Below are 57671 nucleotides of genomic sequence, written 5' to 3'. Positions count from 1 at the left end.
TCTTCCTCTCTGACGTCATGGGCGGCAAGGAAGCTGCGAAACTCCTGTGCCTCGGCATCGCTCGACACTGTCGCCGCCAAGCGCACTCGGAATCCTTCGGCGCGGGCCCTCTGGATTCCATTCCAGGCGCGCGCCCATGTCCCCTTACCACGATGACTATCGTGGCGCTCCGGCGTCGGACTGTCGAGGCTGATCTGGAAGGTGATGCGGTCGCGCGGCAACGCGCGCAAGGTTTCAAGCCTGCTGCCGGCAAACAGCATGCCGTTGGTGAGGACCGTGGTCGGCGCCGCTGCCGCACACGCGACAAGGATCTCGCCAATGTCCGGCAGCATGAATGGCTCGCCACCGGTCACAAAGATCTCGCTCACGCCGAGCTCTGTTGCCTCCATGGCGATCCGCCGCACCCGCTCGATGCCGAGTTCCCGCCGCTGCGCTTTGGGTGACGAGCGCACGCAGCAATAGTCGCAGGCCAGGTTGCAGTCAAAGTTGGTGTAGAGCCACAGGCGAGAGCCGACAGGCCGATCTTCTCCGACGTTCTCAGGAGGCTCGCCGTACCGGAAAACGCAGCGCGTACGCCCCTCTTCGACTGCCGTATCGATCAAGCTGTTGCGGGTGAAGCGGCACCAGGATTCGAGCTCGCGGCCAATGCTCGGATCATCGCTGATCACGGCCACGAGATCGCCCTTATCACTGCGGCGCAATGCTGCGATCAACTCCGGCAGCAGGCCCGAGGCAAAGGTCTTGGTGCCGGCGTCGAGTTCAACGTTCGCGTTGATCCGCATGCATGAATCCTCGGTCCCCAGGGCCATTGCGCCAGTTTCGCAGCGGAGAGATCGCGCCAGCAGGCAAAGGTAACCCCATAATTTTCCGTCAAACATGCAGCAAAATCAATAAATCATGTTCTTTTGCACGTTCCTGATAGCCATGCACACGGTCAAACGCCATCCGGAGCTGTCCCCTTTGCGTCATGAAGAAACTGCCCTCACCCTCGGGTTCACGCGTACCAGACCTCCCATTATTCGGCGACGCAGCCAGCTCGGTTACAGGCGGAGGGTCACATTCCGGCGATCAATTTCCAGCCGCCCAATGGGCGTCGCAGGCTAGATAATTGAGTGCATCAGCACGAACGGTCCAGACACGCGCATCGTTTTTCTGGACACCCGTCACTTTGCGCTTGAGACGGAAGGCGGCACGGTTGCCAACGAGATCAGACGCTTCTTGTTGGGCTGATAGAGGACGCCGCGTCCAGCAAATCTGATGTCCGCGGATCACGAGCGCGCTTTCAGTAGATCTTCAGTCCGAGCCGCACTTATTGCACGAAGACGAGTTTAGAGATCGGAGGCCGCGCCCTGAGCAGCCTTCGGGGGTCGCTACTGTCCGCGCGAAATCCCGCAAGATCATAGCTCAGGGCAGCATATCGAGGCGCCGCGTAGCCGGGAGCGACTCGAACCCCGACCCTATTGTCCTCATGCTTTAGCGATCAGCGCCGAATGATCACGCAAAAAGGTGACGCCTTACCCGCACGTGTTAAGAAGCATAAGAGGTCAGCGCCGCCATCGCGCTCAAGAGCAAGGTCGTGAAGGAGGCCATCGGTTAGATTTGTCCGCCGTTGCCAAAACCGGCGGGTACCTCCTTCGCAGCGCATTTTGGTGATCACCACACACCAACTCGCTTACGACGGCTTGGATCAGTGAGCCTTGTCATTTTCCAAACGCTGCGACATCAGTGCCTCCCACTCGGAAACGAGCATGAAGCCGGGGTCCTTTCGGCAGGCTTCCTCGGTCTCACGCAACAGCTGCTCATCGGTCTTTTCAAGTTCAAGCGGATCGCCGTGCGGTTGCGGCACATAGAACGGCGTATCCACATAGACTTCGACCAGATTGCCCTCGGGGTCGTTGAAGTAGATCGACCAGGCATTGCCGTGGTTCAGACCGAACATCTCGGTTGCGCCGTTTGCCAAGGCTTTGGTGCGTGCGGAACGAAGCTGATCCAAATTTGTGACTTTGAAGGACAGCTGCATCACAGTGCTAGGAGCGTTTTGCGCTCTGCCCGAGGCAAGCGCCAGCTGATGATGCATGTTCGGTTGCGAGCTCATGAAAACGAGTTGGTTTTGGAAGCGGCTGCCGACACCGCGATCCGTAACCACCAGGTCGAGGGTCCTGCAGTAGAAGTCCTCAATCTTCTTGATGTCCCAGACATAGATACCTACGTGGCTGAGGTTCGGACGTGATTGCAGCGAGGATTCAGCCTTCGATGTGGCTTCAGTCATGTTGATCTCCCAGATAAACAGTTCTTGCTCGACAAGAACGTCGAGCGAGGTGGTTGCCAGTGCCGGCCGCGGCTGGTCCTTCATCAGCCGCGGGCAAATCCGACCCTCTGGAACAAATAGTCCCGCGATTCCGAAGCCAGCCGGCGGGCCTTGGCGACGAGGGCGTCGTCAATGAGCTTTCCACCAAACTTGACGGGCTTGCCCGCGACAAAGACCGCCTCAATACATCCAGCGTCTGCCGCCCCAACCATGGCATCGACCGGATTCTGCAGGGGATAGTAAGCTAGATTGTCCGCCTGGAGCAGCAGAAGGTCAGCGCTCTTTCCGACCGCGAGAGAGCCGGCGACCTTCTCGAGCCCCGCTGTCTTCGCGCCCTCGAGTGTCGCCATCTGAAAGACCTGCCGCGTCGATATGACGCTTGCCGCGTTCCAATTGGCCGGCTCCGATCGATCGTCTGCCGGGTTGCTTGCTTGGAATCGTCCGACCGCAAGCGTGTTCTTCATGATCGAGAACATATCACCGGAAGATGTCGACTCGCCGTCGCAGCTCAAACTGGTGACAAGGCCGCGTTCCAATGTCCGCACGACCGGAGGCAAACCTCGGCGCCACCGAACCCGGAGCATTTCGTCGAGCGGAGAAATCGAGACGGTCCCGCCTGAGTCACGGATAAACTGGAGCTCCTCATCTGTACTGTCTTTGACATGCACGTGAGTGATGTCGGGGCCAAGCAATCCCGCCTCTTTCATGGCCTTTATCCCGCCGGGACTCGCAAAGCCTATGTGGATCGTCGTGGGTATACCGAGTTCACGTGCGATCGACAGATCGCGCGCGACTTGGGGAATCACGGCAAAATCGGGCCCCCTGCCCGCCATCGCCATCGTGACAAGCCCGCCGTCGGCGCTGAAGTGCTGTTTGCGCACTCGCCTGATATCGTCAGGGATGCCCTGAGTGCTTTTGACGATCCACTTTGACGGATCGGGCGCCTGGGGCCATCCCATCGCAAAGACCGACCGCGCGGGAACGTCGCGCAAGCCTTGCACCGCGGCGTCCGCATGGGCCGGACTGTTCATGATGTGCGACCAGTCGACCAGCGTGGTGATGCCGTCATCCAATGCAGCGAGTCGGCCGATCAGATTGGCGGCATAGACGTCTTCCGGACGCATCACCACGCCGAACTTGAAGAAATTGTTCGCGAAGTACTGGGCCGCACTCCAGTTGGCGCCGAGGTGCCTGAGGCAGGATTGCCAGGTGTGCCGATGGGTTTCGACGAAACCGGGGGCTACAATTAGACGGCTCGCGTCGACCACCTCTGCATTTCCGGCTTCGATCGTGCGATCGATGGCCGCGATCTTTCCGCCTTCGATCAGCAGGTCGCCCACAAAATCGGGCAACGCGGAGTTCATCGTGACCAGAGACCCACCCTTGATGAGCACTCTGTCCGTTTGCGGAACCTTTCGGGCATCAAGAATGAATTCGGCACCTGAACTGCGCTGGATGCCACCGATAGTCGAGGCGGCAGAGCAAGCGAGAAGAGCTTTCACAAACGAGCGGCGATCCATAGTGTTGCCCCTGATATTGCTTCGTTGACGTTGTGAGAGAGCCTTGAGGTCAGATTCGTGGCAACTTCGTCCGTTCAACGACCCCCTTCCATTTCACAATCTCCGTTTCGATGAGCTTCTTCATCTCCTCCGGCGAACTTCCGCGAACCTCTCCGCCGGTGGCCGTTTCCAGTCGCTGCTTGACTTCCGGATCCTTGAGGGCGTCCAGCGTTGCAGCGTTGAGCGCGTTGATGATGGCGGGGGGCGTGCCCTTTGGAGCCAGCAATCCCGCCCACGTACGAACGTCATAACCCTTCACGCCCGCCTCATCGATGGTCGGTACGTTCGGCAACAACGCGATCCGCGATGGCGCAGTCACCGCAAGCCCGCGCATAGCACCGCTCTGGATTTGCGAGGCAATCAGGACAGGCGTGGCAATGATGACCGGCACCTCGCCACCGAGCAGAGCAGTTACGGTTTGAGCGTCGCCGCGGTAGGGCACATGAACGATATCGATTCCGGCCATCGAATTCAGCAATTCGCCCGCGAGGTGATGCGTGCTTCCGAAGCCAACCGAGCCGAAGCTGAGAGCGCCCGGCTTTTCCTTGGCGATCGCGATCAGCTCACCCAGTGTCTTGGCGGGGGAGTCGCTTCGCACCGCGACCACGAGCGCGTAGTAGACAACCGTTGAGATCATGTCGAAGCTCTCGACCGGCTGATAGTTCAACTGCTTATAGGTCGCGGCGGAGATCGCATGGGCACCTGTGACAAGCCCTATCGTGTATCCGTCGGGCTCGGACTTGGCGACGGCGTCAGCTGCAATGTTGCCGCCAGCGCCTGGTTTAGCCTCGACCACGACGGGTTGCCCAAGCCTCTTCGATAGCCCGTCCGCGATGATGCGCGACAAAGTGTCAGCTGCGCCGCCGGCGGCAAATCCATGCAGCAAGCGTATCGGGCGCGAAGGATAATTGTCCGCATACGCCTCGGAGACGCTAAATAAACCGCTGAGAACGAAAAGAATTGCTGCAGTAAGACGTGTTGTGATGCGCATCGGCACGCCCTCCCTCAGTTTGCTTCTTGGCCGCATCGGAGCGACAGTTTCTTCATTGCAATACGCGCTATGTCGTCATGACGATCTTGCCCAGTGCGGAGCCCTTTTCGAGCAGCGCATGAGCCTTCCTGACGTCTTCGAGCTTCAATCGCGCCGAAATCGCCGGCCTGATCGCGCCCCGGCTTAGTGCGTCGATCACGTTGCGCATGAGCGCGCGATGCCCATCGCGATCTTGGTCGTAGATGTGGAAGGAGAAGCAGCGAACGGCCGGGCATATGTCGAGATGATTGCGCATCGCCGCCATCAGGTTCTCTTCCGGCAATCCGGCGAAGGCATTGTATGAGAGGAGCGTGCCCCATCTGCCGAGCGCGCCGAGATAGCCGGTGAATTCAGGCCCACAGACGTGGTCCAGCACCACGCCGACGCCCTCGCCGCTGGTCAATTCGCGAGTCCGAGCCACGACATCTTCGCTGCGGTAGAAGATCAGGTGATCGGCGCCGTTGCGGCGCGCGAAGGAGGCCTTCTCTTCGGTCGAGACGGTGCCGATCACCGTCATCTGCGCAAGTTTGGCGAGTTGTACCAGCGCGGTGCCGACTCCGCCTGCGGCGCCAATCACCAGCACGCTGGCCGGCGCGCGGTGATGACGGCACTCGTGCAGGAGCGCGTAGGCCACCTGGTAGTTCGAAAGGCACACTGCAGCTTCCAGATCGGCGTCGTCAGGAAGCGTATGGACGGCGTCGGCCGGAGCGACGACATACTCGGCGTAGCAACCGCCGCGGTGGGGCAGGTCTCGCGCACTCAGCAGGACTTTCTGGCCAATGGCGAAACCCTCGACGCCGGCCCCGAAGGCAGAAATGCGACCCGCAACGTCATTCCCAGGATTAGCCGGCAGCGGCGGCATCCATTTGTACACGCCCCGACGGATCAGCACGTCCGGCTGCCCAACTCCGAACGCCTCGGCCCGGATCTGCACTTGGCCATGACCGGGTGTAGGCAGGGGGAGCTCAACTACTTCCAGGGCCTCCGGCCCCCCCGGCTGATGCACTAAGACTGCCTTCATCGACGTCGCTTCCCCTTCATCACCGAATTTTCGAAAATACTATCTGTTGCGAAAATTATTGCAAGATGCTCATTGGCGCGGCATCTTGAGGCATCGATTCATGGGCAGGACCATGCCTGAGAGCGCCATTCGCCCACGCAAGGAATTCGGCAAGACCATCGCCGCCGACATCACCCATCGGCTGCGCGAGGAGATCGTGACCTGCGGCCTGCCCCCCGGCGAGCCGTTGAGGTTCGACGTCTTGCGCGAGCGTTTCGGCGCGAGCTTCACCACTTTGCGCGAGGCGCTGACCGCCCTCGCCGCCGAGGGCCTGGTCGACGCCCAGGAGCAGCGCGGATTTCGCGTTGCGCCGGTCAGCCGGCAGGATCTTGTGGAGGTCACCGACGCCCGGGTCCTCATCGAAGTGGAATTGATCCGCCGCGCGATCCAGAAGGGCGATGACGACTGGGAGATTGCCGTCATCTCCACTCTGCACAGGCTAAAGCGCATCGAACAACGGGATCCGGAGCATCCGCTGCGCGATCCCGAATGGAAGATCGCCCACAGGCAGTTCCACCAGGCGCTAGTCTCCGCCTGCGGCTCTGCGACCCTGCTCGGGATCCGCGCCGAGCTGTTCGACCGCGCCGAGCGCTACCGGCATCTGTCGGCCAATTTCCGACCGCGCCCCCGCGACAAGGCCGGCGAGCACCAGGCGATCATGCAAGCCGCCATATCACGCAATGCCGATCTCGCCGTGCAGCTGATCGAGACCCATATCCGCACCACTGCGGACAATGTCGCGAAATACGCCGGGCACCTGCTCGAGACCGAATAGAGCGGCGTCGGCATTTTTCACCGGCGCCAGGCTTGCATCTTCGGCGATTTTCGAAAATAATGCCAAATATCGAAAAATGCGAAATTTTGGGTTAAATCCATGAAGCTGCTGTCGTTCTTGGATGGAAGTCGGGAAAGCTGGGGAGCCGTTGTCGAAAATGGCGTGGTCGATCTCTGCCGCGCCCTTCCCCAATATCCGACGCTCGCCGACTTCCTCGGCAGCGACGACTACGCGCGCCGCGAGGCCATTGTCGCCGAACACAAGCCGACGATGGCGCTGGCTGACGTCAAATACCTTCCCGTGATCCCGCGTCCCGAAAAGATCGTCTGCGCCGTGCGCAATTATCTCGACCACCACAACGAGGCGGTGGCGTTCGGCATGAAGCGCGAGATCACTGAGTTTCCGCCGATCTTCCTGCGGGTTTGGCGCTCCCAGGTCGGCCACAACGCGCCGGTGATCCGGCCGAAGGTCTCGGACAATTTCGACTGGGAGGGCGAGCTCGCCGTCGTCATCGGCAAGGGCGGTCGCCACATCAGCCAGGCCGACGCCTGGAATCACGTGGCGGGCTATTCGATCTACAACGACGTCAGCGTGCGCGACTGGCAGCGCCATGCCGGGCAAATTGCCTCCGGCAAGAACTTCGTCGGCACCGGTCCGTTCGGACCGTGGCTCGTTACGCCGGACGGAATCGGCGATCCCGCCAAGCTAAAGCTGGAAACGCGCGTCAACGGCGAAACGGTGCAGTCCTCGAACACTTCGATGCTGATCTTCTCGATCCCGAGGCTAATCGAATACTGCTCGACCATTTTCGACCTCGTTCCCGGCGACGTCATCGCCACCGGCACGCCGGCCGGCGTCGGCTTCACCCGCAAGCCGCCGATCTTCCTCAAGCCCGGCGACGTGGTCGAAGTCGAGATCGAGAACATCGGCGTGCTGCGCAATCCTGTCGTCGACGAAGCATAGAGGCGCGCATGTCCTACGATGTTCGCAAGACCGCGCTCAGTGTCGAGGAGATCTGGCATGAGCGCGGGCCTCGCCTGGAGAAGCCGCTGTTGGTCGGAACGGCCGTTGCGGTCATCCGCAATCCCTTCGCCGGTCGCTACGAACCCAATCTGATGCCGTTCCAAGCGGCCTTGCGTGAGCTTGGACACGAGCTCGCAACGCGCCTGATCGCGCAACTTGGCGGCGCCTCACACATCGAAGCCTACGGCAAGGGCATCATCGTCGGTGAAGACGGGGAACTCGAACACGGCGCCGTCTGGCACGAAGCCGGCGGCCAGGGCATGCGTGAGGTGCTCGGTCAACCCAAGGCGATTGTGCCGGCGGCCAAGACCATCGGAGGCCCGGGCACGCGCCTCATGGTCCCACTGGGCCACATCCACGCGTGTTATGTGCGCAGTCATTTCGGCACGGCGGAGATGACGCTCTGGGATGCGCCGCGGCGCGATGAGATTGCGTTTGGTCTCGTTATGGCGACCGGCGGGCGACCACACGCGCGCATCGGCGGGTTGGCGGTGTCGGACATTTCTGTACATGATGGCCAGCGCTGACAGGCTGCGACTAGAGAAGTCACGACAGGGCCGCAATCAATTGGGGCCTCGCTTGGAACTCTTCGTGGACGAATCGACAACATCGCGCGGCAGGCTCAATAGCCGATCGAGCACTGAAAACAGCGAACACATCAGCTCCATTCCCAGAGCCCTTTCAAGCTCCTGGTAGCGTGCGTTGACATCCGGCATGATCTCTTTGACCAGTGTTTGCCCACGTTTGGCGAGCGTCACAAAGACCTTTCTTTGATCGTCTCTGCTCCGCTCGCGCGCAACATATCTGGCTTCCTCCAGGTAAGAGAGGATATTTGACAAACTCGGTGCGGAGATCTGGCAAAGCGATGCAATCTCGTGCTGCTCCAGCCGATCGTAATCGCTGACTACTCGCAAAATGCGCCATTGCTGTTCAGTCAGACCATGGGCCTGGAAGATCGGGCGAAAATGCTGGAGCAGCACTTCCCTCGCCTGCAACAGCATGAGCGGAAGATTCTCTCGTCCTACGATCCCGCCTGCGGACCTCATTACACCCCCTCCTCGACTATTCGAGACGTACATGGCGCGTGCGCTCAACTGGCTGTTTGATCTGAATCAATGATCGTGACGATCATAATCATTAAGATCATAACATTCAGCAATGGGAGAGATGTCCATGGGTAAAATCGTGCTGGCCGCCAAGATCGCGCACGTTCCCTCGATACTGATTTCAGAACGAGAAGGCCCCTTGAAAGGCAAGCGCGCCGAGGCGATTTCGGCCTTGCGCGAAATCGGCAAGCGCGCCCGTGACCGTGGCGCCGACACCTTCCTGGTGTTCGACACGCACTGGATCTCCAATTTCGGTTGCCACATGAACGCTAATGCCCGGCACCGCGGCACCTATACCAGCCACGAGGCGCCGCACATGATCCAGAACATGCACTACGATTATCCAGGCGATCCCGCCCTCGGCGACGCGATCGCGGCGGAGGCCGCCAAGGACGGCCTCTCGGTGCTGGCGCACAAGGTCGAGACGCTGCCGCTGGAATACGGGACGATCGTGCCGATGCACTACATGAACGAGGACGGCTGGGCACGCGTGCTGTCGGTAGCCGCTCCCATCTTCGCCAGCGTCGAAGAGAACCGCAAGTTCGGCGCAGCCTGCGCCCGCGCGATCGCCGACTCAGACCGCAAGGTCGCGGTGCTCGCGTCCGGCTCGCTGTCGCACAGGCTCGTCGCCAACGAGCAGGTCGGCGACAATCAATGGGAACAGGTCGGCAGCGAGTTCAACCGCCAGATGGATTTGCGCGTGCTCGACCTCTGGAAGGAGCGCCGCTATGCCGAATTCGTCCGTATGCTTCCTGAGTATTCGACCAAGTGCAACGGCGAGGCCCTGATGGCCGACACGCATATGATCTTTGGCCTGTTGGGATGGGACGCCTATAAGGGCGAGACCGAGCTGCTCTGCCCATACTTCCCGTCATCGGGCAGCGGCCAGATCATCGCCGAGCATCATCTTTGAAGAGGACGAACGAGCACACTGAGGCTGGCCAGACCGGCCTCGGTGTCACTCTGGTTCCGCTTGAAGCCTACCGCTCCTCGGCGACGACGGTATTGCGCAGAACGCCGGCGAGTGGATTCCACCTCGACGACATCGCCCGGCTTCAGCCAACGCGGCGGATTGAACCGCGCTCCAGCACCGGTCGGCGTGCCCGTAGCGATCATATCGCAAGGCTTGAGGGTCGCGAAGGTGGAGAGATAGCTAATGAGATAATCGAATGGAAACATCATTCGCTCCGTCGAGTCGTGCTGTCTCTCCTCTCCATTAACGCGAGTAATGATATCGTGCGGCCCACGTGGATCGCATTCGTCAGCCGTCACGACCCATGGTCCGATGCTTCCCGATCGATCGAAATTCTTTCCCTGCGTTACGTTGAACTTTCCATGCCGAAGCCAGTCCCGCACACTGCCCTCATTGCACAGCGTCATTCCAAAGATATGCGACCAAGCCTGCTCACGCGGAATGTGACGACCGGCCTTGCCTATCACGATCACGAGCTCGCCCTCGTAGTCGAACTCATCGGACACGCGCGGCTTTTCAAGCGGCTGGCAAGAGCCAACCACTGAAGACGGAGCGCGGACGAACAAGCTGGGGTACTTCGGCAGGTCAGAGCTGTCCTTGTACTCCTCGTCACGATCGTTGTAGTTCACGCCAATACACCAGAGCTTCTCAGGATTCGTGATTGGCGGCAGAAGCGTCAACTGGTCGAACCGGTAATCCGGGACCCGGCCAGCCACCGCTTGTTGCGCGACCGAGAGCGCGTCCGCCGCTATCAGCGTCTTCAAATTTGGAAATTCGCCGCCCATCCGCGAAGTCAGATCGATCACTCCGTCGCTCGATGCGGAGCCATACCGTTCTTCGCCGTGTTGCAAGTAGCTCAGCAACCGCACGATGACGCCTCCTCGGCAATGATTGATCGGCGCACCAGACGACACATGACTAGCGTCCCGCCTTGCGTTCGATCTCCAGCCGCTCTTCCGCTCCCTTGCGCAGATGCGCCAGCTGATCGAGCAAACCCTGTGGGTCGACAAGAGGGTTCAGCTCGTTTGGTGCCCGCGAAATGACTTTCTCGCGGAGCTCGGTCAATCCGTTCGAGAACGGATGCGTCGTGAGATGCACCATTACGGGATTGACGGGTTGCTCGACCAGCTTCTTAATCTTGTCGAGGCTTGCAATGTACCCTTCGACCTGTTTCGAATTTTCGATCGCATTGAGCCCGAGTCCGCCGACCGTGATGGCGCGATAAGCTTTTGTGCCATCCTTCACGTCGTAGGTGTACGACGCCGTGCCCTGGGTATGACCAGGGGTCTCCAATACGCCAAACGTGTTGTCGCCTAAACGGATGACGTCGCCGTCCCTGACGACGACATCCTGATCGATCATTGACCACGGATGCGGCGTTCCTTCGGACTGCTTCGCTCCCGCGATCGCCTCGCTCCAGCCGATCTTGGTCATCACGAACTTCGCATTCGGCAGCAGAGGCTTGAGTTTGGCGGCCCCGCCGACATGATCGAAGTGCCCATGCGTCATCAGCACGTATTTTATGTCGGCAAGGTCGACGCCGACCTTGCGCAAATTGGCGATGAGCTGGTCTACATGAGGCTCATGCAACGTGTCGATCAACACCACGCCATCACTGGTGCGTATCGCCCAGGACGAAACCCAGCAAACGCCGACATAGTAGACGTTATCAAAAGCCTTCCACGGCTCGATGTACTGAGCCTTGGGATTGTTCAGCCAGGCACCTAGCTCGGGCGGCATCTTCTTGGTGCGGCCAAACTCCTCGAACTGCGCCAGGATTTCCTTCGACGGACACCCCTCGAACGGCTGCGCAAGGGCTGCCGTGCCAAGAGACGATGTCAGGGTTATAATCGCGCCTGCGAGAAGACCAAGATACCGACTTGATCCGGCTTTCCTCCACAAGGACTGGAAAGTCGCCAACGTTCGTGGGGCAAGGCAAGACTGGCAATTCATGGCATGTTCCTTTCGATGCTAACAGGTGAGCGAATCACGCGGATGCTAACGGCGGCCCTGGGAAAAGCTTGCCTGGATTGAGAATTCCTTTCGGATCAAGCGCCATCTTGAGCGATCGCATCACCTCCAAAGCCTGAGCTCCGTGCTCCTGCTCCAGAAAACCGCGCTTTCCCAGACCGACCCCGTGCTCGCCGGAGCACGTCCCGCCCAGGGCAAGACCGCGCGCCACGATCTTGTGATCCAGCGTGAGCGCGCGCTCGACTTCAACGGGATCGTCCGGATCGACCAGGATGCAGCAGTGAAAATTGCCGTCTCCAACGTGGCCGGCGATTGGTGCTATCAATCCGGACGCTGCAATATCCTCTCTCGCTCCGAGAACAGCTTCGGCAAGCCGCGAGATCGGGACGCAGACGTCGGTGGCAATGCCTTTCGCCCCCGGACGCAGCGCGACGGCGGCCGGATACGCCCGGTGGCGGGCTGTCCACAGCCGATTGCGTGCCTCCGTCCCGCTGGACCACACGAAGCGAACTGCTCCAGCGTCATTCGCCAGGGTCTCCACGAGTTCGGCCTGCTCTTTCACGCTGGAACTACTGCCGTTGAATTCAAAGAACAGGGTCGGGACCGCCTCGTAGCCCTCGAGCCTGGAATAAGCGATGCTCGCTCCCATTTGCACGTCATCCAGAAGCTCGACGCGCGCAATCGGAATACCGAGTTGCATCGTCATGAAGACTGTCTCCACCGCCGCGGCCAGAGTTGGGAATTGGGCCACGGCAGCGCTGGTTGCCTCGGGTATGCCGTGAAGGCGCAAACGGATCTTTGTGATGATTCCCAGCGTTCCCTCCGAACCGACGAAGAGGTGGGTCAGATCGTATCCGTTGGCGGCCTTACGCACGCGACCGCCGGTCGAAATGAGCCGGCCATCGGCCAGAACGACTTCCAGCCCAAGCACATTTTCCCGAATGGTCCCATACCGCACCGCGTTCGTACCGCTTGCGCGAGTCGCACACATTCCGCCAATCGTGCACTCTGCACCGGGATCGACCGGAAAGAATAGGCCTGCGTCGCGGATGAAGCTGTTGAGCTGCTCGCGCGTGACGCCCGGCTCGACCAAACAATCCATGTCCTCCCGATTGACTTCGATGATCGAGTTCAGCCGCGTGAGATCAACGCTCACTCCTCCGCAGACGGCATTCACCTGCCCCTCGAGACTCGAGCCTGCGCCGAATGGAACGATTGGCACCCCCTCTCGGTGACAGAGCGCAAGAATTTGCCTAATCTCGTTCACCGTCTCGACGAAGGCGACTGCATCCGGCAAATGAGGCAAGGCGGGGCCTTCGCCGTGCGCGTGCTGCTCGCGCAACGTCATGCTTGTCGACAGCCGGTCGCCGAGGAAGCTCCGCGCTTCCATGATCAGAGACTCCACTCGTTCCACCGACACACGGGGCGCGGCAACGGACCAGGTCGCGTCCAGCAGGGACAGTGGGCTCTTCAACGCTTCAAGCATTTCTCCCACTGCCCTTCCTGCTCGATGTCGACCGACGTTGTTTGGCTCTCATGGTTCATGGAACTCTGCACTCGGACAAATCCGCCGCCTCGGCTGTGTTCTCAAATCCGAGATAGCTCGCCATCACTTGCGGATTCCCTGCAATCTTCGACGCGGCCCCACTCAGCACAAAGCTACCAAGCTCCATAACGTAGGCGCGGTCAGCTATCCGGAGCGCCGCTTGAGCGTTCTGCTCGACGAGCAACACAGCAATTCCGGCGGCTCTCAGATCTCCGATGATAGCGAAAATGTCAGCAACGATGCGAGGCGCGAGGCCAAGACTGGGCTCGTCAAGCATCAGGAATTTCGGCTCTCCCATGAGCGCGCGGCCCATCGCCAACATCTGCTGCTCACCTCCGGACAGTGTCCCGGCGAGCTGAAGGCGCCGCTCCTTAAGGCGAGGAAACATCGCATAGACCCGCTCCAGCGCTGCAGTGGCGCTGGACCGATTCGTCCGAAACCCGCCGAGCACTAGATTGTCTGCGACGGTCATGCTGGTAAACAATTCACGATGTTCCGGCACCAAAAATAGACCGGCAGCAACCCGGTCCTCGATGTCCAGCCGCTCGAACCCGCACCCATCGATCCGCACTTGGCCCCGAAAGGGCAAAATTCCCATGATCGAGTTCAGAAGAGTGGTCTTGCCGGCACCATTCGCTCCAACGATTGTGACGATCTCGCCCGGGGCGACGTCGAGCGAAACCTCCCGAACGGCCTCTACCTTGCCGTACGATACCGAGGCATTCTTCACCGACAGCAGCATCTCGGTCATGCCGCAACTCCTAGATAAGCGCGAACTACGTCAGGGTTGGATTTGATCTCGGACGGCGCGCCTTCAGCGATCTTCGTTCCGAAATCGAGAACCACGACCTGTTCTGCGAGGTTCATGACGAAACCCATGTCATGCTCGACCAGCAATATCGACATTCCCTCGTCTTTGAGCTGACGAAGCAACGCCGCAAGCTGCTGCTTCTCGTTGTGACGCAGGCCGGCGGCCGGCTCGTCGAGCAGGAGCAGGATCGGGTCTGCACATAGAGCCCGCGCAATCTCGACGATGCGCTGTTGCCCCAGGGCCAGGTTGCCCGCGAGCTGGTGCATCTGCGGCTCGAGCCCGACCCGCCTGATCTGCCGCGCCGCTTCCGCCAGCAGTCTCGTTTCGTCTCGGCGGTCAAGCCGCAACATGCTTGCGATCGCGCCTGCGTGACCGCGCAAATGCGTGCCGATCGCGACATTCTCCAGCACGGTCATGTCGGGCACCAGCTTTACATGCTGGAAGGTGCGGGCGATACCGCGCCGGACGATCTCCTGCGGAGCTAAGCCGGTAATAGGTCGCCCCAGCATAGAAATTTTCCCAGAGGTCGCCGCCAGCACTCCCGTGATCAAGTTGAACGTGGTGCTCTTGCCTGCGCCGTTGGGGCCGATCAGTGCAACAATCTGGCGCGGCGAGATTTTGAAGCTGACATTGTTGACGGCGACGACGCCTCCGAACTGCTTTCGTGCACCTTGCACCTCAAGCAGCGTCTTTCCGGCGATATCGACCTTAGGACGCGCGGCCAGGGGCTCTCCCGCAGGCAATTTGTCTAAGCGACGTTCGAACGGCCAGAATGCGGCGACGCGCGGCCAGACGCCCCCGGGAGCTACCTGCAGCAGGATCACGAGCAGCACACCAAAGACGACGATTTCGAGTTGCCCTTCGCCTAATGTGGCAAACATCTCGCTCTTCAGGATTTCCTGGAGAATCACGACTATCCCGGAGCCGAGCACGGCTCCCCAAACGTGGCCTGCGCCACCGACCACGGCGATGAACAGATATTCGATACCCGCTTGTGCTCCGAACGGGGTCGGGTTCACCGCTCGCAGAAAATGCGCGTAGAGCCAGCCCGAAAGCCCGGCGAGGATTGCGGCATAGATGAAAACCAGGAGCTTCGCTCGTGCAGTCTCCACGCCGAAAGCTTCCGCGGCGAGATGCCCGCGACGCAACGCACGAATCGCTCGCCCGAGCCGAGAGTCCAGGAGATTCAGCGTCAAGATAGAGCTGATGAAGACCGCGCTCCAGATCACATAATAGATCGAGCCGGCACTCATCATCTTCAGCGAACCGATCGATATCGGCGGAATGCCGGAGATGCCGTCGTTTCGTCCGAGGAATTCGAGCTTGCTGAAGAGATAGTAAAGGCTGAGTCCCCAGGCGATGGTCCCAAGCGGAAGGTAGTGGCCAGAGAGGCGAACGGTTACGAGCCCGAGCACCACCGCGAGCAAGCCGGTGACCAGCAACGAAGCCGGAAGAGTCAGCCAGGGAGACAAGCCGAAGGACGTGGTCAGCACCGCCGTTGTGTAGGCGCCGAAGCCGCAGAAGGCCGCTTGACCGAACGACGTAAGGCCGCCCACTCCGGTCAGCAGGACCAGACCAAGAGCGACCAACGCCGCGAGTCCAATATTATCCAGCAGTACCATCCAGAACGGCGGAACACCCGGAAGCACAGGGAACAGTGCCATCACCAATGCAAAAAGCGCAATCGACCAGCGCTGCGACATCGCCGTCAGTCCTTCTCTTCTTCAATAGTTGGCGCTGACAAGGAGCGCGCCAGAAGCACCGGCAAGATCAGGGCAAAGACGATCACTTCCTTGAAGTTGCTTGCATAGAACGACGAGAAGGCCTCGACAACGCCGACGGCGACCGCGGCAGCGGCCGTTAGCGGATAGCTGGCGAGGCCGCCGACGATCGCGGCGATGAATCCCTTCAGCCCTATGAGAAACCCGCTATCGTAGTAGATGGTCGTCATCGGTACGATGAGGATGCCCGAGATCGCACCAATGCCCGCGGCAAGCATAAACGCGATCTGACCGGACAGGACGGTGCGGATCCCGACCAGCCGAGCGCCGATGCGATTGACAGCCGTCGCGCGTAACGCCTTCCCGTAGACCGTGTGGCCGAAGAACAGCCAGAGTGCGACGATCAGAGATACGGTGATGATGTAGACTGCCAAAGTCTGGCCGGTTACGCGCAACGGGCCGATCGATGCGGCGACATCTGTAATCGTAGGCGCCCGCATGCCTTCGGCCCCAAAGAAAAGCAAAGCCAAACCCTGCAACGCGAGATGTACACCGACCGAGGCAATCAGCAGGACCAACACGGAGGCATGAGCGATCGGTTGATATGCAATGCGATAGAGATAAAGGCCGATCGGGCTGACGATCATCAAGGACAGCGCTATATTGATTGTCGCGCTGCTCGTATCCCCGCCTGCAAACTGCGCGAGTACAAGAGCGAGAGCCGACGCTAGGATATAGAGAGCAGCCGCACGAACGATTCGTCCCGTCGTGAACTGATGGCGGATGCTGAACATCTCCATGCAGAATGCGACGAAGCCAAGGGCGCAGGCAAGCTCGGCGGTACCCGGAAGCTTCCCTGAGGACAGAGCGGCATAGGTCAACGCGCCGAAGGTGATGAATTCGCCCTGCGGAATGAGGATCACACGCGTAACCGCGAAGACCAGCACCAGTCCAAACCCGAGCAGAGCATAGATGGCGCCGTTCGTGATGCCGTCCTGGGCCAGAAGCAGCAGGATTGTCGTGTTCACGATCTTGCTCTCCGAGCGTTGCGAGCTTTGCGGTCACCGAATGACATCCGCAGTATCAATTTACGACCTGGTACTTGCCGTGCTTCACCGTCAGCAGAATGCGGGAGCGCTCGTCGACGCCGTTGCGATCCTGTTCGGTAAAATTGTAGACGCCCTGACTTGCTGCAATCTCCCTTTCACTCAGCAGCGCCTTGCGGATCGCTTCACGAAATTCCGGCGTTCCGGGGCTCGCTTGCTTCAAGGCAACGGGAAGAACGCGCTTGAGGATCTCGAACGCGTCGTAGGAATGCGCGGCAAACTGACTCCGGCTGTTTGGGCCGTATTTCGTCTCATAAGCGGTGTCGAGGGCGAGGCCAGGCTTTTTGGTTAGAGCCTCGTCATCCTGGCCCTCCGGTACCATGACGGGACCCGCGGCCATGAAGACCCCTTCGGCCGCCTTTCCCGCAATTCGGATAAAGTCCATGCTGGCAGCCCCATGAGACTGGTAGATTGGCCCCTTGTAGCCGCGCTCGCGGAGCTCGACCTGCGGTAGCGCAGCTGCAGTGCCGGATGCACCGACCAGGATCGCGTCGGGATTGGCGGCCACCAGTTTCAGAACCTGTCCCGTGACGGAGGTATCGGCCCGGGCGTAACGTTCGTCCGCAACGATCTGAATTCCCATCGCTGGCGCTTGGGCCTTCAGATCGTTCATCCAGAGATCGCCGTAGGAATCGGAATAGCCGATGAACCCTACGGTTTTGACACCGTTCTTCTTCATGTGATCATAGAGCACCCTCCCGACAACGGGGATCGGCTGAGGCAAGTCGACGGACCATTTCAGTCTTGCCGCAGTAAATGGCATCGGCGCAAAGCCAAAATGCGGAACGCCGGCTTCGTTCGCTACCGTCGATACTGCAATCGTCGGCGGCGTCACCGAGGAGCCCATAATGATGTCGGCGTTGGCCTCCGTTACGAAACGCCGGGCGTTGTTTGTCGCGTTGGTAGGATCACCGCCGTCGTCCAGGGCCATGACCTTCAACTTGACGCCGCCGATCTCCTTGGGAACGAAGTCCAATGCGTTGCGCTCAGGAATGCCAAGTGCCGCCGCCGGTCCCGTGGTCGACAGCGTGATGCCGATCACGACCTCCTTGCCTTCATCTCCCGCCCTGGCGCTGAGCGGCAGGAGCGCGAAGACTGCCGCGGCCGCAAAAACAATCCGTTTCATTAGTTTCTCCTCAAATGCCGAGTTGCTCAGAGGCCGCCCAGGCAGACGTATTTGATCTCGGTGAAGTCCTCGATGCCGTAGCGCGAACCCTCACGTCCGACGCCCGATTGATCCCTGAGTTTCATGTGCAGAGCCTTGAGGTTTCAGGGGGCTACAATCGGGGTCGCTTTGAGCTTCGACGCCGCGGGATTGACGTCGCGAAAGATGCTGCCCTCTTCGAACCAGGAGCGCGGCGCGGGAGCACCCCACAAGGTCTGCCGCTGCGGATCCTTCAAGTCCCACCGGATCGGCTCGAGATCCGGATCAACGGTCTGATAGTCCGAGCAATAGATCTCGGTCCGATGGCCGTCGCGATCGCGGATGTAAAGAAAGAAGGCGTTCGAGATACCGTGCCGGCCCGGACCCCGCTCGATATTTCCGACGTAGCCGGTCGTCGACATCACATCGAGCAAGTCGATGATATTCAGCGGCGTCGGCACCCAAAACGCGACGTGATGGAGTCTTGGTCCGAGGCCATTTGTGAAAGCAATGTCGTGAACCCCGCCTTTGCGGTGCATCCAGGCCGCCCAGAGCTCGGACCCATCCTCGGTATCGGTATATTCGGTCACCCGAAAACCGATCGAGTTGTAGAACCCAACTGAAGCCCGTACATCCGGCGAGAAGCAATTGAAGTGATCGATTCGCAGTGGCCTCACGCCCTTGTAGAGTGAGTACTTCTGATGAATCGGCGGTAGCCGATCCATCTGCGCATAGAATTCGAGCGGAATGCCGAGCGGATCCCGCGTTCGGAAAGTTCGACCCTGATAGGGCACATCGACCCATTCTGTCGGTAACCCCATCCCCTCGAAGAACGCTTTTGCGCGATCTAGATGATCTTCATCATACACCTTGAAGCCGAGCTCGTTGGCAACGCCGGCAGATCCCTTTTCAAGAATGATGCAATGGTGACCGCGCTCCTCGAGGGCGCGCAGGTAGATACGGCTGTTGTCCTCAGCTGTGACCTGGAGACCGAGCGTATCGGCGTAGAAGGCGCGCGCAGCTCCCAGATCGGTCACCGTCAGCACGATATGGCTTAGCCGAACGATGTTGAAAGGCGGATACAAGACACTCGCAGGAATCGCCATTGTTCTTCCTCTCACGCCCCAACGCGTGGAATTTTGTGACTGTCGTAGGCAATCGCGATGTTCTTCGTCTCCATGTAGAAGTCGAAGGAATAGTCTCCACCATCGCGGCCGATGCCCGACTGCTTCACGCCGCCAAACGGCGTCGGCAGATGGCGCACGTTCTCCGAATTGACCCAGATCATTCCGGCCTCGAGATCGCGGGCGACCCGATGCGCCCGGCCCACGTCGCGTGTCCAGATGTAGCCGGTGAGCCCGTAGCGCACATCGTTGGCGATCTTGGTTGCCTCAGCCTCGTCTGCAAACGGGATCATGGTGAGGACCGGCCCAAATATCTCCTCCTGCGCGATCCGCATGTCGTTGGCCGCATTCGTGAACAGGGTTGGCTCCACATAGTTGCCCGCTCCCCCGCAAGCACGACCGCCGCCGACGGCGATGGTAGCTCCAGCATCTCGCGCCAACTGCGGATAGCTCAGGACCTTCTCGGCATGTCGCGGATGAATGAGCGGGCCGATCTCGGTCGCCGGATCAAGGGGATGCCCAACCTTGATTGCAGCGACACGATCCGCGGCCTTCGCAGCGAATTCCGTGTAAATCGACTTCTGCACAAGCGCCCGCGACGAGGACGTGCAACGCTCCCCGTTCAGCGAGTAGATCATGAAGAGCACCGCATCGAGCGCACGCTTCAGATCGGCATCATCGAATACGATGACTGGGTTCTTTCCGCCCAGCTCGAAATGGACGCGCTTCAATGTCGCAGCGCCTTGCCGCATGATGTGCGAGCCCGTTGTGGTTTCGCCGACGAAGGCAACAGCCTTGATGGCGTCGTGCTCGGTAAGTGCCTTCCCCGCGCTCTCTCCTAGTCCGTGAACGAGATTTACGACGCCAGCCGGACCGCCATTCGCGCGAATGACCGTGTCCATGATCTCGGTAAGGATTACCGCCGAGAGCGGACTCCACTCGGCCGGCTTGTGAACGACAGTGCATCCCGCGGCGAGCGCCGGCGCGATCTTCCAGGTCGACAGCATGAACGGGGTGTTCCAGGGCGTGATAACCCCCACCGGCCCGATCGGCTGACGCATGGTGTAATTGAGATGGTCGTCGTCCGGCAGCGACAACCCGTCGGCAGCGCCAGGGGCGCGGTCCGCATAAAAGCGGAAATTTTCAGCGCCTCGCAGCGCCGCCTTCGCCATATAACGGATCGGCTGTCCCGTATCCGATGATTCGACCAAAGCGATCTCGTCGGAACGAGCCTCGATGGCATCGGCAATGGCATGGAGGATCGCCCGGCGCTTCGTGCCCGAGATATCCCGCCAGATCCGGAAAGCATCGGCCGCTGCCTGTGCAGCCTTGGCGACATCCGCTGCGTGACCGGATGCAACCGTGCATTGTTTCGTGTTCGTGGTCGGGTCAAGCGTGTCGAAGGTCTCTCTGGAGACTGACAATGTGCGTTCGCCATTGATGAAATGCGGCACGGTGGCTCGCGCGAACCTGTCGAGGAACGCTTCCGCCCTCTTCTGGTTGGCCGCAAGCGTCTTGGGCTCGTTCATCATTCTTCTCCCGGTGGACGACGCGTCTTGACTGGGCCGATTCGCTTCGGTGGCAGCTAGAGCGCCATGCAGATCGCCTTGGTTTCGAGGTAGTTCTCGACCGCAACGGCTCCGTGTTCGCGACCGAGACCTGATTGCTTGTAGCCACCGAACGGCATATTCGGGTCGACCACATTGTGCGTGTTGACCCACACCGTGCCCGCCTTCACGGCATCCGCAAACGTGAAGCAGCGATCGATATCGCGCGACCACACCGAGGCAGAGAGCCCGTACTCCGTGTCGTTCGCCTGAGCGATGGCGTCGGCCATATCGGTGAATGGAAGCAGAGTAACCACCGGCCCGAAAATTTCCTCGCGCACCAGCGTGTTTGTCTTCCTGGCGCCGACAATAACGGTCGGCTTGACGAAGTAGCCTGCATCACCCGCTGAAGTTCCACCTGCTGCAATCGTGGCGCCCTCGGTCGTGCCTCTTTCAATCAGAGAAAGAACACGCGACTGCTGCTTGGCCGAAACAAGCGGATTGATCTGGTTGGCGGGATCGAAACCAGAGCCGATCTTCAAGCCGTTGGCGACGCCGACAAAGCTCTCAACCACCTTGTCGAAAATCGATTTCTGGATGTAGACGCGCGAACCGCACGTGCAAACCTGACCTTGATTGAAATAGACGCCGAGATTGGCGGCGAGCCCGAACAGCTCGGGATTCATGTCATCGAACATCACCATCGGCGATTTCCCGCCGAGCTCAAGCGAGAAGCGCGTCATATTGTCGATCGCGGCATGTCCGATGAGTTTCCCGACCTCGGTCGAGCCGGTGAAGGCGACCTTGTCAACGCCTGGGTGGGAGCACAACGCCGCACCGGCCTCGTGACCATAGCCAGTCACGACATTGACGACGCCTTCGGGAAAACCGACCTCCCGGATCAGCTGCCCAAGCCTCAGCGCCGTCAGCGGCGTCTCCTCTGCCGGTTTCAGGACGACAGTGCACCCGGCAGCCAGCGCCGGCGCAATCTTCCAGACGGCCATCAGGAGCGGGAAGTTCCACGGAACGATGGCGCCGACGACGCCGACGGGCTCCTTCCGCGTCATCGCGCGATAGCGGGTGCCGGGCGGAATTGGAATCGAAACGTCGAGCGTTTGACCGTAGATCTTGGTCGCCCACCCCGCCATGTAGCGCAGGTGTTCGGCGGAGGCCCCCACCTCGAGCGCCTGCGCAATGCCGATCGATTGGCCGTTGTTGGCCGTTTCCACTTCTGCAAGCAGTTGACCGTCGGCCTCGACAGCATCCGCCAGCTTGAGCAGCAGTCGTTCGCGATCGGCGGGACGATGCTTTGACCACGAGCCTTCGAGGGCCGCGCGGGCTGCGGCCACCGCCGCATCGATCTCCACTTTGCTTCCGGCCGGCACCGCCGCAATGACTGCGCCGGACGCCGGATCATGCACTGGAATTTCTGAGCCACTCCGCGTTCCGACGTCCTGCGCGCCGATCAGGAGGCTATGCTTCCTCGAAAGGAAGGCCCTGGTGGCCTCGCTTACGGGCAGAGCTGCAATGCGGGTTTGGATTGTCATGCTCACTCCTTGGTCATGTCCGGCGACGATCGGCTGCGCTGGGCTCGGCCGGGTGAATGAATGGCCAGGGGCTCATTTCGGAGCCTTTTTCGATTGGCACTTCGATGAGCGCAGGCGGGTCAATATCGAGAGCTTTTCCGAGCGCGCGCTTCAGGGCTTCCGGGGATGCGGCACGATAAGCAGGCATGCCGAAGGATGCGGCGAGCTTGACGAAATCCGGATTGGTCAAGTCAGACCCGATGAAACGGCCCTGATAGGACTGCCGCTGATCCCGCAGAACATTGCCGTATGATGAATTGTTGAAGACGATGGCAATGACGTTGATGCGGTGATGGACCGCGGTAGCCATCTCCTGGAGTCCGAACAGAAACCCGCCGTCCCCGGAGACGGAAACCACGGGTTTGTCCGGATGCGCGACCTTGACACCGAGCGCTGTGTCATAACCGAAGCCAAGATTGTCCTGGTATCCACAAGTAACGTACTGCCGAGGTCCGTAGACGGGAAAACCAAATCGCGCGGTAAAGCCCATCTGGCTCACTTCCTCGACGAAAAAGCCGTCGCGAGGCAGCACGGCGCGAATAGCCTCGAGATAGCCCATCTGAGGCTGCACCTCCGAGAAGGCGCTCTGCGCCTTGGCCTTGATCTCGAGGAATTCGCCGTGGCGCGACGCCGATGATGCTCCGCTGATCGCGGCAGTCAAAGCCCTGGTCCCTGCCGCTGCATCAGCCACAATCGCAACATCTGGCTTCAGACGGACCATCTCGGTCGGGTCGATGTCGATGCGGATGACCCTGAGCCCCGGCGGAAGCCACCGCCAGCGCATGTATTGCAGCTCAAGGCGACTGCCGATGCCGATCAGGAGGTCGACCCGCTTCCAGTGCTCGAAGGCTGCGACAGAATTGAACGCCAGAGGATCGTCATCAGGCAGGATCCCCTTGCCCGAGCGGTGCGCCGTGACGGGTGCCTGAAGACGCGAGGCCAGTTCGGCGACTTCGGGGCCTGCATCCGCCGCGCCGCCGCCGACCATGATGATCGGATTCCTGGCCTTTGCAATTAGTGCCGCGGCCCCGGCGATTGCATCAGGATCGATGGCCGGAGGAAGATTGGGAACGCCGACTGCGAGTGCGCCGACAGGACCTTTCGCTCCGAAAACGTCCCATGGCGCCTCGACAGCAACCGGTCCGGGGCGCCCCGACAGCATGCGCGTAAACAGATTCGCCATGGTGTCGGAGACGCCGCTTGGATGGGTGATGCGCTCTGCGCCCTTGATAAAACTCCGCAATGTCGCAAGCTGATCGGGCAACTCGTGGAGCTGGCCGCGCCCCTGCCCGATCAAGTGCGACATGATGTTGCCGGTGACGCAGAGAACGGGAGCATTTGCGCCGTAGGCGGTGCAAAGCGCGGCGCCGGAGTTAAGCACTCCGGGGCCGGGCACGACCGAGTAGACCCCAGGCTTTCCGGTCGATTTGGCGTAGCCGTAGGCCATATAACCAGCGCCTTGCTCGTGCCTGGTATGGATGAAGCGCAGCTCGGCACGGCGGCCAAAGAGAGCGTCGTTGAAGTCATACATGTGCGCGCCGGGGATACCGAAAACCGTATCCACCCCGTGCGCGATCAGAGAACGAGCGATCTTCTCGCCGGTCGTTTCGTGCTCAATCATTTCCGATGCTCGTCCGTGTACGGAATGCTTGAGCAGTGGGCCAGAAGGGCGGCCAAAGGCATCCCGCCGATGATCGGCCAAAGAGCGAGGGCGGCATAGGCGCCGTCCGAGGATTGAGCACAGTTCCCTCCGGATGCCACGGCGCAGCTTCACATCCGGTGAGCTCCGCTCTTCATCATTGTGACTGAGAGCCGCCACGACCGATGTCGTGGATCAGCACGGCAAGTCTTGCGCGGGAGAGCACTCCAGGACAAACGATGGATTCTTTTCAATTGATCAGGAATGCTTAATAATGGGGTATGTCTCTCACCCGCACCACGATCCGGCAGTTCGAAGCGTTCGTTGCTGTCGCTGATACTCTCAGTTTCTCGGCCGCTGGCGACCGACTGGGCCTGACTTCGTCGGCCGTCAGCCAACTCGTAAGTGAGCTCGAGGCCATTACGGGGTTTCGCGTGTTCGACCGCAGCACGAGACGCGTTGCACTATCGAGCGCCGGCCGCGAATTCCTGGGCATTGCCCAGACTGTACTTCGGCACGTACAGCTCGCCGAAACTGCCGCAGCAGACGTTCGCAATCGCGCTGCAGGCGTGGTCCGGATTGGCGCCCCATTGATCCTGGCGAGCGCCGTATTGCCGGCGGCCGTGCGCGAATTCAGGCGAGAGCGTCCGAATATTGCCATTCATATTCGAGACGTACCCGTCGATCTAACCGTGGATCGGGTCGCCGCGGGAGACGTCGACCTGGCGGTAGGGCCCGACCGCCCCCCCGATCCAGCCGTCATCCGGGAGGCGATCTTTCGCAGCCCCTGGGTGCTATGGTTTGCGTCAGAACACCCGTTGGCGGCCAGGAAGGTGCTGAGCTGGGACGACCTTCGCAACGTCCCTCTCGTCGCCGCGAGCCGAGATCACGAGGTCAGCGTTGCGCAGATGCGGAGCTCCGCTCCAAATACAAGTCCGATCGCTCCACCGCAGATCGTCGACAACATCACCACAGCCCTTGGCATAGCGGCGCAGGGGCTCGCCGCCACGCCTGCTCCGGCCTATGTCGGAGTCGTGGCTCGGCCGCTGGGGCTCACGATGCGCCGCATCACAAAGCCGGAGACCGTGCGTGAGGTTTGTCTCTATCGACCTTCACGGCGCTCGATTCCGCCGGCGGCCGAAGCCTTCGCCGAGTTTGTCATTCAATGGATCCGAGCCTGGAATTTGGAAGCACAACATGACAAGTTTCGTTCGGCGCGCAAGCTCACAGGGGGAATGACTGAGTTCTCTCAGAGACGTTGAATACCCGGCCGTTAAGTCAGAGCGCAGCTCGAACCGCGAACGGACCCGAGTGGGTTTTGGCTACCGCTTCCATCCACATTTGACCGCGGCCCGTTGGTCGCCGATTTCAGGTGACCTGTGCACGCGCAGCGTCATTGTTGTTCACCGGAAAGGTCGCTGGGGAGGCTCAATGTCGATGGAAGGGAAAGCTGGCCGCACCGTCGGCGGAGGCTCTTTCCAGAAGCCCACCATAGTGGTGGGTCATACGTGGCACCGGAGGAGGGACTCGCCTGCCACAAACGATCCGCTTCTAGTCCTACGACACGCGGTACCCTGCGGCGACGAGCATGACAGAATGTCCGCTTTGCTCGCCGCAGTATCCTATTCTACGACGAGCAAGTAATTGCCCTGTACCATCCGATCCGCGCTCTGTAACGAATGGCGTGAAGATACATAAGCAAGGAGAAGATGCAGAAACAAAGAGGAAGGTCGCGGTAAGCTTGCCGTGCGACGTCCTATTATAGAAGACGTCGCACGAAACTCGCTTTTATCCTCAAGAGGCATCTGGCGAAGCCATTGGAAACCAAAGGATTTCTTTGGTGGGCGCACCAGGGCTCGAACCTGGGACCCGCTGATTAAGAGTTCAAAACCAGCGCTTCGCTGAGATTTCTAAATCTGCTCTACGCTACGACGAACCTTCAGAAGTCCTTTGTTTTACGGGTTTCGTCGCATAGCTTCGCAGTACGTCGAACCCAAACATCCAAACACCCCGGTTCGCCAACACCGTTTGAAAACCGTTTTAGTTGACTGGTCCCTCCCCCAATGAACGACATCCGCATTCCCCTGAGCGATAAGAGCGTCGCTCAGTTACCCACCCCGAAGGACGGCTGGTATCTAGCCCGCGACACCGAGTTGAAGGGGTTTTTCGTCGTCGTTGGGAAGAGGAAAAGAACCTTCACCGTCCAGGGCGATCTCCGGCAGGGAGGAAGGCGGGCGTCTTCGATCAGAGTATCTATCGGCGACACGCGTGAGTTGACGACCCGAGCAGCGCGCGCGATCGCGAAGGAGAGTCGATCAGCCGCCGGGGAGGTCAGATCACGGCGCTATGTGTCATCGTCAACGGCAGCATCGAGATCAGCATGACGACGGAAAGCGGACGACGTCATGTGTTGCGCTATGGCGAGGGCGGACAATTGTTCAACATGATCGGAATACTGGATGATGGGCCGGGGATCCACGAGGCCGTGGCCCACGAGGAGACAATTGCGTTGCTCATACCCAAGACAAGCGTCCGCGCATGTTTGCTTTCGGCGCGCGCCCCTTTAGATGCGGCCGTCGAGGCTTCCACCATCTCGAGAGCAGACCATCGTTATTCTGAAAAATGGGGATCGATACACTAGGGACCGCCGACATGGTGGCCGTTAACCCCGGCAAGCCACACTTCATCTGCAGCGTCGGCAGGGAGTTCCCAAGCGTCCGCAGACATTGCCCCTTCCCGCGGCAAGGCTGAACGGCATGCCGGTAGCCTCGCAGCATCGTTTCCACACAGGATGCAATCTCGAGCAATTGCCGGTCGGCGTTCCAGCGGCCGATCAGCATCAGACCGACGGGCAAACTATCGACTGGTACCGGCAGCGAGATCGACGGACAATCGAGGATATTGGCGATACGAGGATTGCGCAGCACCAGACCGTTGGCCCGATGGAATGCACCGTCCTCTTCGACCGACGACATTAGCGGTGCGCAGATCGGCGTCGTGGGAAGAATGAACACCGCATTGTTTCCGAACGACTGTTCGAAAGAACGGATCGCGGCTTGCCGGAGCCGCACCATGCGCACATAGTCGATGCCCAGGATCCTCGCACCGGCTTCGATGCGGACTTGGGTTTTCGGATCAACCCCGTCCAGGCTCGACACGCCAAGATCACGTAGCGTCGCGCCGACCTCGATGGAGGGAAACGTGCCGATCCGGTCGATCGCCGCGACACGATCGAGAGCAGCTTCGATCGAGCCGTCCTCGATCTGTAAACCGGCCGACCGAAGCCGCTCCAAGGCACTCGCGAACGCATTGACCACCTCGGGCTCGCAGCAATCGAACAGGCGCCCACGGGCGACGATCAGCCGGAACGTGCCGGCAGAAGCACTGCGCAGGCGCGACGGCTCGCCCTCTCCCGAAAGCACCTGATCGGCCACGACGCAGTCGGCAACGTTCAAGGCGATCGGACCGATCGTATCGAGGCTCGATGACAACGAGAACGTGCCGGAGGTCGGCACGAAACCGCTGGTTGGCTTGAAGCCTACCGCACCCGACAGCGCAGCCGGGATTCGGATGGAGCCGCCGGTATCGCTGCCGATGGCAAGGTCGGCCAGGCCACCAATCACAGAGACCACCGCCCCAGAAGACGAGCCGCCTGGAACGCGCTGGCGGTCGCGTGGATTGCCGGGTGTGCCGTCATGCGGGTTGGTCCCGAGCGCAGAAAAGGCAAACTCGGTCATCTGCGTCTTGCCGATGATGATGGCGCCAGCGGCACGCAACCGTTTGACGACCTCGGCATCTTCAACGGCCGGCGGCAGGCGGCGCAGGACTGCAGATCCGGAGCTCGTGACCGTACCGGCGACGTCGAACAAGGCCTTCACTGAGACGATGCGGCCATCGAGCGGGCCGCGAGAACTGCCCGCGGCGGCGCGGCGATCTGCCGCTTCGGCCTCCCACCGCGCGCTGTCCGCGAAGACAGCCGTGAAGACGTTCTCCGCTTCCGGCAGCCGGACCCGTGCCAGAGCGGTCTCGAGGCGTGCAACGGCAGATGGGTTGGGTCGACCGTTCATTGCTGTCATGGACGCAGTTGTTGCGAGGCTGGATCAGAAAACGACGGGCAGCACGTCGACGTCGTAAGCATGCGTCAGCTTGCGGCCGAGCACGGGATCGGTCAGCTCGATTTCAAAGCGCGTCCCCGGCCGGATGCCGCCGATTGCACCGGGCGTGCCGCAGAACATCAAAGTCCCGGGCGGCAGCATGCCCGAGCCGGTGTGGCGCCGGATGAGATCCCGCGGCGTCCTCAGCGAAGCCACCGGGCTGTTCTGATAGAGGACACGCTCACCGTCGATCGTCGCCCACGAGCGAAGGACCAGTTCATCCCAGTGTCCCTCGACGTCGGCATATGACCAAAGCTGCGGGCCGACCGGCTTGCCGCACAGCTGCTTCGAAAGGGCGATGCCCGACGCTTCCGCCTTGCGATCGGTGTGGTCGGATCCGATACCGACCCAGAGTCCATCAGCCATGGCGACGATGACCGGCTCGACCTCACCGGAACTGTCCGGGCCCAGCACGGTGAGGCGGCCTTCCTGGATCAGTGTTTGGGCCGCGACGCGGTAGAAGAGCGGTGTGGTCGAGGGTCGTGGAATGCCGAGCGCGGCGAGTTCCTCGACATGGTGCTCGATGGCCGCGGCGTCCCTACCCGCCCAACCTGCAATAATGAGAGAGTTGATCGCGACGCCGACGCGGTCTGCGCGGTCGCTTGCGAGGCGGTCAAATTGCAGCAACATGAAATTCCCTCTCCTTGGTCGATATGGCCAGGACTTCGCCGCGCTCGATCTGAAGCGTCCTGTCGGCGATCCGGTCGAGGAGCGCCGGTGACGATTCGGTGATCAGCATCGCCAGCTCCGGCCTTCGCTTGCGCAACTCGCCGAGCGTGCGCGCATAGTCCAGCGCGAGGGCGGGCGCCAAGCCCTGGAAGGGTTCGTCGAGCAGCAGGACCTTGCGCGCCACCGTCAGCGCGCGGCCCAGCGCGACCATCTTGCCCTGCCCTCCGGACACGGCCCCGGCGGCCCTCGAGCGCATGACGTGCAACTCGGGCAAAAGCTGGTAAACCTCCTCGAGCCGGCGCGCGATCTCGGCACGGTCGAGCTTCAGCGCCAGCGCCGGGAGACGGATGTTCTCCTCGACGCTCAACTCTGGAATCAGCCGGCGGTCCTCCGGCGCGTAGCCGATGCCGGCCCGCGCGCGGGTGTAAGCAGGGCTGCCACCGAGATCATCGGCATCGAGGCGGATCGTGCCCTCCTCATGCGCGATAAGGCCCATGATCGCACGCAGCGTCGTGGTCTTGCCGGCGCCGTTGCGTCCGATCAACACCGTCGTCATTCGCTCGACGATGTCGCAACTGATACCGCGCAGCACGCGGACGCCCTCGATCGAGACGCTGACCTTGTCGAGACTGAGCATCAGGCCACTCCCACGACACGCTGGAGAACCTGCGCATTGCTGAAGACCTCGTCGGGCCGCCCCTCAGCCATGATGTTGCCGGCGTTCCACACCAGAACCCGAGTCGCATAGCGTGCGACCACGTCCATGTCGTGTTCGACGAACAGCGCTGCGATGCGGCGCTGCCGCAACGCGCTCATCAACGCCTCCATCAGGAGAAAGCGTTCCAGGGCGCTCACGCCGCTTGTCGGTTCGTCCAAGAGCAGCAGCCGTGGCTTCAGCGCCAGCGCGACCGCGATATCCAACAGCTTGCGATGCCCCTCCGGCAGGGTGCTGCTGATACGGTTCGAATCGTCCGCGAGCCCGACCAACTCGAGCAGTGCCTTTGCCTCGTCGCATCGCTTTGCCGTCTCCAGCGGCCGGATCGCATTCCATAGACCGTCGGTTGCGGCGAGCGCCAACATCATGTTGTCGATCACACGCTGTGCGGAAAACAGCTGTGGAATCTGGAACGCGCGGGCGACGCCGCGTCGTGCGATAGCGCGCGGCGACAGGCGCGTGATGTCCTGGCCGTCGAGCAGCACGCTGCCCGATCCCGGACGAATATACCCGGTGCAGATGTTCAGCAGCGTCGTCTTGCCAGATCCGTTCGGACCGATGATCGCCAGAAACTCACCGTCCTGGATCGCGATGCTCACGCCGTCGGCGGCCTTGATCCCGTTGAATGCGACGTGGAGGTTCCTGGCTTCCAGAATGGGGCGGGTCATAGGCTCGACGCTTCCTTGCGCGTGAACAACCCGTAGATCCCCTGAGGCATGAACATGATCACGATAATCAACGTCATGCCCACGATTAGATTCCAGGAATCCGTGACGGTCACCGCTGCGCTGTGCAGGAGCTCCAGGAACAGGGCGCCAATGAACGCGCCCGGCACACCGCCGATTCCGCCGAGCACGGCGATGAGGACGAGGTGGCCGGATGCGGTCCAGAACGCGAAATCGGGAACCACCCGTCCGATCGCAAAGCCGGCGATCGCCCCGCCAAGGCCCGCAAGCGCCGCCGAGATGACATATGCAATCAACAGAATTGCCCAGACCGGGATGCCGAGATATTCCAGTCGGATTTCATTGGTGTGGACGGCCGAGAGCGCGTGGCCGAGCGGACTGTTCAGGTAGCGCTGGATCGACAGGCCTACGAGCACCATCAGCGCCAGGCTGAGATAGAACAGGACGCTCTTGAAGGCAGGTTCGGCAAGCTCGACGCCGAAAACCGTCGGCACAGGAACGGGCATGCCGTCGGTACCGCCGGTGAGCCCGTAGAGTTTCGCGCATAACGCGTAGCATACCATGGACACCGCAAGATTCAGCATCGCGAAGAAGATCGCCCGATATCGCACGAGAAACGATCCGACCACGGCGCCGACGATCCCTCCGGCGAGCACCGAGAGGATCAGGAGCAGGCCGAGATCGTGGATGCCGACGCGCGCCAGGAACGCGACGGAGTAGGCACTGGCGGCAAAGAACATCGCATGCCCGATCGAGATCAAACCGGCGCGAAGCAGCACTGCGACCCCGAGCGCGGCAAATCCCTTGGCGATGGCAAGCGTCAGGACGAATTGCAGCCAGGGCGCGGCGATCGGCAGCACAGCCAGCCCGAGGACCGCAATGGCGGCAGCAGCAATCGTTCGCATCATATCCTCCGCGCCGTCACCGACCCGAACAGGCCGTAGGGACGGATCAGGAGAACCACAAGCATGGCAGCGTAGGGCGCGACGGCATCAAGCGATGGCGCCAGATAGATCGCCAGCACGCGCGCAAGTCCAACGATCAGCGAGGCCACGGCCGCCCCCTCGATCTGTCCGAGTCCTCCAATCGCCGCCACCGCGAAGGCAAGCACCATCGTGTCGGCCCCCAATCCCGGCGCGATGCCGGACGTCGGCGTCGCCAGAGCGCCTCCGAGGGCCGCGAGAAACACGCCAAGTGAAAACGCCAGAATGAAGATGCGATTGGTATCGATGCCAATCGACTGCGCCATCTCGCGGTCGGTCACGACGGCCGTGATCAACCGCCCAAGCCGGGTATGGTTGATCAGAAGCCGAAGGCCGACGACGACGAGCACCGCCATCCCGATCAGAAATATCTGGTAGTTGAGATAGACGACCCCACCAATGCTCGTCGTGCCGAGCAATCGCATCGGCGTATCTTCGTAGAAGGACTGGACGCCGAAGATCAGACGCTGAAGGTCTTCTAGGACGAGGAACAGTCCGAAAGTGATCAGGATCTGCACGGCTTCGGACTTGCCGTATGTCCAACGAACCAGGCCGCGCTCGATCAGCGGCCCGAAGATGGCCGCCACGAAGACGGCGCTGAACAGCAGCGCTGCAAAGGACAGATAGGGGCTGAGTTGCCGGCTCGCAATGAACAGGCAAATCGATGCCGCGACATAGCCGCCGATCGAATAGAGGCTGCCATGCGCCACATTGAGCACGCGCAGCACGCTGAAGACCAGCGTCATGCCCACCGCCGCGAAGAATATTAACGCAGCGCTCGCCAGACTGTCCAGCAACAAGGGGATGATTGCATTCAACATCGGCTTGAGCCCTGCGTGATTGGAATCGGACGAACCTCGTCGCGCCTATTTGTAGCTTCCCGGCTTCGGCAGGCTCTTGGCGAACTCGGGCTTGAGCGTCGCTATCCACGCAAGCGGATCCTGACCCACCTGCGGCATCAGGCTGCTGCCCTTATAGCGAACCATGTCGCCGATGACGGGAAACTGCTGCGCCGGTGCCTTCACCGTCACGCCGACAATCTGGTCGACAACGCCGTCATTGTCTGCGCGCGTTTGCACGGTCCCGGTCAGTGTCGTGACCTTGCTATCCTTCATCGCATCCGCGAGTTCGGCACGCGTCGGCCATTTCCCGCCGTTCTTCAGCATCGCCGCTTTGTAGGCGGCCTTCACGTAGATCAGCGTGTTGGCCATCTTGATCGAGGGGAACACGGGGTACTCCCCAAAGCGGGTCTTGTACGCCTCGGCAAACTTCACCGTCTCGGGGTTGGCTTTGGCGTCCGGCGACATCCACCATCCGTCGCCAAGGACGCCGACGATCACGCCGTCGGGCAACGGCACGCGTTGCAGCACCGTCTCGCCGAGTGCGAGGATCACCTGGCTAGAGGTGAAGATTCCACGCGGCGCAGCCTGACGAACGAAGTTCTCGAGGTCGGCTCCCCAGAGATTTGAGAAGACGACATCCGGACGCGCGGTGGCAAGGCGCGAAATCTCGGTCTGGTAGTTTGGCGCGCCGAGCTTCGGATAGAGCTCGGCAACGATCTCCACGTCCGGCTTCAACGCCTTCAGCGCCGCGGTGAAGATCTTGGCTGCGTCGTGACCGAACGCATAGTCCGGGTTGATGATTGCAACGGTCTTCACTCCCGGTTTGCGATCCAACAGGTAGATCGCATAGGCGATGAATTCGGGCACCGTGTTGCCGTTGGGGCGGAAGACGTACTTGCTCTTGCCGTCCATGAGCAGTTGGTGGGTATCGCAATTCCAGCCTACGGTCGGGACCTCCAATTGCTCGGCGAGCGGCGCCAACGCCAGGCAGTTCGCGCTGGATAAGGCGGCGACCATCACTTGGTTCTGCGCGTCTGCCGCCAGGCGGCGGTATTCCGCGATCACGCCTTGGGCGCCTTGCGCTTCGTCAACGTAGGTTGCCTTGACCGGCACGCCCTCGATGCCACCCTTGGCATTCATCTCGTCGATCATCAGGTCGGCGGCATTCTTGCCAGGCATGCCATAGGCCGCGGCGGGACCGGACGTGAAGGTGAAGATACCCAGTCCCAGCGAGCTAGGCTTTTCCTGTGCCGCGACCGGCGTCGTCGCCACGACCCCGATCGCGAGAGCTCCCACGAGACCATCGACCACCAACCGAAGATTGGATTGCGGTAACCCGCGATCCAGCCTGAAGAGCAGATCAAGTGACGACAGGCAACGCGCCGCTACGATGGAAATACCTTTGAGCGCCATATTCCTCTTCCCCTTGGCTGGTCAATGATGTTGCGAGTGGTTGCGATCCGGCATCAGACCGGATCGAAGTAGTGCATTTCCAACAGCAGGCAGCCGCCCACGGACTTAAACGGCCCATGCGGCGCGTGCGGCGGCCGGCAGGCATAGGTGTTCGGCGGGAAGCTCTTGCCGCCCTCGCCCTTGTCATCGTTGCCGACGATCAGGTCGCCCGAAACGAGATATACCTCTTCCCAGTACTCATGCGAAAACGGCGCGGTCGTGTAGACGCCGGGCGCGAAACGGAGCAGCCGCGTTCGCGTCCCGCGCCTGTTCTGCTCATCTAGCCCGCCCGCGATGATCTTCTGCTGGATGCCGGCCGGATAGCCCACCGGCGTTTCCCAGCCGCTGGCCATGTCGAGCGTGTAGAACTCGTCGTGCTTCTTGTTGACTGGCATATGTCATCTCCCTGGTTCAGGCGGCTTTGCTGGCGGACGAAACGCCGTTGAGGTCGTAGGAATCGAGCATGGTCTGCACCAACCGATCGGCGCCGGCCCAGTCGTAGGTGCGATAGGAATGGCCCTTGGTGACGAAGGTCGCGCCGGCGTAGAACATCTCGTATTGCTGATGCCGCGACCCGAACTCGGAGCCGACCGCGTCCCACGCGAGCTTGTAGAACTTCACGCGGTCGTGCGAATTGGCCTTCGGAGACTGCTGTGTCTTGCCGATCAAGGGCGCGATCTCCGGGTTGCCGAAGTCCGCCACCGACGAGGGCAGCATGATCATGCCTCCGCCGGCGAGCTCGCGCAGCGTGTTGATGACGTGGGCGTAGAGCTGCTGCGTGAGGACCTGCGCGGAATAAAGCGTGTGCCGGTCCGGAATGAAATAGGGACCGACCTGCGTGCCCTTTGCCTCCATCGCAGCCACCAGGGCATCGACCATGCCGGTCTCGGCCGCGAGCTGACCGAGCATTTCACGCACCTGCGGGAACTGCGTGACGCCGTTCATTTCCGCGGTCCGATGCGCAAGGCCGGTCAGGAACTTGAGCTTCACGCTGAGACGCACCATCGCCTGGTAGTTCTGATAGACGTGACAGGGCGTGTCGTGAAACTGCTTCTGACACATCTCGACGTTGCCCTCGATGAAGACTCGATCCCAGGGTACCTTCACGTCGTCGAAGTAGAGAACTGAGTCGTTCTCGTCGAAGCGGCTCGACAGGGGATTGTCGAACACCGCGCCGGCAGCCTCCTCGTAGGACCTGCGCGACAGCATCTTGAGGCCCTTCGTCTTCATCGGAATCGCGAAGGACATCGCATAACGCTCCTCGCCGGGACGCATCGGCTGGATGGTCGTGACGAACACCTCGTCAGCCACCACACCTCCGGTGGCGAGCATCTTGGCGCCGCGAATCGCAATCCCTTCAGCGTCGCGGTCGACGACGCCGGCGGTGAGGAATGGATCGGCCTGTTCGGCTGCGCCCTTGGAACGATCGGCCTGCGGATTGATGATGACGTAGGTGAGATAGAGGTCCTTGTCGCGGGCGTAGCGGTAGTAGCCCTCGAGTGCGCCGGCGCGGGCCGGATCGTAGGCCTTGAACACGTCGAGCCCCATGTACAGGCCGGAAATGCACGATGCGACGTGGTCTGGCGCACGGCCCATGAAGCCTGCATGCAGCGAAGCCCATGCTTCCAGCGCCTTCCGCCGCTTCAGGAGGTCAGCGTAAGAGGCCGGAAGCTGCCAGATGCGATTGGCACGACCAGCGCCCGTATCGAACGTCATCAGATCCGCATTCTCCCGCGCGCTCGCAAAGTCGAACAGGCCCGCCATGGAGCCGGCCAGATTGCGGAAGGCATGGTGCGTCGTCACGTCGCCGACCGAGGTGCCGTTGATGTAGATGGTCCGGCCGTCCTTCAGGCCTGACAGATATTCCTTTGCGCTGCGCATCGCGGTTCTCCGGTTCGAAGCTAGTAATGGATGGGAAGCGGCCAGGTCGGCTCGCGCTCGGCTTCGTCGACGAGGTCGCGGTAACGCCCCCGAAAGAAGATCAATGGGGCCGCCGCCTCGCCGCGGGCGGCGTGCCTGATAACGCGGACCACGAAGATCACGTGATCGCCGCCATCGTAGTTTCCGAACGGCGCGCATTCGAAATGGGCCAGGGCCCCTGATATCAGCGGGGCCTCGGCATGGCCGACCGACGTCTTGACCTGATCCCACTTGTTGGAAAGAGCGCGCGCGAACTGGTTGGAAATCTGCTCCTGATCACGAGCCAGGATGTTGACGGCGAAGCCCTTGGCTTCGAGCATCGCGGGCAGGCTACGCGCCTTGCGATCGACGCTGAACAGGACCAGCGGGGGATCCAACGATACGGAATTGAATGAGCTCATGGTCATGCCGATGAGCTCGTCGCCCTTGCCGCGCGCGGTCACCACGGCAACGCCGGTCGCGAATTCCCCCAACACCTGCCTGAATGCACGGTCCTCCATGGGACACCCGCCTCGCCGCACTGGCTTAGAATTATAATTCTCAAATAGCTTTTTGGCAAAGCTATCTGAGAATGTCAAGCCCCTTGCTGGACGAGCGCATGCGTGCTTTTTAAGTAAGCTCGCAAGGCTATGATTTCGCGGAGAGAATAACCGTGACCGATGCGCTGTTGACGGCGTCGAAACCCGAGTTGCTCGACAAGGAAGGAGACCGCACGCTTCGCGGCCTCCTCTACGATTATTTCGCTTTCGGACGTAGTCTGGAGGCCTGCCGGGGAATATTTGCAGGCTTTGTCGGCCTGTCGCCTACCCAGTATCTGATCCTGATCGCGATCAAGAGTTCGACGGCGGAAGGGCCGATGGGCGTGAATCAGGTGGCCGAACGGCTGTACTTAAGCGGCGCCTTCGTCACCAACGAGATCAACAAGCTGGTTTCCGACGGCCTGCTCGAGAAGAGCCCCCACCCCGGAGACGGACGGCGAGTGCAACTCACCCTCACCCAGGGCGGAATGAGCCTATTGATCCGCCTTGCCGCCTTGCAGCGACCGGTCAACGACGCGTTGTTCGGGATGCTGACGCGCGAGGAGTTCAAAATGCTGTCACAGTTGCTGTCGCGCCTGGCTTCGAACGCCGATAGCGCGTTGAAGCTTGCCGAGCACGTTCGCGCAACGCTCACGTCTAAAAATAGCGAAGCGTCACGCACCGAGCCGGAAAGAATTCGCAAAAAGCGACGAGCAAGCCGTCAAAGCGTGCGGTAGCGGTTATCCCGGCAGATCGGTTCTAGTACGCACTCGAGCCGCGATGAGCAGCTTCAATCAAGTCCTTCGCACTTCAAGCCGCGGAGCTGCTTGTCGACCCATGACGCGTCGTGCGTGCCGGCGTGGATGTTGGCGATCTGCTTCTGCTCGGCTTCGAACTTCGCCGTCGCAGCCTCGAACACCACGTCGGTTTGATCGAAGGGAACGCAGAGCAATCCGTCATCGTCGCCGATGACGAGGTCGCCGGGCTCAATGACCATGCCGTCGATCGCGATCGGGACATTGATTTCGCCGGGGCCATTCTTGTAGGGGCCACGATGCGTGATGCCAGCGGCAAATACCGGAAAGTCTTGGCTTCGGATGTAGCCGGCATCACGGATCGCGCCATTGATGATCAGGCCTGCGACCCCGCGCTTGATCATCTGCATTAGCATCAACTCGCCAGTGATAGCGTTCGTCAGATCGCCTCCGGCATCGACCACGATGATGTCTCCGGCCTCGGCAAGCGCGATGGCCTTGTGAACCATCAAATTGTCGCCGGGCGGTGCCTTCACGGTCAAGGCTGGGCCCGCAAGGCCGCCAGCCCGGTGCATTGGACGAAGGCGCGCCCCGCCGCCCGTCATGCGCAACATGCTGTCGCTGACATTTGCTACCGGCAGCCGCGCGAAACGTTCGACCGCGCCGGTGTCGACCTTGCGTTGCCGTTTCAGGATTCTGAATCCCACAGACATCTATATCTCCTAACTAACTTCACATTGCAGTGAGAAAGACGTTTCCGTTTTACGAGAAGCCGAACAGTTCGGCTGGATTTTCAATCAGGATTCGCCGGCGAGTCGCCTCATCCGGCGCCCAATCGGCCAACAGATCGACGAGTAGCGCGTCATCCGGCTTGGTGCCGCGCTGGGTCGGGTGCGGCCAATCGGTGCCCCACAGGATGCGCTCCGGCGCGTCATTCACATAGGCACGCGCAACTTCGCTGGAGTCTGCGTAAGGCGGGCCAAGCTTGCTGTCCTCGTAGGGCTCGGTCACCTTCACCCAGGTCCGGCCTCTGCTCAGCATGCGGCTCACCGCCGCGAAGGCTGGGTGCCGAACGCCGTCCGGCTGTGGAATGCGGCCAAGGTGATCAATGACCACTTTGGTCGGCAGGGCCCGAAGCACGGCTTCATGGGCCGCGACCTGATCACCCGTCATCAGGATCTGGACGTGCCAGCCGAAGGGGTGCACGCGGCCTGCGAGCGTGGTCAACATCTCCGGCGTCGTCGTGCCCCACGTCTGGGCAGATACGAAATTGACGCGGATGGCCCGCACGCCGGCATCGTTGAGTGCACGCAGTTCCGCATCCTTCACCTCGGTGTCAACGACGGCAACGCCGCGTGCGGCAGTCCCGAGCTGGCTCAGCGCATCGACGAGACACCGATTGTCGATGCCGTAGGTCGACGGCTGCACCACCACGCTCCGGGTCGTGCCGAGCCGCCGCTGCAGCAAGCGATAGTCCGCGACGGTTGCGCCGACCGGAAAGCCCTGCCGCCAGTGTGGTGACACGGGGAACCGGCCGTCATAGATGTGATGATGGCAGTCGCATGCGTTCGTCGGTACATCGAGTTTCGGCGCGGCAGAGCCGGTACTGTTTGGTACGGCTTGCTCGATCCCCGCCGCCCAAGCGCCGGTGCTGCAGGCGAGCATGCCGGCGAGCACGCCACGGCGGCTGGCAGTTGTGCGTACACTCATGGCTTCACCGCAACCATTTCCGCCGCACGCGCGGCACTACGACCCAGCACGAGGACGCAGACTGCCGCCACCGCACAGAGCAGCGCCAACGGCAACATCCCGATCACGAAGCTGCCGGTCGACTGTTTGACCAAGCCCACCACGTTCACCATGAGGCCGCCGCCGATCAGATTAGAGATCGCGTTGATGCCGGCGAGACCCGCCGCGAGCGTGCTCGCCGAGAGCCAGCTTGCCGAGAGTGCCCAGAACGGCCCCTTAAAGGCATAAGCGCCCACTAGACAGCAGGTGACCATGATGACCGTCGGGACGACCGCGGTGCCCGTCAGGCCCAAGGCCGTGAAGCCGCCAGCCGCAAGCAAGAGCGTCAGTGCCGTGTGCCAGCGGCGCTCACCCGTCTGGTCGGAGTGGCGGCCCCACAAAACCATGACCACGGTCGCGATGCCGTAGGGAATCGCGTTAACGAACCCGGTCTGTAGGTTCGAGAGGCCGAATGACTTCAGAAGCTGCGGTTGCCAGACCGACAGGACACTGCCGGTTGCGGACGCACCCGAGCAAACCAGCGCCATCACCAGAAAGTACTTGTTGGTGGCGAGTTGCCAGAGCGAGAGATGCCCGACAGGCTTGCGCGCGGCCGCATCTGCCTCCATTCGCCCGGTCAACCATTCGCGCTGCTCGTTGGTCAGCCAGGATGCCTGCGCCGGCTTGTCGGTCAGAACGAACAGGCACGCGAGGCCCAGCAGGATGGTGGGCACCCCCTCCAGAATGAAGAGCCACTGCCAGCCGCGCAAGCCGAGCGCGCCGTCGAGTTCGAGCAGGCCGACCGAGAGCGGCGAGCCAAGAAACGTGGCGAGCGGGATCGACACCGTGAACGTCGCCAGGATGCGCGCCCGATATTGCGACGGCAGCCAGTAGGTCAGGTACAGGATGGCGCCTGGAAAGAAGCCCGCTTCGGCAGCGCCGAGGAGGAATCGCATCGCATAGAGCGAATTCGGCCCGACCACGAACGCCATGCACATGGTCACCAGGCCCCAGGTGATCATGATGCGGGCGATCCAGCGCCTCGCGCCGTATTTCTGTAGCGCCAGATTGCTCGGCACTTCGACCAGAAAGTAGGAGACGAAGAAGAGACTGGCGGCAAAGCCGAACATCGCTGGCGTCAAGCCCAGATCCTTGTTCATTTGCAAGGCAGCGAAGCCGACGTTCACGCGATCAAGCAGCGCGAAGAAGTAGCAGATCATCAGGAACGGAACGAGGCGCAGCAGCACCCGGCGCATCGTCACTTTTTCGATCTGATCGAGGTCTGTCCGAATGGTCGTCACATCTGTCTCCCTGACCGTGTCTGTTTATTCGGCAGCTTTCGCCTTGGGCATCTTCGCCACGATCGCGTCGATCGCGATCTTGTAGTTTTCCGGCACGACGGCGTTGAAGTGCTCCTTCAGGCCGAGGCTGTTCTTCCAGCGCAGCCGCGCCGCCGTTGCGTTTGCCATCAGCGGCTCGATCCCGGCATCTGCCACGGCTTCGGCGGCCATCTCGACCTCTTCGGTGCGACGCTTGGCGTGAATAACGCCGGAGGGCGTCAGACTCTCGACCGTGTCCATGAACGGCCGGGTCAAAGTCTTGGAAGCGGAAGCCAGCACGGTTTCGTCAAGGCCATAGGCCCGCGCCGCCAGCAGCGTCTCATCGATCAGCGCTTCGATGCCCTTGATCAGGACAGAGCGGAGGATTTTGATTCCCGAAGCCGTGCCGAGCTTCTCGCCGACATATTCGATGCTCATGCCCCAGGGCACCAGCAGATCAACGACGCGCTGTCCGGCCGGGCCGCTCGACATCATGTGCATCGAATAGCCGTTCTTCGGCGTACCCATGATCGAGCCGTCGCCGAGCGTGGCGCCCGTCCTGGCCAGGCGCTCCGCGACGCCGTATTTCACCTTGGGGGTGGCAGAGGCGAAGTCGAGGAAGGTGTGGCGGCCGTCGAGCACAGACGCGAACGCGTCCGCGCTTTGCAATGATGCGGAGCCCGGCGTCACGCTGAAGATCAATTCCGCGGCGTCAGCCAATTCCTTATTGGACTTGACCAGCATCACCCCGGCCGCCTTGGCCCGGCTCTGGATCAAATCGGCATAAGGGCCGTCGAACGCGTATTTGTCATAGCAGAATATCTGCTGCAGGCCGGCTTCGCGCAGGCCCTTGCCAAGGGTACTGCCGATCTCGCCATAGCCGACCAGGCCGAGACGGAATTGTTGCTTCTGGCTCATTGTGTTCTCCTTCGATGAGTTGCGGGTCACGCGCGCGCGGTTTTTGGCAGGGCGGATGCGCGCCCCTGCAGGCTGAGGCCGACGATCCGGATGAGGATGGCAGCAAGGATGAGGAATGCGGCAACCGAGATCAGCGCCCAGGAGAAGCTCCCGGTCGCCTGCCGGATTTCGCCGATCAGATAAGGGCCGACGAAGCCGCCGAGGTTGCCGATCGAAACGATCAGTGCCAGCCCGCCGGCGGCAGCGCTGCCGGTGAGGAAGCTCGACGGGATCGGCCAGATCGTCGATTGGTAGCACATGATCCCGACGACGGCGCCGCACAGCGCGATGATCGAGATCAGCGCCGACGAAGTCGCATAGCCGCACACGATCAGCGAGGCGGCACCCACCAGCAGCGCGGAGGCGACGAACCAGCTTCGCTCACCGCCGCGGTCGGACAGTCGCGCCCACCGCATCATGGTTACAGCGCCGCAGATGTAGGGGATCGCGGCGAGAAATCCGACGGTCACGATGGAGAAGCCGAACCCTTTGAGGATTTGCGGCATCCACAATCCGAGCCCGACCGAGCCGATGATGGCGCAGAAGTTGACGGCCGCACACACGAGAACGCGCCAATTGGTGAACGCATCCTTCAGTGATGAGGAATGCATCGCGGCGATCGCCTGGCGCTCGCTTGCAAGCGTCTCGGCAAGCCAGGCTCGTTCTTCAGTGCTCAGCCACTTGGCCTGCTCGGGCTTATCGGTCAACGTGAACAGGCAGACGAAGCCGAGGATGCTGGCGGGCAGGCCTTCGAGGATCAGCAGCCACTGCCAGCCGTGAAGGCCAGCCGCGCCATTCAGGGTGAGCAGCGAGCTCGAAAGCGGCGCGCCGAGGATGTTTGCAATTGGAATGCCGAGCAGGAACGCTGCGGTCGCGCGGCCGCGGATGCGGGCCGGAAACCAGTAGGTGAAGTAGAGAAATACGCCGGGCGTGAACCCCGCCTCGCCGAGGCCGAGCAGGAAGCGCATCGCGCCGAAGCTCACTGGACCAACGGCGAAAGCGGTGGCGGCCGACAGCAAACCCCAGGTGATCAGAATGCGGGCTATCCATTTGCGCGCACCGACCGCCTGCAGGGCAAGATTACTGGGAACTTCGGCCAGGAAGTAACCGAGGAAGAACAGGCCGGCGCTCCAGCCGAATTCGGACGGCGAGATGCCGAGATCCTGGTTCATCGTGAGGCTTGCGACGCCAACATTCACTCGGTCGAGATACGCAATGATGTAGCAGAGCAGCAGGAAGGGGACGATGCGCCACATCACCTTCGAGAGGATGCGCTCCTCTTCGGGTGCGAAGCCTGTGTCGGCCGAGGCGGCGCGGGACGTTGCCATGGGTTCCTCCGGATCGGCCGATGTACCCCGGCCATGGCGCGCGATAGCAAAAACAGAACGCCGTTGCAATTTATTTTGAAACGGTGTTTCATTTTTGATCGAGCGCATCAAGGCGCTTGCATCCCGCCAAACAGAGGCGTTTCACTTGAAAAGTGCAGCGCCGGCCGCCGGTTAGGGCGATCAGCGGGCCCAGGGAGAGACCATGCTGCCACGCATTGCCGATATGCCGGCCCCTGCCGCATTGCATGCCGACCTCATCGCGGAACTCCGGCTGCGCGGGTTCGAGGGCGATCTGGCACCGGCCTATTCCGACCGGATCGTCTCAGCGACTGACAACTCAATTTACCAACTCCTCCCGCAAGTCATCGTATTTCCGCGGACCGTCGACGACTTGGTGCGCCTTGCACGCGTTACGGCCGAAGATCGTTTCAAGGACATCGTGTTCGCTCCGCGCGGCGGCGGAACCGGTACCAACGGCCAATCGCTGACCGAAGGCCTCGTCGTGGATGTCTCCCGTCACATGAACCGCATCCTCGAAATCAATCCGGGGGAGCGCTGGGTACGGGTGCAGGCCGGCGTGGTGAAGGATCAGCTCAACGCCGCACTCGCCGAACACGGCCTGTTCTTTCCGCCGGAACTCTCCACCTCCAATCGCGCCACGATCGCCGGCATGATCAGCACCGACGCCAGCGGCCAGGGCTCCTGCCTCTATGGCAAGACGCGTGACCACGTGCTGGAGCTGACCACCGTGCTGTTGGACGGCACGATCTGGACCTCGCGTGTGATCGAGGACGAGGAACTGCAGCAGGTCAAGCAGCGCAGCGACCGTGTTGGCGCGGTTCATCGGCTGGTCGACGCGATCCAGCGCGAGAAGGCGGACCTGATCGCCGCCCACTTCCCGAAACTGAACCGCTGCCTGACCGGCTACGACCTCGCACATATCCGCGACGATCGAGGACGCTTCAACCTCAACTCGATCCTCTGCGGCAGCGAAGGCACGCTGGCGCTGATCGCCGAAGCCAAGCTCAATTTGGTGCCGATCCCGAAGCACAGCGCGCTGGTCAATGTGCGCTATGGCAGCTTCGATGCCGCCCTGCGCGATGCGCAGGAATTGATCCGGTTTGGCGCCGCCTCGATCGAGACCGTGGATTCCAGGGTACTCGGCCTCGCGCAGAGCGATGTGATCTGGGAGTCCGTTCAACAATACTTTCCGGAGGACGACGGACAGCGCGCCACGGGCGTGAACCTCGTCGAATTCGTCGGCGACGTCGAGGCTGATGTCGAAACGTCCGTGCGCAAGGTGACTGACGCGCTCGCGTCCGTCGGGACATCGCGCGGCCGCCGCGGCTTCACCGTGACGCGCGGCGAAGCCGACGTCGGCGCCATCTGGGACATGCGGAAGAAATCGGTCGGCCTGCTCGGCAACATGCAAGGCGACAAGCGTCCGATTCCCTTTGTCGAAGACACTGCCGTGCCGCCGGAACACCTCGCCGACTACATCGCCGAATTCCGCGCCGCCCTCGACGCTCGCAACCTCACTTACGGCATGTTCGGTCACGTCGATGCTGGCGTGCTCCACGTGCGCCCCGCGATCGACATGAAGGATCCGACACAGGAGCTGCTGATCCGGGAGATCACGGAAGACGTGGTCCGGATCACCAAGAAGTATGGCGGCCTGCTATGGGGTGAGCACGGCAAGGGCGTCCGCTCCGAATTCTCACCGCGCTTCTTCGGCCCGCTCTACCCGACCCTGCAATCCATCAAGGCCGCGTTCGACCCCCGCAATCAGCTCAATCCGGGCAAGATCGCCGCGCCCGCGGATGGAAAACTGCTTGAGATCGACGGGCTGACCACGCGCGGCCAACTCGACCGGACCATCGCCCGCTCCATCCGTGCCGCCTATGACGAAGCCCTCCACTGCAACGGCAATGGCGCGTGCTTCACCTGGGACGCGGATGAGGCGATGTGTCCGTCCTATAAGGCGACGCGCGATCGCCGGCATTCGCCGAAAGGCCGGGCTTCGCTGACCCGCGAATGGTTGCGCCAGCTGTCCGCGCTCGGCGTCGATCCCCTCGCCGAAGCCGACAAGCTGCGCAAACGCCCGCTCTGGCAGGAATTGCCCGCAAGACTGCGCAACAGCTGGAGTCGCGCGCCGGATTTCTCGCATGCGGTGAAGGAGGCGATGGACGGCTGCCTCGCCTGCAAATCCTGCAGCGGGCAGTGCCCGATCAAGGTCGATGTCCCCACGTTCCGGGCGAAATTCCTCGAACTCTATTACGGCCGCTACCTGCGGCCGCTGCGCCATCACATGGTCGCTTCGCTGGAAGCGATGCTGCCAGCACTCGGCAAAGTCGGTGGGCTGTATAATTTGCTTGTCGATAACCTGGCGGGTCGCGCAGCGATGCGGGTGATCGGCCTGGTGCATACGCCAAGATTCTCCGACGTTTCACTGCAACGAGAATTAGCGGCGCGCGAGATTGCAATTGCAACGCCGGCGGCGCTGGCCGCGCTGTCGGCCGAAGAGCGCACACGCAGCGTGGTGCTGGTGCAGGACGCTTTCACGAGCTGGTACGAAACGCCTATCGTGGTGGCGGTGCTCGATCTGATGCAGGCGGTTGGCTTCAAGCCGTTCGTCGCGCCATTCCTGCCGAACGGAAAGCCGCTGCACGTGCACGGCTTCCTAGGTGCCTTCGAGCGCGCCGCATTGCGTAACGCCGCCATGCTGCGCGATCTGGCCACCACGGGCGTCGAGCTGGTCGGCGTCGACGCCTCGATGACGCTGACCTATCGCTCGGACTACACCATGCTGGCGGAGGCGGACCGTCCGCCGCCGGTGCTGCTGCTTCAGGAATGGCTCACCCGTCACCGCGACGCGATTCCGAGATCACTGAATGCCGGCGAGGAATATCTGCTGCTGCCGCACTGCTCGGAGCGGTCGCTGGCTGCGCCCAGCCAGAAGGATTGGCAAGCGGCATTCGCAGCAGTGGGCGCGGCACTGCGCGTGCTGCCGTCAGGCTGTTGCGGGATGGCGGGGACCTATGGCCACGAGGCTGAGCACCGTGCCACGTCGGAGCAAATCTATGCGATGAGCTGGAGCAAACAGGTGGCCCGATGGGCGCAGAGCGGCCGCCTTCTCGCTACCGGCTATTCCTGCCGATCGCAGGTCAAGATCGTGGACGGGCAGGCCCTGCCCCACCCGGCACAGGCGCTGTTGGCGTGCTTGCGCGCGGGCTGACTTAGTCGGCGTGCGAGAACATCGGCAGGCCCGGCGTCTCGAGCTCGGCGCGGATCAACGTTCCCGTGCGGCTTTCGGTGATGAAGAGGCTTTTTCGCTCCGGCCCACCGAAGGCGAGATTGGTGTTGCCGACGCCGGCGCAGGACACGATGCGATCGAGCGGCTCTGCTAGAGGTGACAACCGCCACACCGAGCCGAAGCCGGTGTGGCAGACTAGCAGATTGCCGCCGCTGTCCAGCGCCAGCCCGTCGGGTCCACCGGGACCGCCATGCAGATGCGAGAAGATGCCGACCTTGGTCGTCAGGCCGCTGGCAGGCAGCGGCACACGCCAGATCTGGTTGGCGCGCGTCACCGCGACGAGCAGAAAGCTCTCCTCCTGATCGACTACGATGCCGTTCGGACTCGGGATCGTGTTGATCAGGCACGTCAGCCGGCCATCGGGCATCAGCTTCCAGACCCGCCCCGTTGGATCGTGCATCCCGGTCTGGCCCTGGTCGGTGAAATAGAGATTGCCCGACGGCGCGAAGACGAGATCGTTCACGCCCTTGAAGCTCTCGCTCGCCGCCGTCTCCAGGAACGGCGTCACTGCGCCACTCGCTGGATCGAGCAGCATGATCCCACGCTTGTAGTCGGTGATGAAGATGCGGCCGTCGCGGTGGATCTTCAGCCCGTTCGGCCAGCCGTCATATTCGGTGACGAGCTCCCACGCGCCTTCCCCGCTGACGCGGAAGATGCGCCCATACGGAATGTCCGTGACGTAGAGCCGTCCCTGACGATCGAAGGACGGACCTTCAAGGAAGGAGTCGATCTGGCGGCCACCCTGGTTGGCGTCTGCCCAGGCCGTGCGACGCGATTTCCGGAATTGGTCCGGAAGCCGCGTGAAGACGGTCGTCTCGATGCGGCGTGGCGGATTGAAGAATGTCATTGGACACCTCGCGGAAAGCCGTAAAGCTCAGCCGGGTTGTCGACGAGAATGCGCGTGAATGCGGCCTCTCCCGCCCATTGGCTGAAGAGATCGAACAGCCGCGCATCGTCTGGCTTATTCTCTCTCTCGGAGGGATGCGGCCAGTCGCTGCCCCAGACCAGTCGCTCGGGCGCCGCCTTGACGTATGCAACCGCAACGGCGCCGGCATCGGCATAGTCGGGGGCGCCCAGCTTGCTCGACACGTAGGGGCCGGACAGCTTGACCCAGGTCTTGCCGCGATCGAGCAGCCCGCGAATGACCTTGTAGGGCGCACTTGCCAGACCGTCCGGCTGTGGTACCTGCGCGAGATGGTCGAACACGAGTCGCCCGGGCAGCGCCGCAAGCAGGTCCGCGTTGTCCTCGATCTGCTTCGGACGCATGTTGATCTGGCAGTGCCAGCCGAGATCGGCCAGCCGCGGGGCAAGCAGCTTGAGCGAACCGATCGATAGCACGCCGGGAAAGCCGAGATTGAAACGGACGCCGCGGACACCCTGCTGGTCGAGTTGCCGCAATTCCCGATCCGAGACATCCTCGGCGACGACGGCGATCACGCGAAAATTCTCAGCGCCGAGCGCATTGCGCGATGCGATCTGCAACCGATTGTCCGTTCCGTAGGTGGAGGGCTGGATGATGACGCCGCGCGTGGTGCCGATCCGGCACTGCAATGCCCGATAGTCGTCAGGCAAGGCGTCTTCGGGCAGCAAGGTTGCGCCCTTCATCACCGGATAGGTCTTGTCATAGGTGTGGAAATGGCAATCCGTGGCACCCGGCGGCGCAACAAAGCGCGGCTTCTCGGAGCCACTCGACCAACGCACTTCCTCTGCCCGCGCTGCCGAGATGGGCGCAAGCGCGGATGCAGCGAGACCGGCTAGCACTGTCCTTCGCGTGAGCGACGCTAATGCCACGACGTTCGTCCTCCCGATGGCTTGTTATGAGCAGGCTTATAAGCCCGTCGCGGTGGGCCGGCAAGATGAAATGAAACGACGTTTCGTTTTACGTCGGGACGTTTACCGGGCGGGCGGCGCTGCGTTTGCGCGGGCTTTTCCCCGCAGCGGGCGGTGTGCCCCCGCATGCCAAGGTCAGTTTGTGCGCAGCCTCGACCAGCGGTCCCTTGACCTGCTCGGCCCGCGCCTCGGTGAGCCGGCTGATCGGGCCAGAAATGGCCAACGCACCGACCAGAGTGTCCGCAATGCCGAAGACCGGCATGGCGAGCGCAGCGGCGTGCGGATCGGTGACGCCGGACGTGAAGAGCGGGAGTTCATCGTCAGGACCGGGTGGGCCTGCCTCGTAGCGCAGCAGCGTCCGGGCGATTGCGGACTTGTCCATGGGCCTGGTATCGCCCGGTTGCACGGTCATCCTGATGCGGTTGGTGCTCTCCACGCGGAACAGGCAAAGCCGCTCTTCGCCATTTCGAACATAGAAGGAGGTGGTCTCACCCGTCTTCGCCGCAAGTTGCTCGAGCACGGGCATGACGTGGTCGGAAAGGCGAAACGCCTGCTGATAGGCTGTCCCAAGCCGCAACGTCTCCGCATCGAGGCGATAGGAGCCGTCCGGCAGCCGCGCAATCAGCCGATACTGCTGCAGTGACAGAGCGAGCCGCAAGATCGTGCTCTTGACCAAACCTGTCCGCTCGGCCAGTTCGGCCAGGCTCAAGGCGCCGTCGCCCCGACGGAACGCCGTCAATACCGCCAAAGCGCGTTCGGCGGCCGATACCCCCTTGAGCGCGCCTGGCTCCTTCTTGCTTTGCTTAGCCATCTCGAACCCTCTTTCCTCGCAATCTCCTACGTTATTCCTAGCGCTGGTAGAAGCCCCAGCCGGCGATCCGCGAAAAAGAGCTTGCAAAGAAACAGGTTGGTCGCTGGAGCGATTTAAGCTGTTTCGCAGTAAGCCCGCCCACGCAACTCAGTGACCCGCCCGACCGAAAAATCCGGAAACGCGGCCAGTGATTTCGAGGACAACGCAGGGGGTCGTAGTAGCTCCACACCGAGGAAGGCTTCGTCCAGGCGGGCGGTCCTTACCGAAGTGCAAGCGCTACGCCGCCTGATTCAACTTTTGCCGAGCAGGGCGCGATGGCACCAGCCGGCGCGCGTTTTTACCGAGGTACACGACACCGAAATGATCCGGCCGCACTAACCGAGTGGCTGCAATACAGGCAGGGCCTCAGCCGTGCGCGATGAACTCTTGCATTTCTGCGCGCAACGCGATCGTCAGGCAGTGAATGCTATCGCGCGCGATGTCGCAGGAAATCGTAGTTTGGCGTACAAAATCGTGCAAATGGCGGAGAGAGTGTCAGTCAATCCCTATTGAAACACAAAGCATTTTCGGCATTCCCAGGCCAAAACCCACCATTTGAGCCACGGGCCGAAATGGAAATTTCGGCCGCCGGCAAAAGCCTGTTCAAGGTCCCTTTGCGCTGCGGCGACTCTTTCATGTATGTCTCCCACTCTTACCCAGGGGTCTAGTTTGTTTGTGCGAGCGCACTCCTGATCAACATCGCGACCGAACCGTCGTCGACGAAGCCAAGCGCGCGCTCGTCGGCGACGTCCAGTCCGGGAAAGCGCCCGAATGTCGCCTCGATACGGTCATCCGGACGGTACTGAACGAGCACGCTCGTTCCGCTCCGCAGGACGCGGCACCTAGCCGCAATGGACGAAGCCGGTATCGAGATCATGGTCCTGTCTCAGACCGGGCCCGCCGTACAAGCTGAGCCTGATGCAACTATTGCAATAAAGCGGGCACGGGAGAACAACGATTTTCTGGCGAAGCAAATACAACGTCGGCCAACGCGCTACGCCGGCTTCGCAACCTTGGCCATGCATTCGCCGAGAGAGGCTGCGACTGAATTAGGAAGAGCGATCCTCGAACTCGGCTTCAAGGGAGCCCTTGTTCACGGACACACCAATGGCCGCTACTATGACGACGCTTCCTACGATGTCCTGTGGGAGCGTCTGGAAGCGCTAGATGTGCCACTATATTTGCATCCAACCGATTTTCCTGAACTTCCCAAGACTTTTCAAGGCCATCCGGAGTTGACGGCTGCGGCTTGGGGCTGGGGCGTAGAGACTGGCACCCACGCTCTCCGGCTTCTGTTCGGCGGTGTGTTCGATCGTTATCCAAGCGTGAAGATTGTGCTCGGCCATATGGGGGAAGGTTTGCCATTCCTGAGATGGCGGTTCGACAGTCGATTCGCCGTCTATTCGCATGGCATCAATCTCAAGCGGCGACCGTCCGAATACATTGGCAGCAATATTCTGATCACAACGACTGGCGTCTGCTCCCCGGCAGCCCTTCTGGGAGCCATAGAGGAGGTCGGTGCTGACTCTGTGATGTTTTCGGTCGACTACCCTTACGAGTCGGCAACTGTCGCGGCCGATTTCATCGAGCACGCCCCCTTGAACGACGAAATTCGAGAAAAGATCTGCTATCGCAATGCAGATCGCCTTCTCAAATTAAAATCGGCATGACCAGCCCGCGATGCTCGACGGCTGAGCGCCGCCTCTAAGACTCTGCTTCCATCGAAGCCAGGCATGGAAGTGGACCCCCTACATACGTGCGATCAATGGCGACGATCGAACTTGAGTCCGTCCAATGGTCGACAACAGTGACGATATGCCCGAGCTCACGGTGAACCGGCTCGTCTTCATCGTCCAACCCACTCTATCATGGTCCCTTCTTCCGCGAATTCTTCGACGTTCCGAAGCAACTCGAGAAGGAGATCAACGCGGCGGGCTCCGGCGTGATCGTGGATGCCCAGAAGGGTTACGTTCTCACGGCAAACCGCGTCGTCGCGCAAGCCTCGCAAATGCAGATCAGAACCAAGGACAGAGGAAAATTCGCAGCGAAGCTGGTGGGCCGCGAACGCTGCCACCGATGTGGCACTCCTGCAGATCAGGGATCCAAACGGTCTTAAGGCGATCGCGCTCGGAAACAGCGATGCGCTTGAGGTTGGCGACTTCGTCATTGCAGTCGGCAATCCATTCGGCCTTGGGCAGACGGTCACCTCCGGCCTTGTCAGCGCTTTGGGGCGCACAGGCCTCGTCAAGCAGGGTTATGAGGATTTCATCCAGACTGATGCGGCGATCAACCCCGGCAATTCCGCGGCGGTTTGGTCAATCTCAAGGGCGAACTCGTCGGCATTAACACCGCAATCATATCGCCGGGCGGCGGCAAATGTCGGCATCGGCTTCGCGGTGCCGATCAACATGGCGAAGTGGCGAAGAAGGTGATGAGCCAGTTGATTGCGACCGACCATGTCGAGCGCGGACGGATCGGGATTGTGCTCGAAGATATTAATTCGGCGGCGGCCGGCGCCTCAAAGGCGCGAGGATCAGGGAAATTAGCCCAGGTTCTCCGGCCGAAAGCGCCGGTCTGCGCAAGGGCGATGTCATCCTGAAGGCAAATGATCTCCCGATCCGGGAGCGCAACCCAATTGCGCAACTTGATTGGCCTTACTCCGGTCGGGCAACATGTCCAGATGATCGTTGAGCAAGATCACGCGCAAGAGGGCTTGACTGTCGAGGTCGCTCCTCTGGACGACCGAAAGCCGAAGATGCGGTAGCCGAACGCGGCGCCTACCGACTCTGAGATGGTCCGTTTTGCTCGCTCTAATTTCCTATCCTACGACGAGCACGTAGTCGACCTGTACCATCGGTTCTGCGCACTGTATCGAATGGGGTGAAGATACAGAAAGAACGGAAAAGTCGCACAGCTATCCGCCCGACGCGAACTCCGACCACAAAAACGTCGCAGGGGACGCGGTTTGTTCTCAACCGACAATTGGCGAAGCTATTGGAAACCAGGGATCTTTCCTTTGGTGGGCGCACCAGGGCTCGAACCTGGGACCCGCTGATTAAGAGTCAGCTGCTCTACCAACTGAGCTATGCGCCCGGCGCTTGGGACCGGAAAGCCTTTGCAAGCGGCCGTCGTTTAGCAAAGCGGCCCGGCGATGTCCAGCAAGCTGGCGCAACTTTTCCAAGCCTTGTTCAGGAGGTTAAGACACGGAAAAGCCGCCGGAATCCGGCGGCCTCCCGGATCTGGCGATCCCATGGGATCCGCCCGCCTCAGAGCCGATCCGAGCCGCCGTCGTGGTCTGGCCGCGGGCCGCCTTCATGCTCCATCCAGCGATGCCGCCAGCCGCCCTCGCCGCCCATCCGGCCACGGTGGGTGAGCAGCGCGAGGCGCCGCTTCTGGCCGTCGTCGAGCGTCTTGTAGAGCGGGTCAGCTGCGTCCGCGATCTTCTTCAGCGCCGCCGAGGTCGCCGCCATGTCGTCGGCGCGCTGGCGCAGCCGCGCCACCGGATCATCCGGCGTATCCTCGTCCCTGTTCTGCGCGTCCTCGCGGGCCTTCATGCGCGCATTGGCCCGGTCCATCCGAAGCTTGGCAAAATCCCGCACCGCACTCTCCACCGGCGGCCACAGCTTGTCCTGGTCGGGCGTCAGCTTCAGCCCGGCATGAACCGCCGCAATCCGCGCATCCAGCATCGCGGCGCGATCCTCGGGGCTCAGCCGCATATGCTGCAGGTGCTCGCGAAACCAGCCATGGTGAGCGTAAACCGCGGTCGAGGCGGCGATCGCGAGCGCGGCCATTCCGGCGATTGCAAACCTTCTCATACGAACCTCCTCCGAAAGGCTAGGCCTGGCTTCAGGATGGTCGGAACGCCGCATGCTTTCAACTTACACTTTGGACAGACAGCACAGCCCTACTTCGATTTAATCAAGATTAACCGGCACTGAACGGCGCTAGATCATGCCGAGCAGCCTGGGAAGCCATAGCGAAATCTCCGGCACATACGTGATCAGTCCCAGAAACACCGGCATCGCGCACAGCCATGGCAGCACCGCGACGGTGATCTCGCTGATCCCCATCTTGGCGATACTCGAGGCGATATAGAGATTGAGCCCGACCGGCGGATGACACAGCCCGACTTCGGTATTGACAATCATTAGCACACCGAGGTGCACGGGATTGACGCCGAGCTTGGTCGCCAGCGGATAGAGAATCGGTGCCATGATCAACAGGATCGACGATGGGTCCATGACGTTGCCCGCCGCGAGCAGGATCACGTTCACCACCAGCAGGAACATCCAGATCGAGAGATTCTTGTCGATGATCCAGGCCGCCATCGCCTGCGGAATCTGCTCATGGGTCATCAGGAAGGAGAACAGCACCGCATTGGTGATGATGTAGAGCAGCATCGAGCTCATGCTCGCCGCCTGCAGCAGCACCTTCGGCACGTCGGTGAGCTTGAGCTCCTTGTAGACGAACACGGTGATGAAGAAGGCATAGACGGCGGCGACGGCCGCAGCTTCGGTCGGCGTGAAGATGCCGCCATAGATGCCGCCGAGCACGATCGCGATCAGCAATAGGCCCCAGAAGCTGTCGACGAAGGCCTTGACCTGCTGGCCGAGCGTCGCCCGCTTCATCTTCGGATAGCCGTTGCGGTAGGCGACGAACCAGGTCACCGCGGCCAGCATCAGCGCAAGCAGGATGCCCGGCACGATGCCGGCCATGAACAGCGCGCCGATGGAGGTGTTGGTGGAGACGCCGTACAGCACCAGGATGATCGAGGGCGGGACCAGGATGCCGAGCGCGCCCGAGGTCGAGATCACGCCGACGCCGAAGCGGCGCGGATAGCCGTAGTCGACCATCGCCGGCATCATGATCGAGCCGATCGCAACCACGGTGGCAACGCTCGAGCCCGAGATCGCCGCAAACATCGCACAGGCCGCGACGCCGGCAAGGCCAAGCCCGCCCGGCAGATGTCCCACTAGCGACGTTGTGAAGGCTATCATCCTCCGGGCCACGCCGCCGCGGGTCAGGAAGGTGCCGGCGAGAATGAAGAAGGGGATCGCCATGATGCCGAAATTGTCGAGCCCGGAGAACAATTTCAGGCCGACGCTCTCGATCGGCACCTCCGTCATGGTGAACAGGAAGGTGAGCACGGTCAGGCCGAGCGAAATCGAGATCGGCATGCCCGTCAGCATCAGGGCAAACAGCAGTCCGAAGATGAGTGCCGCGCTCATCAGGCTTCTCCGAGCGCGATCGGCGCCTTCGGGCTGACCTCGATGTCGTCGACATGGGTCGCATCATGATGCGGCAGCTCGCCGGTGCGGTAATAGCTCCACATCACCTGCAGGAAGCGGAAGCACATCAAATACGAGCCGAGCGGGATGCAGGCGTAGACGATCCAGCTCGGAATCTCCATGTCGGGCGAGACCTGATCGGTTTGCATCAGCTCGATGACGAACTTCGCGCCCATGGTGCCGACGATTCCGGTGAACAGCGCGCCGCCGAACAGGCCGAACAGGATGACCCATTTGCGCCAGTTGTCGTGCAGGCGGTTGATCAGCACATCAACGCCGACATGGATGCCGGTGCGCACGCCATAGGCCGCGCCGAACTTCGCCATCCAGATGAACATGTAGATGCAGAGTTCCTGCGACCAGGAGAGATCGATCCAGAACAAATAAGGGTAGAGGACGGGTATATCGACCAGGAAGCGATGGGCGACGGTGATGAAGGTGACGAGCGTCGCCGCGCCCATCAAGCTCGCGATGATGATCTCTTCCAGCCGGTCGAGAATGCGTAAGAACATGCAGATCCGGTCCCCCTGTAACAATGATCGGGCGGGCCGATGCCCGCCCGATCACTCAAATGCTGCCCGGCGCGCCGGTTAGTTGATCGGCCCGCGGCCGGTTTCCTTGAGGAATTCGTCGATCAGCGGCTGGCCGACGCGGGAGGCGACTTCCTTGTAGACCGGCATCATCGCCTGGCGCATCGCCTCGTTCTGCTCGGGCGTCAGCGTGATGATCTCGGTCTTGCCGGCCTTTTTGATCTGCTCCAGCGCGTCCTCGTTCTCCTTGACCGAGAGGCTGTTGCCATACTCGGTCGCTTCCTTCATCGCCTTACTGAGCTGGTCGCGGATGTCGGCGGGCAGGCCGTCCCAGAACTTCTTGTTCACGACCACGACATAGCCGATATAGCCGTGGTTGGTGACGGTCGCGTATTTCTGCACCTCATGCATCTTCTGGGTGTAGATGTTCGACCAGGTGTTCTCCTGGCCATCGACCACGCCGGTCTGCAGCGCCTGGTAGACGTCGGAGAACGCCATCACCTGCGGGATCGCACCGAGCGCGCGGAACTGCGCTTCCAGCACCTTGGAGGACTGGATGCGGAATTTCAGGCCCTTGTAGTCGGAAGGCGCCACCAGCTTCTTGTTGGCGCTCATCTGCTTGAAGCCGTTATCCCAATAGGCGAGCCCGGTCATGCCCTTGGAGTCGAGCCGCTGGAGCAGCTTGGAGCCCAGCGGGCCGTCCGTGACTTTGCGCAGCGCATTCAGGTCGGGAAGGATGTAAGGCAGGTCGAAGACTTCGAATTCCTTGATCCCGATCGGGCCGAACTTCGAGTTCGAGGGCGCCAGCATCTGCACCGCGCCAAGCTGCAGGGCTTCCAGCTCTTCCTTGTCCTTGTAGAGGGTCGAGTTCGGATAGACTTCAACCTTCACCTTGCCGTCGGTGTATTTCTCGGCAAGCTCCTTGAACTTGTCCGCCGCCTTGCCCTTGGGCGTATCGGACGCCACCACATGGCTGAATTTCAGAACGATCGGGTTGTCAGCGGCTGAAGCCGGCCCGACCGAAATGAGGGCCGCTATCGATATGGCGGCCAAAACCAGTTTACGCATCTGTCCTCCCGCGCAGTCTTCTTGAGCGCGGCGCCGATGCGCGCCCGCCCCTGCCACTTTCCAAGTCCGGGGCAGCATTACAGAGAAGAAAGCGCAAATGCCATTGCTCGTTAGCAGGATGTCCATGAAACCCTTGCTGCAACGCAAAACGCGGCGCGAGCATTAGCCGTCGTGCTTGCAACCTCCCGTGTTGGCCGTCTCAGCTCTTGCGGCGCTGGCAATGTAGAACCGTCACCCTGAGGTGCTCGCGGAGCGAGCCTCGAAGGGCGACGGCCCCGCTGCGGCAGCCGGGCCGTTCATCCTTCGAGGCCTTCGCTTTGCGAAGGCGCCTCAGGATGACGGAACAGCTTCGCGCGCCCCGGAATGACGGCCCGAGCCGTCAGCTCGCCGCCACCGCCGGCATGTCGCGCTGGCGCTTCATCACGATCTTGTTCAGCGCGCCGAGATAGGCTTTGGCGGACGCGACCAGCGTGTCCGGATCGGCGGCACGGGCGGTCATCGAGCGGCCGTCCTGCGACAGGCGCACGGAGACTTCCGCCTGCGCGTCGGTGCCCTCGGTCACCGCATGCACCTGGTACAGCTCGAGCTTGGCGTCATGCGGCACCAGACGCTTGATGCAGTTGAAGACCGCATCGACCGGGCCGTTGCCTTCGGCCTCCTCGATCCTGGTCTGGCCGTCGACATCGAGCTTCATGGTGGCGCGCTGCGGGCCGTGGGTCCCGGCAATCACGGTCAGCGAGGTCAGCTTGATGCGGTCGTACGCAGCCGCGATCTCCTCGTCGAGCAGCGCCTCGATGTCCTCGTCGTAAATGTCCTTCTTGCGGTCGGCCAGCGCCTTCATCCGCACAAAGGCATCCTCGATCTGGTTCGAACCCAGCTTGTAGCCCATCTCCTCCAGCTTGTGGATGAAGGCATGGCGCCCCGAATGCTTGCCCAGCACCAGCGAGGACTGCTTCAGGCCGACCATCTCGGGCTTCATGATTTCGTAGGTCGAGGCGTCCTTCAGCACGCCGTCCTGGTGGATGCCACTCTCATGCGCGAACGCATTCCGGCCGACGATCGCCTTGTTATACTGCACCGGGAACGAGGTCGCCGCCGACACCAGCTTTGAGGCGCTCGTCAGCTTGGTGGTGTCGATCTTGTTCCAATAGGGGAACTTGTCGTTCCGCACCCGCATGGCCATCACGACCTCTTCCAGCGCGGCATTGCCGGCGCGCTCGCCAATGCCGTTGATGGTGCACTCGACCTGGCGCGCGCCGCCGACCACGCCGGCCAGCGAATTGGCGACGGCCATGCCGAGGTCGTTGTGGCAATGAACCGAGAAGATCGCCTTGTCGGAGTTCGGCACGCGCTCGATCAGGGTGCGCATGAAATAAGTGTATTCCTCCGGCACGGTGTAGCCGACGGTGTCGGGAATGTTCACCGTGGTGGCGCCCGCCTTGATCACGGCTTCCACAATGCGGCACAGGAAGTCCATCTCGGACCGGGTGCCGTCCTCGGCCGACCATTCGACGTCGTCGATGTGGTTGCGGGCGCGGGCCACCATGGCAACCGAGGTCTCCAGCACCTGCTCCGGCGTCTTGTTCAGCTTGACCTTCATATGCAGGGGCGAGGTCGCAATCACCGTGTGCACCCGGCCGCGCTTGGCGAATTTCACCGCGGCTGCGCAGCGGTCGATGTCGTCGGGGTGGGCGCGGGACAGGCCGGCGATGACGGCATTCTTGGAGCGGCGGGCGATCTCGCTGACCGCCTGGAAGTCGCCTTCGGAGGTGATGGGAAAGCCCGCCTCGATGACGTCGACGCCCATGTCGTCCAGCATCTCGGCGACCTCGAGCTTCTCCTCGAAGGTCATGGTGGCGCCGGGGCATTGCTCGCCGTCGCGCAGGGTGGTGTCGAAAATGATGACGCGGTCCTTCTCGGACTTGGGTACGGAGGTCATTTCAAAATTCCTTTTGGGTGGTTCGCGCGCTTTGGCTGGGGCGCTGAAGGGTTCTTTTGTCCTCGAAAACCCCTGAGCGCCCAGGCGCACGCGCCCAGTCGGCCCTCAGGGGCAGATAAGAAGGAGCCCAAGAAGGAGGGTGGGCAGGGACGCAGCCGAAATCGTGCGGGGACCGACGCTTTGCGCCGCCTTCCCGTCGATTTCCTCGATTTCGCTGCGAATCAGCATTGCCAGACCCTTCGGAGCGGCCAAATCGTCGGCCAAAACGGTTGACGCTTGGTTGCCAACGCCCGCCCCGCAACAATCTTCTAAACGAGAATGGCCAGGAGCTGCAACGCCAAAAGAGCGTCAGAATGGCTGACCTGGTTGGGTCCTTCCCACCTCGCCCGGCAGGCGAGGCGAGGCGAACGGGCTCGCGCGCGCCTGGGGCTTCCATCAATCCTGGCATGGGCATGACTTCGCATCCTCGCGACGGGATTCGCCCGAGCTTTGCATCGTTTGTCACCCTCTCGAGAAAATAGGAGGGCGCAGGGAAGGCCGGGTGAGCGCTGCACCCGTGGGCCCTCGCGCAAAAGGTTGCGCGAAAGGCGCGAAGTCCACAGGTACAGGCGGAATCACACCGGCCTTCCCTGCGCAGTGGTTTACGGCTTACTCCGAGCTCTTGTGTCTGCAAAATCTGCCAGAATGTGCGAACGGGCGGTTCTAACCAACCGCCCGTCGCTGGATCTGAGCCCGTACGTGCTCAAAGGCCGCAAGAGCCTGACGGGGAGCTAGGGACAGATCCGGTGTGTCTTCCTC

General features: G+C 61.5%; 48 protein-coding genes, 1 tRNA gene and 3 pseudogenes (1 of these 52 running past the window's edge). 10 read left to right on the top strand and 42 right to left on the bottom strand.

Features of this window, described 5'->3' with window-relative positions:
- The 5 genes from VFB05_RS05195 to VFB05_RS05175 all read right to left on the bottom strand — a co-directional run.
- Positions 1–782, bottom strand: partial view of an Rv1681 family radical SAM protein gene (locus VFB05_RS05195; protein WP_325009543.1) — the 5' portion only. 253 nt of this gene lie to the left of the window's left edge; 782 of the gene's 1035 nt are visible here — the first part of the coding sequence; its start codon is at positions 780–782; the stop codon falls past the left edge of the window.
- 905 nt (positions 783–1687) lie between these two features.
- On the bottom strand, positions 1688–2353 hold the full coding sequence (locus tag VFB05_RS05190; protein ID WP_325009541.1) for a VOC family protein: 666 nt from the start codon (positions 2351–2353) through the stop codon (positions 1688–1690).
- Positions 2353–3828, bottom strand: coding sequence for an amidohydrolase family protein (locus VFB05_RS05185; RefSeq protein ID WP_325009539.1), 1476 nt, complete (start codon positions 3826–3828; stop codon positions 2353–2355). Before VFB05_RS05185 ends, VFB05_RS05190 begins: the two co-directional genes overlap by 1 nt.
- A gap of 49 nt (positions 3829–3877) precedes the next feature.
- Positions 3878–4858, bottom strand: a complete 981-nt coding sequence (locus tag VFB05_RS05180; protein ID WP_325009537.1) for a tripartite tricarboxylate transporter substrate binding protein — start codon at positions 4856–4858, stop codon at positions 3878–3880.
- A gap of 67 nt (positions 4859–4925) precedes the next feature.
- Positions 4926–5918: a zinc-dependent alcohol dehydrogenase family protein gene (locus VFB05_RS05175; protein ID WP_325009535.1), complete on the bottom strand. Its 993-nt coding sequence runs from the start codon at positions 5916–5918 to the stop codon at positions 4926–4928.
- Between the two features lie 112 nt (positions 5919–6030).
- Here VFB05_RS05175 and VFB05_RS05170 point away from each other — a divergent pair, with 112 nt between their 5' ends.
- The 3 genes from VFB05_RS05170 to VFB05_RS05160 all read left to right on the top strand — a co-directional run bounded on the left by VFB05_RS05170 (position 6031) and on the right by VFB05_RS05160 (position 8282).
- A complete protein-coding gene (locus tag VFB05_RS05170) occupies positions 6031–6732 on the top strand; it encodes a GntR family transcriptional regulator (RefSeq protein ID WP_325009791.1) in 702 nt (233 codons plus the stop codon).
- Between the two features lie 99 nt (positions 6733–6831).
- A complete protein-coding gene (locus VFB05_RS05165; RefSeq protein WP_325009533.1) occupies positions 6832–7695 on the top strand; it encodes a fumarylacetoacetate hydrolase family protein in 864 nt (287 codons plus the stop codon).
- An 8-nt stretch (positions 7696–7703) separates the two neighbouring features.
- Complete coding sequence (locus VFB05_RS05160; protein ID WP_325009531.1) at positions 7704–8282, top strand: amino acid synthesis family protein; 579 nt, start codon at positions 7704–7706, stop codon at positions 8280–8282.
- 36 nt (positions 8283–8318) lie between these two features.
- On the opposite strand, the gene hpaR is transcribed toward VFB05_RS05160, so the two are convergent.
- The gene (gene hpaR / locus VFB05_RS05155) at positions 8319–8756 is read right to left on the bottom strand and encodes a homoprotocatechuate degradation operon regulator HpaR (protein WP_325009529.1); all 438 of its coding nucleotides are present in this window, start codon (positions 8754–8756) and stop codon (positions 8319–8321) included.
- A 172-nt stretch (positions 8757–8928) separates the two neighbouring features.
- Between hpaR and hpaD (VFB05_RS05150) the strand changes: the two genes are divergently transcribed.
- A complete protein-coding gene (gene hpaD / locus VFB05_RS05150; RefSeq protein WP_325009527.1) occupies positions 8929–9774 on the top strand; it encodes a 3,4-dihydroxyphenylacetate 2,3-dioxygenase in 846 nt (281 codons plus the stop codon).
- Positions 9775–9841: 67 nt separating this feature from the next.
- Here hpaD (VFB05_RS05150) and VFB05_RS05145 read toward each other — a convergent pair.
- From VFB05_RS05145 to VFB05_RS05095, 11 genes and pseudogenes are all read right to left on the bottom strand, one after another.
- Positions 9842–10703 (bottom strand): annotated as a pseudogene (locus VFB05_RS05145) (fumarylacetoacetate hydrolase family protein).
- Between the two features lie 49 nt (positions 10704–10752).
- On the bottom strand, positions 10753–11736 hold the full coding sequence (locus tag VFB05_RS05140) for an MBL fold metallo-hydrolase (RefSeq protein WP_325009525.1): 984 nt from the start codon (positions 11734–11736) through the stop codon (positions 10753–10755).
- An 85-nt stretch (positions 11737–11821) separates the two neighbouring features.
- Entirely contained in the window at positions 11822–13291 is a 1470-nt protein-coding gene (locus tag VFB05_RS05135) for an FAD-binding oxidoreductase (RefSeq protein WP_325009523.1), read from the bottom strand.
- 55 nt (positions 13292–13346) lie between these two features.
- Positions 13347–14102 carry an ABC transporter ATP-binding protein gene (locus VFB05_RS05130; protein ID WP_325009521.1) on the bottom strand — a complete coding sequence of 252 codons (756 nt, stop codon included), beginning with the start codon at positions 14100–14102 and terminating at the stop codon, positions 13347–13349.
- Positions 14099–15865 (bottom strand): branched-chain amino acid ABC transporter ATP-binding protein/permease, encoded by a 1767-nt coding sequence (locus VFB05_RS05125; protein ID WP_325009519.1) that lies wholly within the window; start codon positions 15863–15865, stop codon positions 14099–14101. The genes VFB05_RS05130 and VFB05_RS05125 overlap by 4 nt, the downstream gene beginning before the upstream one ends.
- 5 nt (positions 15866–15870) lie before the next feature.
- The gene (locus tag VFB05_RS05120) at positions 15871–16911 is read right to left on the bottom strand and encodes a branched-chain amino acid ABC transporter permease (RefSeq protein WP_325009516.1); all 1041 of its coding nucleotides are present in this window, start codon (positions 16909–16911) and stop codon (positions 15871–15873) included.
- 55 nt (positions 16912–16966) lie between these two features.
- Positions 16967–18115, bottom strand: coding sequence for an ABC transporter substrate-binding protein (locus VFB05_RS05115; RefSeq protein ID WP_325009514.1), 1149 nt, complete (start codon positions 18113–18115; stop codon positions 16967–16969).
- 143 nt (positions 18116–18258) lie between these two features.
- Positions 18259–19239 (bottom strand): 3,4-dihydroxyphenylacetate 2,3-dioxygenase, encoded by a 981-nt coding sequence (gene hpaD / locus VFB05_RS05110; protein ID WP_325009511.1) that lies wholly within the window; start codon positions 19237–19239, stop codon positions 18259–18261.
- A gap of 11 nt (positions 19240–19250) precedes the next feature.
- Positions 19251–20786 (bottom strand): 5-carboxymethyl-2-hydroxymuconate semialdehyde dehydrogenase, encoded by a 1536-nt coding sequence (gene hpaE / locus VFB05_RS05105; protein ID WP_325009509.1) that lies wholly within the window; start codon positions 20784–20786, stop codon positions 19251–19253.
- A gap of 56 nt (positions 20787–20842) precedes the next feature.
- Entirely contained in the window at positions 20843–22351 is a 1509-nt protein-coding gene (locus VFB05_RS05100) for an aldehyde dehydrogenase family protein (protein ID WP_325009507.1), read from the bottom strand.
- Positions 22352–22364: 13 nt separating this feature from the next.
- Positions 22365–24011, bottom strand: a complete 1647-nt coding sequence (locus VFB05_RS05095) for a thiamine pyrophosphate-dependent enzyme (RefSeq protein WP_325009505.1) — start codon at positions 24009–24011, stop codon at positions 22365–22367.
- Positions 24012–24310: 299 nt separating this feature from the next.
- Between VFB05_RS05095 and VFB05_RS05090 the strand changes: the two genes are divergently transcribed.
- Together VFB05_RS05090 and VFB05_RS32105 are read left to right on the top strand one after the other, a co-directional pair.
- Positions 24311–25291 (top strand): LysR family transcriptional regulator, encoded by a 981-nt coding sequence (locus VFB05_RS05090; RefSeq protein ID WP_325009503.1) that lies wholly within the window; start codon positions 24311–24313, stop codon positions 25289–25291.
- 1052 nt (positions 25292–26343) lie between these two features.
- Positions 26344–26514: pseudogene (locus VFB05_RS32105) on the top strand (hypothetical protein); the annotation flags it as partial.
- Between the two features lie 28 nt (positions 26515–26542).
- On the opposite strand, the gene VFB05_RS05085 reads toward VFB05_RS32105, so the two are convergent.
- The 10 genes from VFB05_RS05085 to VFB05_RS05040 are packed head-to-tail and all read right to left on the bottom strand — an operon-like array spanning position 26543 to position 35950.
- Entirely contained in the window at positions 26543–28105 is a 1563-nt protein-coding gene (locus tag VFB05_RS05085) for an amidase family protein (protein WP_325009501.1), read from the bottom strand.
- A 24-nt stretch (positions 28106–28129) separates the two neighbouring features.
- Positions 28130–28813 carry a DUF2848 domain-containing protein gene (locus VFB05_RS05080; protein WP_325009499.1) on the bottom strand — a complete coding sequence of 228 codons (684 nt, stop codon included), beginning with the start codon at positions 28811–28813 and terminating at the stop codon, positions 28130–28132.
- Positions 28797–29489: an ABC transporter ATP-binding protein gene (locus VFB05_RS05075; protein ID WP_325009497.1), complete on the bottom strand. Its 693-nt coding sequence runs from the start codon at positions 29487–29489 to the stop codon at positions 28797–28799. The genes VFB05_RS05080 and VFB05_RS05075 overlap by 17 nt, the downstream gene beginning before the upstream one ends.
- Positions 29489–30235 (bottom strand): ABC transporter ATP-binding protein, encoded by a 747-nt coding sequence (locus VFB05_RS05070; protein WP_325009495.1) that lies wholly within the window; start codon positions 30233–30235, stop codon positions 29489–29491. Before VFB05_RS05070 ends, VFB05_RS05075 begins: the two co-directional genes overlap by 1 nt.
- On the bottom strand, positions 30232–31158 hold the full coding sequence (locus tag VFB05_RS05065; RefSeq protein WP_325009493.1) for a branched-chain amino acid ABC transporter permease: 927 nt from the start codon (positions 31156–31158) through the stop codon (positions 30232–30234). Before VFB05_RS05065 ends, VFB05_RS05070 begins: the two co-directional genes overlap by 4 nt.
- Positions 31158–32057, bottom strand: a complete 900-nt coding sequence (locus VFB05_RS05060) for a branched-chain amino acid ABC transporter permease (protein WP_325009491.1) — start codon at positions 32055–32057, stop codon at positions 31158–31160. The genes VFB05_RS05065 and VFB05_RS05060 overlap by 1 nt, the downstream gene beginning before the upstream one ends.
- Positions 32058–32102: 45 nt before the next feature.
- Positions 32103–33491 carry an ABC transporter substrate-binding protein gene (locus tag VFB05_RS05055; protein ID WP_325009489.1) on the bottom strand — a complete coding sequence of 463 codons (1389 nt, stop codon included), beginning with the start codon at positions 33489–33491 and terminating at the stop codon, positions 32103–32105.
- 53 nt (positions 33492–33544) lie between these two features.
- Complete coding sequence (locus tag VFB05_RS05050) at positions 33545–33925, bottom strand: cupin (RefSeq protein ID WP_325009487.1); 381 nt, start codon at positions 33923–33925, stop codon at positions 33545–33547.
- Between the two features lie 16 nt (positions 33926–33941).
- Positions 33942–35411 carry a 4-hydroxyphenylacetate 3-hydroxylase family protein gene (locus VFB05_RS05045; protein ID WP_325009485.1) on the bottom strand — a complete coding sequence of 490 codons (1470 nt, stop codon included), beginning with the start codon at positions 35409–35411 and terminating at the stop codon, positions 33942–33944.
- A gap of 20 nt (positions 35412–35431) precedes the next feature.
- Complete coding sequence (locus tag VFB05_RS05040) at positions 35432–35950, bottom strand: flavin reductase family protein (protein WP_325009483.1); 519 nt, start codon at positions 35948–35950, stop codon at positions 35432–35434.
- Between the two features lie 152 nt (positions 35951–36102).
- On the opposite strand from VFB05_RS05040, the gene VFB05_RS05035 reads away from it, so the two are divergent.
- Positions 36103–36705, top strand: coding sequence for a MarR family winged helix-turn-helix transcriptional regulator (locus tag VFB05_RS05035; RefSeq protein ID WP_325009481.1), 603 nt, complete (start codon positions 36103–36105; stop codon positions 36703–36705).
- Positions 36706–36758: 53 nt separating this feature from the next.
- Here VFB05_RS05035 and VFB05_RS05030 read toward each other — a convergent pair whose 3' ends face one another.
- From VFB05_RS05030 to VFB05_RS05010, 5 genes are read right to left on the bottom strand one after another with little or no spacing between them, the layout of a single operon-like run.
- On the bottom strand, positions 36759–37436 hold the full coding sequence (locus VFB05_RS05030; protein WP_325009479.1) for an RraA family protein: 678 nt from the start codon (positions 37434–37436) through the stop codon (positions 36759–36761).
- A gap of 49 nt (positions 37437–37485) precedes the next feature.
- A complete protein-coding gene (locus VFB05_RS05025; protein ID WP_325009477.1) occupies positions 37486–38433 on the bottom strand; it encodes an amidohydrolase family protein in 948 nt (315 codons plus the stop codon).
- Positions 38430–39752 (bottom strand): MFS transporter, encoded by a 1323-nt coding sequence (locus VFB05_RS05020; RefSeq protein WP_325009475.1) that lies wholly within the window; start codon positions 39750–39752, stop codon positions 38430–38432. The genes VFB05_RS05025 and VFB05_RS05020 overlap by 4 nt, the downstream gene beginning before the upstream one ends.
- A 24-nt stretch (positions 39753–39776) precedes the next feature.
- Positions 39777–40688 (bottom strand): DUF1932 domain-containing protein, encoded by a 912-nt coding sequence (locus VFB05_RS05015; protein WP_325009473.1) that lies wholly within the window; start codon positions 40686–40688, stop codon positions 39777–39779.
- A gap of 26 nt (positions 40689–40714) precedes the next feature.
- On the bottom strand, positions 40715–42055 hold the full coding sequence (locus tag VFB05_RS05010) for an MFS transporter (protein WP_325009471.1): 1341 nt from the start codon (positions 42053–42055) through the stop codon (positions 40715–40717).
- Positions 42056–42257: 202 nt separating this feature from the next.
- On the opposite strand from VFB05_RS05010, the gene ydiJ reads away from it, so the two are divergent.
- Entirely contained in the window at positions 42258–45290 is a 3033-nt protein-coding gene (gene ydiJ / locus VFB05_RS05005) for a D-2-hydroxyglutarate dehydrogenase YdiJ (protein WP_325009469.1), read from the top strand.
- A gap of 1 nt (position 45291) precedes the next feature.
- Here the strand turns inward: ydiJ and VFB05_RS05000 are convergent, their stop codons facing one another.
- The 4 genes from VFB05_RS05000 to VFB05_RS04985 form a co-directional block, all read right to left on the bottom strand.
- Positions 45292–46215: an SMP-30/gluconolactonase/LRE family protein gene (locus VFB05_RS05000; protein ID WP_325009467.1), complete on the bottom strand. Its 924-nt coding sequence runs from the start codon at positions 46213–46215 to the stop codon at positions 45292–45294.
- Positions 46212–47069 carry an amidohydrolase family protein gene (locus tag VFB05_RS04995; protein WP_325009465.1) on the bottom strand — a complete coding sequence of 286 codons (858 nt, stop codon included), beginning with the start codon at positions 47067–47069 and terminating at the stop codon, positions 46212–46214. The genes VFB05_RS05000 and VFB05_RS04995 overlap by 4 nt, the downstream gene beginning before the upstream one ends.
- A gap of 178 nt (positions 47070–47247) precedes the next feature.
- Entirely contained in the window at positions 47248–48009 is a 762-nt protein-coding gene (locus VFB05_RS04990) for an IclR family transcriptional regulator (protein ID WP_325009463.1), read from the bottom strand.
- A 703-nt stretch (positions 48010–48712) separates the two neighbouring features.
- Entirely contained in the window at positions 48713–48862 is a 150-nt protein-coding gene (locus VFB05_RS04985) for a hypothetical protein (protein ID WP_325009461.1), read from the bottom strand.
- A gap of 37 nt (positions 48863–48899) precedes the next feature.
- Here VFB05_RS04985 and VFB05_RS04980 point away from each other — a divergent pair, with 37 nt between their 5' ends.
- A complete protein-coding gene (locus tag VFB05_RS04980; RefSeq protein WP_325009459.1) occupies positions 48900–49718 on the top strand; it encodes an amidohydrolase family protein in 819 nt (272 codons plus the stop codon).
- A 167-nt stretch (positions 49719–49885) separates the two neighbouring features.
- Positions 49886–50812, top strand: a pseudogene (locus VFB05_RS04975) (trypsin-like peptidase domain-containing protein); the annotation flags it as partial.
- 253 nt (positions 50813–51065) lie between these two features.
- Here the strand turns inward: VFB05_RS04975 and VFB05_RS04970 are convergent.
- The 6 genes from VFB05_RS04970 to VFB05_RS04945 form a co-directional block, all read right to left on the bottom strand.
- Positions 51066–51141, bottom strand: a tRNA-Lys gene (locus VFB05_RS04970).
- Positions 51142–51314: 173 nt separating this feature from the next.
- Positions 51315–51863, bottom strand: coding sequence for a Spy/CpxP family protein refolding chaperone (locus VFB05_RS04965; protein WP_325009457.1), 549 nt, complete (start codon positions 51861–51863; stop codon positions 51315–51317).
- 129 nt (positions 51864–51992) lie between these two features.
- Positions 51993–53276, bottom strand: coding sequence for a TRAP transporter large permease subunit (locus tag VFB05_RS04960; protein WP_325009454.1), 1284 nt, complete (start codon positions 53274–53276; stop codon positions 51993–51995).
- Entirely contained in the window at positions 53276–53848 is a 573-nt protein-coding gene (locus VFB05_RS04955) for a TRAP transporter small permease (RefSeq protein WP_325009452.1), read from the bottom strand. The genes VFB05_RS04960 and VFB05_RS04955 overlap by 1 nt, the downstream gene beginning before the upstream one ends.
- A 78-nt stretch (positions 53849–53926) precedes the next feature.
- Positions 53927–54934 (bottom strand): TRAP transporter substrate-binding protein, encoded by a 1008-nt coding sequence (locus tag VFB05_RS04950; RefSeq protein WP_325009450.1) that lies wholly within the window; start codon positions 54932–54934, stop codon positions 53927–53929.
- 379 nt (positions 54935–55313) lie between these two features.
- Positions 55314–56873 carry a 2-isopropylmalate synthase gene (locus VFB05_RS04945; protein WP_325009448.1) on the bottom strand — a complete coding sequence of 520 codons (1560 nt, stop codon included), beginning with the start codon at positions 56871–56873 and terminating at the stop codon, positions 55314–55316.
- Positions 56874–57671: the final 798 nt, after the last annotated feature.

The sequence above is a fragment of the Bradyrhizobium sp. genome (genome assembly GCF_035652035.1).
GTDB lineage: Bacteria > Pseudomonadota > Alphaproteobacteria > Rhizobiales > Xanthobacteraceae > Bradyrhizobium.
The sequence above is the reverse complement of the archived record's forward strand: the minus strand, read 5'-3'. Positions and strand labels throughout refer to the sequence as shown.

What these genes read in the sequence shown, in the direction of transcription:
- VFB05_RS05190 (WP_325009541.1), bottom strand. Translation starts at nt 2,353, where the DNA reads ATGAAGGACCAGCCGCGGCCGGCACTGGCAACCACCTCGCTCGACGTT.
- VFB05_RS05185 (WP_325009539.1), bottom strand. Translation starts at nt 3,828, where the DNA reads ATGGATCGCCGCTCGTTTGTGAAAGCTCTTCTCGCTTGCTCTGCCGCC.
- VFB05_RS05180 (WP_325009537.1), bottom strand. Translation starts at nt 4,858, where the DNA reads ATGCGCATCACAACACGTCTTACTGCAGCAATTCTTTTCGTTCTCAGC.
- VFB05_RS05175 (WP_325009535.1), bottom strand. Translation starts at nt 5,918, where the DNA reads ATGAAGGCAGTCTTAGTGCATCAGCCGGGGGGGCCGGAGGCCCTGGAA.
- VFB05_RS05170 (WP_325009791.1), top strand. Translation starts at nt 6,031, where the DNA reads ATGCCTGAGAGCGCCATTCGCCCACGCAAGGAATTCGGCAAGACCATC.
- VFB05_RS05165 (WP_325009533.1), top strand. Translation starts at nt 6,832, where the DNA reads ATGAAGCTGCTGTCGTTCTTGGATGGAAGTCGGGAAAGCTGGGGAGCC.
- VFB05_RS05160 (WP_325009531.1), top strand. Translation starts at nt 7,704, where the DNA reads ATGTCCTACGATGTTCGCAAGACCGCGCTCAGTGTCGAGGAGATCTGG.
- hpaR (WP_325009529.1), bottom strand. Translation starts at nt 8,756, where the DNA reads ATGCTGTTGCAGGCGAGGGAAGTGCTGCTCCAGCATTTTCGCCCGATC.
- hpaD (WP_325009527.1), top strand. Translation starts at nt 8,929, where the DNA reads ATGGGTAAAATCGTGCTGGCCGCCAAGATCGCGCACGTTCCCTCGATA.
- VFB05_RS05135 (WP_325009523.1), bottom strand. Translation starts at nt 13,291, where the DNA reads ATGCTTGAAGCGTTGAAGAGCCCACTGTCCCTGCTGGACGCGACCTGG.
- VFB05_RS05130 (WP_325009521.1), bottom strand. Translation starts at nt 14,102, where the DNA reads ATGACCGAGATGCTGCTGTCGGTGAAGAATGCCTCGGTATCGTACGGC.
- VFB05_RS05125 (WP_325009519.1), bottom strand. Translation starts at nt 15,865, where the DNA reads ATGTCGCAGCGCTGGTCGATTGCGCTTTTTGCATTGGTGATGGCACTG.
- VFB05_RS05115 (WP_325009514.1), bottom strand. Translation starts at nt 18,115, where the DNA reads ATGAAACGGATTGTTTTTGCGGCCGCGGCAGTCTTCGCGCTCCTGCCG.
- hpaD (WP_325009511.1), bottom strand. Translation starts at nt 19,239, where the DNA reads ATGGCGATTCCTGCGAGTGTCTTGTATCCGCCTTTCAACATCGTTCGG.
- hpaE (WP_325009509.1), bottom strand. Translation starts at nt 20,786, where the DNA reads ATGAACGAGCCCAAGACGCTTGCGGCCAACCAGAAGAGGGCGGAAGCG.
- VFB05_RS05100 (WP_325009507.1), bottom strand. Translation starts at nt 22,351, where the DNA reads ATGACAATCCAAACCCGCATTGCAGCTCTGCCCGTAAGCGAGGCCACC.
- VFB05_RS05095 (WP_325009505.1), bottom strand. Translation starts at nt 24,011, where the DNA reads ATGATTGAGCACGAAACGACCGGCGAGAAGATCGCTCGTTCTCTGATC.
- VFB05_RS05090 (WP_325009503.1), top strand. Translation starts at nt 24,311, where the DNA reads ATGTCTCTCACCCGCACCACGATCCGGCAGTTCGAAGCGTTCGTTGCT.
- VFB05_RS05085 (WP_325009501.1), bottom strand. Translation starts at nt 28,105, where the DNA reads ATGACAGCAATGAACGGTCGACCCAACCCATCTGCCGTTGCACGCCTC.
- VFB05_RS05080 (WP_325009499.1), bottom strand. Translation starts at nt 28,813, where the DNA reads ATGTTGCTGCAATTTGACCGCCTCGCAAGCGACCGCGCAGACCGCGTC.
- VFB05_RS05075 (WP_325009497.1), bottom strand. Translation starts at nt 29,489, where the DNA reads ATGCTCAGTCTCGACAAGGTCAGCGTCTCGATCGAGGGCGTCCGCGTG.
- VFB05_RS05070 (WP_325009495.1), bottom strand. Translation starts at nt 30,235, where the DNA reads ATGACCCGCCCCATTCTGGAAGCCAGGAACCTCCACGTCGCATTCAAC.
- VFB05_RS05065 (WP_325009493.1), bottom strand. Translation starts at nt 31,158, where the DNA reads ATGCGAACGATTGCTGCTGCCGCCATTGCGGTCCTCGGGCTGGCTGTG.
- VFB05_RS05060 (WP_325009491.1), bottom strand. Translation starts at nt 32,057, where the DNA reads ATGTTGAATGCAATCATCCCCTTGTTGCTGGACAGTCTGGCGAGCGCT.
- VFB05_RS05055 (WP_325009489.1), bottom strand. Translation starts at nt 33,491, where the DNA reads ATGGCGCTCAAAGGTATTTCCATCGTAGCGGCGCGTTGCCTGTCGTCA.
- VFB05_RS05050 (WP_325009487.1), bottom strand. Translation starts at nt 33,925, where the DNA reads ATGCCAGTCAACAAGAAGCACGACGAGTTCTACACGCTCGACATGGCC.
- VFB05_RS05045 (WP_325009485.1), bottom strand. Translation starts at nt 35,411, where the DNA reads ATGCGCAGCGCAAAGGAATATCTGTCAGGCCTGAAGGACGGCCGGACC.
- VFB05_RS05040 (WP_325009483.1), bottom strand. Translation starts at nt 35,950, where the DNA reads ATGGAGGACCGTGCATTCAGGCAGGTGTTGGGGGAATTCGCGACCGGC.
- VFB05_RS05030 (WP_325009479.1), bottom strand. Translation starts at nt 37,436, where the DNA reads ATGTCTGTGGGATTCAGAATCCTGAAACGGCAACGCAAGGTCGACACC.
- VFB05_RS05025 (WP_325009477.1), bottom strand. Translation starts at nt 38,433, where the DNA reads ATGAGTGTACGCACAACTGCCAGCCGCCGTGGCGTGCTCGCCGGCATG.
- VFB05_RS05015 (WP_325009473.1), bottom strand. Translation starts at nt 40,688, where the DNA reads ATGAGCCAGAAGCAACAATTCCGTCTCGGCCTGGTCGGCTATGGCGAG.
- VFB05_RS05010 (WP_325009471.1), bottom strand. Translation starts at nt 42,055, where the DNA reads ATGGCAACGTCCCGCGCCGCCTCGGCCGACACAGGCTTCGCACCCGAA.
- ydiJ (WP_325009469.1), top strand. Translation starts at nt 42,258, where the DNA reads ATGCTGCCACGCATTGCCGATATGCCGGCCCCTGCCGCATTGCATGCC.
- VFB05_RS05000 (WP_325009467.1), bottom strand. Translation starts at nt 46,215, where the DNA reads ATGACATTCTTCAATCCGCCACGCCGCATCGAGACGACCGTCTTCACG.
- VFB05_RS04990 (WP_325009463.1), bottom strand. Translation starts at nt 48,009, where the DNA reads ATGGCTAAGCAAAGCAAGAAGGAGCCAGGCGCGCTCAAGGGGGTATCG.
- VFB05_RS04980 (WP_325009459.1), top strand. Translation starts at nt 48,900, where the DNA reads ATGGACGAAGCCGGTATCGAGATCATGGTCCTGTCTCAGACCGGGCCC.
- VFB05_RS04965 (WP_325009457.1), bottom strand. Translation starts at nt 51,863, where the DNA reads ATGAGAAGGTTTGCAATCGCCGGAATGGCCGCGCTCGCGATCGCCGCC.
- VFB05_RS04960 (WP_325009454.1), bottom strand. Translation starts at nt 53,276, where the DNA reads ATGAGCGCGGCACTCATCTTCGGACTGCTGTTTGCCCTGATGCTGACG.
- VFB05_RS04955 (WP_325009452.1), bottom strand. Translation starts at nt 53,848, where the DNA reads ATGTTCTTACGCATTCTCGACCGGCTGGAAGAGATCATCATCGCGAGC.
- VFB05_RS04950 (WP_325009450.1), bottom strand. Translation starts at nt 54,934, where the DNA reads ATGCGTAAACTGGTTTTGGCCGCCATATCGATAGCGGCCCTCATTTCG.
- VFB05_RS04945 (WP_325009448.1), bottom strand. Translation starts at nt 56,873, where the DNA reads ATGACCTCCGTACCCAAGTCCGAGAAGGACCGCGTCATCATTTTCGAC.